This window comes from Enterococcus sp. DIV1298c, assembly GCF_017316315.1.
GTDB classification, from domain to species: Bacteria; Bacillota; Bacilli; order Lactobacillales; family Enterococcaceae; genus Enterococcus_B; species Enterococcus_B mangumiae.
In genome coordinates this window covers 1-57,671 of sequence record NZ_JAFLWG010000024.1, presented here as the reverse complement: position 1 = coordinate 57,671, position 57,671 = coordinate 1, and the positions used below count along the sequence as shown (strand labels likewise).

General features: G+C 38.6%; 44 protein-coding genes (1 of these 44 running past the window's edge). 6 read left to right on the top strand and 38 right to left on the bottom strand.

What is annotated here, in order from left to right; translation table 11 throughout:
- Window positions 1–685: the 5' portion of a DeoR/GlpR family DNA-binding transcription regulator gene (locus JZO83_RS06575; RefSeq protein ID WP_207115305.1), read on the bottom strand. It extends 68 nt beyond the left edge of the window; the window shows 685 of its 753 coding nt (coding positions 1–685); its start codon is at window positions 683–685; its stop codon lies off the left edge, out of view.
- Window positions 686–975: 290 nt separating this feature from the next.
- Window positions 976–2,301 carry a hypothetical protein gene (locus JZO83_RS06570; protein ID WP_207115304.1) on the bottom strand — a complete coding sequence of 442 codons (1,326 nt, stop codon included), beginning with the start codon at window positions 2,299–2,301 and terminating at the stop codon, window positions 976–978.
- Between the two features lie 126 nt (window positions 2,302–2,427).
- On the opposite strand from JZO83_RS06570, the gene JZO83_RS06565 reads away from it, so the two are divergent.
- Window positions 2,428–2,577 carry an SPJ_0845 family protein gene (locus JZO83_RS06565; RefSeq protein WP_207115303.1) on the top strand — a complete coding sequence of 50 codons (150 nt, stop codon included), beginning with the start codon at window positions 2,428–2,430 and terminating at the stop codon, window positions 2,575–2,577.
- 68 nt (window positions 2,578–2,645) lie between these two features.
- Here the strand turns inward: JZO83_RS06565 and yihA are convergent, their stop codons facing one another.
- The 7 genes from yihA to JZO83_RS06530 all read right to left on the bottom strand — a co-directional run bounded on the left by yihA (window position 2,646) and on the right by JZO83_RS06530 (window position 9,406).
- Window positions 2,646–3,233 carry a ribosome biogenesis GTP-binding protein YihA/YsxC gene (gene yihA / locus JZO83_RS06560; protein ID WP_207115302.1) on the bottom strand — a complete coding sequence of 196 codons (588 nt, stop codon included), beginning with the start codon at window positions 3,231–3,233 and terminating at the stop codon, window positions 2,646–2,648.
- Between the two features lie 114 nt (window positions 3,234–3,347).
- Entirely contained in the window at window positions 3,348–4,592 is a 1,245-nt protein-coding gene (gene clpX, locus JZO83_RS06555) for an ATP-dependent Clp protease ATP-binding subunit ClpX (RefSeq protein ID WP_206856026.1), read from the bottom strand.
- Window positions 4,593–4,771: 179 nt separating this feature from the next.
- Entirely contained in the window at window positions 4,772–6,058 is a 1,287-nt protein-coding gene (gene tig, locus JZO83_RS06550; RefSeq protein ID WP_207115301.1) for a trigger factor, read from the bottom strand.
- Window positions 6,059–6,210: 152 nt separating this feature from the next.
- Complete coding sequence (locus JZO83_RS06545; protein ID WP_207115300.1) at window positions 6,211–7,146, bottom strand: hypothetical protein; 936 nt, start codon at window positions 7,144–7,146, stop codon at window positions 6,211–6,213.
- An 81-nt stretch (window positions 7,147–7,227) separates the two neighbouring features.
- Window positions 7,228–8,037, bottom strand: a complete 810-nt coding sequence (locus JZO83_RS06540; RefSeq protein ID WP_242542476.1) for an RDD family protein — start codon at window positions 8,035–8,037, stop codon at window positions 7,228–7,230.
- 41 nt (window positions 8,038–8,078) lie between these two features.
- On the bottom strand, window positions 8,079–9,104 hold the full coding sequence (sppA, locus tag JZO83_RS06535; protein WP_207115298.1) for a signal peptide peptidase SppA: 1,026 nt from the start codon (window positions 9,102–9,104) through the stop codon (window positions 8,079–8,081).
- Between the two features lie 11 nt (window positions 9,105–9,115).
- Window positions 9,116–9,406 (bottom strand): hypothetical protein, encoded by a 291-nt coding sequence (locus JZO83_RS06530; protein WP_206856016.1) that lies wholly within the window; start codon window positions 9,404–9,406, stop codon window positions 9,116–9,118.
- 388 nt (window positions 9,407–9,794) lie between these two features.
- Here JZO83_RS06530 and glmS point away from each other — a divergent pair, with 388 nt between their 5' ends.
- Window positions 9,795–11,603: a glutamine--fructose-6-phosphate transaminase (isomerizing) gene (gene glmS / locus JZO83_RS06525; protein ID WP_206856014.1), complete on the top strand. Its 1,809-nt coding sequence runs from the start codon at window positions 9,795–9,797 to the stop codon at window positions 11,601–11,603.
- Window positions 11,604–11,699: 96 nt separating this feature from the next.
- Here glmS and JZO83_RS06520 read toward each other — a convergent pair whose 3' ends face one another.
- Together JZO83_RS06520 and JZO83_RS06515 are read right to left on the bottom strand one after the other, a co-directional pair.
- Complete coding sequence (locus JZO83_RS06520) at window positions 11,700–12,458, bottom strand: ABC transporter permease (protein ID WP_207115297.1); 759 nt, start codon at window positions 12,456–12,458, stop codon at window positions 11,700–11,702.
- Between the two features lies 1 nt (window position 12,459).
- A complete protein-coding gene (locus tag JZO83_RS06515; RefSeq protein WP_207115296.1) occupies window positions 12,460–13,389 on the bottom strand; it encodes an ATP-binding cassette domain-containing protein in 930 nt (309 codons plus the stop codon).
- A gap of 95 nt (window positions 13,390–13,484) precedes the next feature.
- On the opposite strand from JZO83_RS06515, the gene JZO83_RS06510 reads away from it, so the two are divergent.
- A complete protein-coding gene (locus JZO83_RS06510; protein WP_207115295.1) occupies window positions 13,485–14,444 on the top strand; it encodes a helix-turn-helix transcriptional regulator in 960 nt (319 codons plus the stop codon).
- A 73-nt stretch (window positions 14,445–14,517) separates the two neighbouring features.
- Here the strand turns inward: JZO83_RS06510 and glmM are convergent, their stop codons facing one another.
- From glmM to nifJ, 4 genes are all read right to left on the bottom strand, one after another.
- On the bottom strand, window positions 14,518–15,873 hold the full coding sequence (glmM, locus tag JZO83_RS06505) for a phosphoglucosamine mutase (RefSeq protein WP_206856006.1): 1,356 nt from the start codon (window positions 15,871–15,873) through the stop codon (window positions 14,518–14,520).
- 23 nt (window positions 15,874–15,896) lie between these two features.
- Window positions 15,897–17,054, bottom strand: a complete 1,158-nt coding sequence (locus JZO83_RS06500) for a CdaR family protein (protein ID WP_207115294.1) — start codon at window positions 17,052–17,054, stop codon at window positions 15,897–15,899.
- Complete coding sequence (cdaA, locus tag JZO83_RS06495) at window positions 17,051–17,935, bottom strand: diadenylate cyclase CdaA (protein WP_010735241.1); 885 nt, start codon at window positions 17,933–17,935, stop codon at window positions 17,051–17,053. Before cdaA ends, JZO83_RS06500 begins: the two co-directional genes overlap by 4 nt.
- 161 nt (window positions 17,936–18,096) lie before the next feature.
- Window positions 18,097–21,777, bottom strand: coding sequence for a pyruvate:ferredoxin (flavodoxin) oxidoreductase (gene nifJ / locus JZO83_RS06490; protein WP_207115293.1), 3,681 nt, complete (start codon window positions 21,775–21,777; stop codon window positions 18,097–18,099).
- Between the two features lie 301 nt (window positions 21,778–22,078).
- Between nifJ and JZO83_RS06485 the strand changes: the two genes are divergently transcribed.
- The gene (locus JZO83_RS06485) at window positions 22,079–22,594 is read left to right on the top strand and encodes a DsbA family protein (protein WP_207115292.1); all 516 of its coding nucleotides are present in this window, start codon (window positions 22,079–22,081) and stop codon (window positions 22,592–22,594) included.
- Window positions 22,595–22,730: 136 nt separating this feature from the next.
- On the opposite strand, the gene JZO83_RS06480 is transcribed toward JZO83_RS06485, so the two are convergent.
- From JZO83_RS06480 to uvrB, 9 genes are all read right to left on the bottom strand, one after another.
- Window positions 22,731–24,440, bottom strand: a complete 1,710-nt coding sequence (locus tag JZO83_RS06480; RefSeq protein WP_207115291.1) for a response regulator transcription factor — start codon at window positions 24,438–24,440, stop codon at window positions 22,731–22,733.
- 66 nt (window positions 24,441–24,506) lie between these two features.
- On the bottom strand, window positions 24,507–26,207 hold the full coding sequence (locus JZO83_RS06475; protein WP_207115290.1) for a response regulator transcription factor: 1,701 nt from the start codon (window positions 26,205–26,207) through the stop codon (window positions 24,507–24,509).
- 202 nt (window positions 26,208–26,409) lie between these two features.
- The gene (gene whiA, locus JZO83_RS06470; RefSeq protein ID WP_010735234.1) at window positions 26,410–27,345 is read right to left on the bottom strand and encodes a DNA-binding protein WhiA; all 936 of its coding nucleotides are present in this window, start codon (window positions 27,343–27,345) and stop codon (window positions 26,410–26,412) included.
- Window positions 27,346–27,379: 34 nt separating this feature from the next.
- Window positions 27,380–28,378: a YvcK family protein gene (locus JZO83_RS06465; RefSeq protein WP_206855984.1), complete on the bottom strand. Its 999-nt coding sequence runs from the start codon at window positions 28,376–28,378 to the stop codon at window positions 27,380–27,382.
- Window positions 28,375–29,259 (bottom strand): RNase adapter RapZ, encoded by an 885-nt coding sequence (gene rapZ, locus JZO83_RS06460; protein WP_010735232.1) that lies wholly within the window; start codon window positions 29,257–29,259, stop codon window positions 28,375–28,377. The genes JZO83_RS06465 and rapZ overlap by 4 nt, the downstream gene beginning before the upstream one ends.
- Before the next feature lie 223 nt (window positions 29,260–29,482).
- On the bottom strand, window positions 29,483–30,199 hold the full coding sequence (locus JZO83_RS06455) for an amino acid racemase (protein ID WP_207115289.1): 717 nt from the start codon (window positions 30,197–30,199) through the stop codon (window positions 29,483–29,485).
- 3 nt (window positions 30,200–30,202) lie between these two features.
- The gene (locus JZO83_RS06450; RefSeq protein WP_207115328.1) at window positions 30,203–31,468 is read right to left on the bottom strand and encodes a D-aspartate ligase; all 1,266 of its coding nucleotides are present in this window, start codon (window positions 31,466–31,468) and stop codon (window positions 30,203–30,205) included.
- A gap of 255 nt (window positions 31,469–31,723) precedes the next feature.
- Window positions 31,724–34,543 (bottom strand): excinuclease ABC subunit UvrA, encoded by a 2,820-nt coding sequence (gene uvrA, locus JZO83_RS06445; protein ID WP_207115288.1) that lies wholly within the window; start codon window positions 34,541–34,543, stop codon window positions 31,724–31,726.
- A gap of 11 nt (window positions 34,544–34,554) precedes the next feature.
- Complete coding sequence (gene uvrB / locus JZO83_RS06440; RefSeq protein ID WP_207115287.1) at window positions 34,555–36,549, bottom strand: excinuclease ABC subunit UvrB; 1,995 nt, start codon at window positions 36,547–36,549, stop codon at window positions 34,555–34,557.
- A 293-nt stretch (window positions 36,550–36,842) separates the two neighbouring features.
- On the opposite strand from uvrB, the gene JZO83_RS06435 reads away from it, so the two are divergent.
- Both JZO83_RS06435 and JZO83_RS06430 read left to right on the top strand, forming a co-directional pair.
- Window positions 36,843–38,336, top strand: a complete 1,494-nt coding sequence (locus JZO83_RS06435; RefSeq protein ID WP_207115286.1) for an amino acid ABC transporter substrate-binding protein/permease — start codon at window positions 36,843–36,845, stop codon at window positions 38,334–38,336.
- 1 nt (window position 38,337) lies between these two features.
- Window positions 38,338–39,075 (top strand): amino acid ABC transporter ATP-binding protein, encoded by a 738-nt coding sequence (locus JZO83_RS06430; RefSeq protein WP_206855969.1) that lies wholly within the window; start codon window positions 38,338–38,340, stop codon window positions 39,073–39,075.
- Window positions 39,076–39,195: 120 nt separating this feature from the next.
- Here the strand turns inward: JZO83_RS06430 and dnaJ are convergent, their stop codons facing one another.
- The 14 genes from dnaJ to JZO83_RS06360 all read right to left on the bottom strand — a co-directional run bounded on the left by dnaJ (window position 39,196) and on the right by JZO83_RS06360 (window position 56,732).
- Window positions 39,196–40,362, bottom strand: coding sequence for a molecular chaperone DnaJ (gene dnaJ / locus JZO83_RS06425; protein ID WP_206857188.1), 1,167 nt, complete (start codon window positions 40,360–40,362; stop codon window positions 39,196–39,198).
- Between the two features lie 341 nt (window positions 40,363–40,703).
- Window positions 40,704–42,533: a molecular chaperone DnaK gene (gene dnaK, locus JZO83_RS06420; RefSeq protein WP_010735218.1), complete on the bottom strand. Its 1,830-nt coding sequence runs from the start codon at window positions 42,531–42,533 to the stop codon at window positions 40,704–40,706.
- A gap of 55 nt (window positions 42,534–42,588) precedes the next feature.
- Entirely contained in the window at window positions 42,589–43,134 is a 546-nt protein-coding gene (gene grpE / locus JZO83_RS06415) for a nucleotide exchange factor GrpE (RefSeq protein ID WP_207115285.1), read from the bottom strand.
- Window positions 43,135–43,214: 80 nt separating this feature from the next.
- Window positions 43,215–44,258, bottom strand: coding sequence for a heat-inducible transcriptional repressor HrcA (gene hrcA / locus JZO83_RS06410; protein ID WP_206857185.1), 1,044 nt, complete (start codon window positions 44,256–44,258; stop codon window positions 43,215–43,217).
- Between the two features lie 233 nt (window positions 44,259–44,491).
- On the bottom strand, window positions 44,492–45,673 hold the full coding sequence (gene hemW / locus JZO83_RS06405) for a radical SAM family heme chaperone HemW (protein WP_207115284.1): 1,182 nt from the start codon (window positions 45,671–45,673) through the stop codon (window positions 44,492–44,494).
- A 401-nt stretch (window positions 45,674–46,074) separates the two neighbouring features.
- Window positions 46,075–46,605, bottom strand: a complete 531-nt coding sequence (locus JZO83_RS06400) for a hypothetical protein (RefSeq protein WP_207115283.1) — start codon at window positions 46,603–46,605, stop codon at window positions 46,075–46,077.
- Window positions 46,606–48,268: 1,663 nt separating this feature from the next.
- Window positions 48,269–48,778, bottom strand: a complete 510-nt coding sequence (locus JZO83_RS06395) for a kinase (RefSeq protein WP_207115282.1) — start codon at window positions 48,776–48,778, stop codon at window positions 48,269–48,271.
- 442 nt (window positions 48,779–49,220) lie between these two features.
- Window positions 49,221–49,382: a hypothetical protein gene (locus JZO83_RS06390; RefSeq protein WP_207115281.1), complete on the bottom strand. Its 162-nt coding sequence runs from the start codon at window positions 49,380–49,382 to the stop codon at window positions 49,221–49,223.
- A gap of 81 nt (window positions 49,383–49,463) precedes the next feature.
- On the bottom strand, window positions 49,464–49,829 hold the full coding sequence (locus JZO83_RS06385) for a DUF4180 domain-containing protein (protein WP_207115280.1): 366 nt from the start codon (window positions 49,827–49,829) through the stop codon (window positions 49,464–49,466).
- Window positions 49,830–50,271: 442 nt separating this feature from the next.
- Window positions 50,272–52,008 (bottom strand): glycosyl hydrolase family 28-related protein, encoded by a 1,737-nt coding sequence (locus JZO83_RS06380; RefSeq protein WP_207115279.1) that lies wholly within the window; start codon window positions 52,006–52,008, stop codon window positions 50,272–50,274.
- 271 nt (window positions 52,009–52,279) lie between these two features.
- Window positions 52,280–53,266, bottom strand: coding sequence for an RnfABCDGE type electron transport complex subunit D (locus JZO83_RS06375; protein ID WP_207115278.1), 987 nt, complete (start codon window positions 53,264–53,266; stop codon window positions 52,280–52,282).
- Window positions 53,263–54,552, bottom strand: coding sequence for an electron transport complex subunit RsxC (gene rsxC / locus JZO83_RS06370; RefSeq protein ID WP_207115277.1), 1,290 nt, complete (start codon window positions 54,550–54,552; stop codon window positions 53,263–53,265). The genes JZO83_RS06375 and rsxC overlap by 4 nt, the downstream gene beginning before the upstream one ends.
- A 508-nt stretch (window positions 54,553–55,060) precedes the next feature.
- Entirely contained in the window at window positions 55,061–55,948 is an 888-nt protein-coding gene (locus JZO83_RS06365; protein ID WP_207115276.1) for a 6-phosphofructokinase, read from the bottom strand.
- 523 nt (window positions 55,949–56,471) lie between these two features.
- The gene (locus JZO83_RS06360) at window positions 56,472–56,732 is read right to left on the bottom strand and encodes a PqqD family peptide modification chaperone (protein ID WP_206857169.1); all 261 of its coding nucleotides are present in this window, start codon (window positions 56,730–56,732) and stop codon (window positions 56,472–56,474) included.
- Window positions 56,733–57,671 lie beyond the last annotated feature (939 nt).

The window sequence follows — 57,671 nt, the reverse complement described above, 5'->3', positions numbered from 1 at the left end:
CGGTTATGATCGTGGCAGCTTGTAGTGGTGCAACAGAAACAAACGTTTGTTTATTGAACTTTGTATGATCAAGTAAAATATAACTATCTTGAGCATTCGCAATCGCTAATCGCTTAACTGCGGCTTCTTCTGGATCTGGTGTCGTAAATCCACGTTCCAGATGTACGCCATTCATTCCCATAAATGCTTTATTAAAATGATAATCACTTAACTGACTGAGCGTGCTTGCCCCTAATACGGCATTTGTTGACAGTTTCACTTGCCCACCCAAGACAATTGTTGGTATTTGCAGATCAACTAAAGCAGAAGCGTGTTTTACCGAATTGGTCACAACAGTTATCTGTTTCCCCTTTAAAAATGGAATGATCTCTAAAGTCGTTGATCCTGCATCGAGATAAATGACCTCATCATCATTTACTAGCTCTGCTGCCAATTGAGCGATGACTTGTTTTTCATGAACGTTTTTGAGCGTTTTTTCACTCATATTCTGTTCAAAGCCTAAAAGATCCTCTTTTTTCGCTCCCCCATGGATACGTTGCAATAAACCTTCATCTTCTAATTCTTGAAGATCTCGTCTAATCGTTGATTCAGAAGCATCTAACAAATTAACTAACTCTTGGGACTTGACGATTTTGTGTTGCTCCAATAGTTGCAAGATTTTCTGTTTGCGTTCTTCTGTAAGCATTTCCACGATCACCTCACGATAGATTTTAGCATATTTTATTTTATTATTCAACACAATACGTTCAAAAACATTCAAAAACAATAAAAAACGAGTGTATAGTGATTGATTCCACAAAAAGAAAGCGACATCCCCAAAGCATTTTTTGAGGATGTCACCTTATATCTGCTTGGGAATAGTAATGTTCCCAATTCTTTATTAAGTTATAAAAATCAGTCTTCCAATTCCTGATTGCTCAATTTATAGATTGATTTGAACATCAAGACTGATAAAAAGAACCTTTTGATAATGACTTAATTTTTTTGCATCAATAGATTCCCTGTTAATTCCGCCTGATCTAACAAGACGACCCGTAGACGTTTTTCTCCTTGGACCGCATCAAAACTTAACCGACCTTTTCTCTTACGGATTCGCTTGAATTTGATCGTTGATAATCGATCGCTGATTTCTTCCATCGGAAAATCGGATAAAAACTTGGTAGGAACGTAAATCCGTAATGAGGTCAGATAATCCCGATACATTTCATCTGGCGCTTCTACGTTTAAATATTCATTGATGTAATAGGTATAAGCATCGATGCCATTATCTAACGTGAAAGTTGGATCGATCACTTTATAACAAATCAACTGACTATGGTTTTCATCGACCCAAGGAAAAAATGCTTGGCGGTTAAGGACGCCTCTCGCTCTTTTTTCTTTATAGTCATAAGTCGCAAAATCATAGTTTCTTGTCACAAAAAATGTTGCTTTTTTCTTTTCTGTTGGTTGCATCAAATGGTTTTGATATTGAACAGATTGTAAGGAATCTTTCGTATAGGCATATTCGACAAATGGTTCCTTCAATAAGCCTACCCCATTATCCCAAGATAAATGATCAAAACCTAATTGATCGCGGTAGTATTGTTGAAATTTTAAGTTCGTCTCACTTTGCCAACGGAAGGGATCACGATACAACTGGATACCAATGACTTGATTGTCAAATTGTGTGATCTTTTCCACTTGCTGAACTTCTAAAAATATCTCTTTAGGAATCAAACGATAGTAATAGCTACTATAATACATTTCCCAACAAGAAGTGAAACAACGTCCTTCGACCATCAAATCATAGCCCGGGAACTGGTTGCAATCAACGATCACTTGCCCATCAGACCCTTTGATTTTCGGCAACTTATCGATCATCTGTGAAGATTCAAATGTCAATCGCTCGTCGATCGACTGTGTATTATGGTATAGATATTCTTCGACACTTCTCATATAGGCAAAAATGCCGTGTTTTTGCATTTTTGTTTGAAGATAATTGCGGATCACCGATTCATTTTTTTCGAATATTTTCCAAGTAAACTGATAATCGACTTGAAGGTGGTGGTAGCCAAACTCAAAGCGACAGACGAAATCTCTTTCAATGATTTCAAGCCAACCGATTTCACGATCATCAATTTCATCTAATGCTTGTTTTAGCTTCACCAAGGTATACGGTTCTTTTATCTGACGAGAGGATTGAAAAAATTCAGGGACAAGTAAGATACGAGTAAGTACGGACCAATCATAGGCTTCTTCTTTTTCGTTCTCACGTTCTCTTTTCATGACGAGACGGAGCATCATTTTTCTTTCTGGCACCATCTTTCTCACCTCTCTCAAATCTCTTTATAATCAAATTATAACGAATAATAAAAAAAAACTAAAACTTTTCGTCTTATAGCGCGTAATAAATGGTACCGTGTTAAAATAAAATCAGAGGTGATAAATATGGGATTGAAATTTGAACGTACCGACAACTTAGACAAACTATTCGAATCTTTTGGCGTTGATCCTGAAAAAACCGTCGCTTCAAAAGAAGAAATCGACCGCTTTTTAAAACCAAAGAGCGAACCAAAAAAAGACAAAAAAAAGGAATAAACAAGAAAGACTTGATGTCTTAGTTTTTGAAAGTTCTCCTTTCACGCTAAGTCTCAAGTCTTATTTGTTTATTCTGCAATCGCGTCTTCGATCGCTTTCCACGCCTCTTCTTTTCCTTGCTTTGTCACAGAAGAAAACAAGATGAACGTATCATTACGATCAAAATTCAACGCTTTTTTGATTTCGCTTTCGTGTTTGTTCCATTTTCCACGAGGAATTTTATCTGCCTTTGTCGCAACGACGATGACTGGAATATCATAATATTTCAAGAATTCGTACATTTGGATGTCTTCTTGTGAGGGTTTGTGACGAACATCGACAAGTGAGACAACGGCTTTTAGTTGTTCTCTAGATGTCAAATAAGTTTCAATCATCTGTCCCCATTTGGCACGTTCTGTTTTAGAGACTTTCGCGTAACCATAGCCAGGGACATCAACAAAATGCAAGGCATTTTCAATCAAGTAAAAATTCAAAGTTTGCGTTTTCCCCGGTTTTCCTGATGTACGTGCAAGATTCTTTCGATCGATCAATGTATTGATGAACGATGATTTTCCGACATTCGAGCGACCTGCCAAGGCGATCTCTGGTAAATCTGTTTCCGGATATTGTTTTGGTGCAACTGCACTGATCACGATCTCCGCATGATGGACTTTCATATACTCTCTCTCCTTAAAGCGGTATAGCGAATCCGTTCATTTCCGCTTCCTTCGCTAAAATAAAAAGGAGTAGTCGAAAAAGCTTCAAAAACTTTCACGACTGCTCCTTTCATTTTATCCCGCTTTTTTTTCTGAATCTTTGTAGATAACTGTTGGTTTACCGGTAAGTTCGGCTGCTTCTTTAGTAATGATCACTTTCTCGATCGTTTCATCCGAAGGAATATCGAACATGACATCCATCATGATTTCTTCGATGATCGAACGTAATCCACGAGCGCCGGTATTGCGATCGATTGCTTTTTTCGCAATTGCTTTTAGTGCTTCCGGTTCAAATTCTAATGCAGTGTCATCTAGTGAAAGTAATTTTTGGTATTGCTTCACTAAGGCATTTTTAGGTTCCGTCAAGATTCGGACTAGATCGTCTGTTGTCAGTTTTTCTAACGCAGCCATCACTGGTAAGCGTCCGATAAACTCAGGGATCAAACCGAATTTCAATAGATCTTCTGGAATGATATGTTGCATGACACTTTCATTTTCTGAAAGTTTTTGGTTGTTCGTACCGAATCCAATCGTTTTCTCACCCATACGATTTTTTACGATCGTTTCGATTCCGTCAAAAGCTCCACCGACGATGAACAATACATTCGTCGTATCGATTTGGATGAATTCTTGATGCGGATGTTTGCGTCCACCTTGAGGCGGCACACTCGCAACAGTCCCTTCCAAGATTTTCAGTAAGGCTTGCTGTACGCCTTCGCCTGATACATCACGTGTGATCGACACGTTTTCACTTTTACGTGCGATTTTATCGATCTCATCGATATAGATGATGCCTTTTTCAGCACGCTCTACGTTGTAATCAGCAGATTGTAAGAGTTTCAGCAAGATATTTTCCACATCTTCTCCGACATATCCTGCTTCTGTCAAGCTCGTTGCATCGGCAATGGCAAATGGCACATTCAACGTTTTCGCTAAAGTTTGCGCCAAGAAGGTTTTCCCTGAACCAGTAGGGCCGATCAAACAGATATTGCTCTTTTGCAATTCAACATCATCATCTTGCGCTTCTTGATTGACACGCTTATAGTGATTGTAAACAGCTACCGCCAATGAGCGTTTCGCACGTTCTTGCCCAATCACATAATTATCCAATACTTCAAGAATCTCAGAAGGTTTCGGTACTTCGGTAAACTCACGTACAGCTTCTTCGTAAAATTCTTCATCAATGATTTCTTTACATAGGTCAATACATTCGTTACAGATGTAGACCCCCGGACCTGCTACGATTTTCTTTACTTCTTCTTGTGTTTTGCCACAAAAAGAACAGCGTACAGTCTCATTACCACTTGGATTATCATACATGGTCTTCACCCCTTAACTTGCGATGATTCGCAAGAAACTATCAAAGACTTTACAGTCTTTCCCTATCATACCATAATTTAAAAAAAAGCAAAAGTATCAATGAAGTGAAACAAATGAAAGAGTCCGGGCGTCTTCTAAACGCCTGAACTCTTTCCATTCGATGCGAATAAGAATTTTCCTTATTCTGCTTCTTTTGCTGTGCTAGTGATCAATTCGATTGCTTTTTTCATGATCACATCATGTTTTAGCATGTCTTCTGTCAATACGCGTTTGATTTGGTCGATCGGCATATTGTAAGTTTCTGCTAATTCTTGGATTTCCGCAGTGATTTCTTCTTCAGTAGCATCTAAGTTTTCAGCTGCTGCTACGGCTTCGATCACAAGGTTTGTTTTTGTACGCATTTCTGCTTCTTCTTCAAACTGTTTGTGCAAGTCTTCTTCTGTTGAACCAGTTAATTGGTAGTACATTTCTGGTGAGATTCCTTGACGTTGCATGTTGTTCAAGAATTCGTCCATTGAACGGTGTACTTCATCGTGAACCATTACATGTGGAAGATCAACGATTTCCGCATTTTCGACTGCTAACTTGATTGCTGCTTCATCTTTTGCATCTTCAGCAGCTTTTTCTTTTGTTTCAGTCAATTCTTTCATGTATTTTTCTTTTAATTCTGCTAATGTAGAAACTTCATCGTCCACATCTTTTGCAAATTCGTCATCCAATTCAGGAACTTCTTTTGTTTTTACTTCGTGAACTGTTACTTTGAAGACAGCCTCTTTACCAGCTAGATCTTCCGCTTGGTAGTTTTCAGGGAATGTCACAGTTACATCTAAGCTGTCGCCTGATTTGTGTCCAACTAATTGCTCTTCAAAACCAGGAATGAATGAACCTGATCCTAATTCAAGTGAATGGTTTTCGCCTTTTCCGCCTTCGAAAGCTTCATCATTGATGAATCCTTCAAAATCGATAACGACAGTATCGCCATTTTCAGCTGCTGCGTCTTCTTTGATCACTAATTCAGCTTGCGCTTCTTGTTCGCGTTTGATGCGTTCTTCAACGTCTGCTTCTGTTACTTCACGGTCTTGTTTTTCAACCACTAAGTCTTTGTAGTCACCTAATTTAACTTCAGGTTTTACAGTAACTTCTGCTGTGATCGTCCAGTCTTGACCTTTTTCCATGCTTGCTACGTCGATCTTAGGTTGTGAAACTGGGTCGATTCCTGCTTCTTTGACAGCCGCTTCATAAGCTTCTGGTAAAACAGCGTTCAATGCATCTTCGTACAATGCTTCTTCTCCGTACATACGGTTGAATACTTGACGAGATACTTTTCCTTTACGGAATCCAGGAACGTTCAAGTTTCCTTTTACTTTATTAAAGGCTGTTGTCAATCCTTTTTGGATTTGATCTTGCCCGATCGTAAATGTTAAAACACCATCATTTGTGCCTTTTTTTTCGAATGTTGCAGTCATTTATTTCCCTCCGAGTTTAGAAATTCATTTGATACATCAAAAACGTTTCATGCATACCTTTAAATAGTACACTAACCCTTCCAAATTGTAAACATATTGAACAAATGGAATCCACGTTTTTCATGATTTTTTTTATCTTTTTATCTGTTTTTTTAGGTATTGAATAATAATAGTTCTGTAATTATTTTATTTCTCTTTTCAGCGAATTCTTGTTGCTCAGGCGAAGAAAGATCCTCACAAGGCTGATTTGTATAACTAGCTACTGTTTGTTCGAACCATTTATCAAGATCACCGATATAACTATCATAGATCGGATAAACGATCGCAGACTGCATCGTGAACTCTTCTTTTAAGTTCTTGCTCATCAAGGCATCTTCTTGCTCGTAAGCTTCAGCCATTTTTTTGATTTGTTGATAGCTGGTTTGCTCTTCTGGACGTACCATTTTCTTTGGTATGACTTCGATCAATTCCTCGTCGATCGTCAAATAAACAACTGGTGTCGGTTCTTTTACTTGGACAAGCGATTCAAGCAGCTTTGCCCGTACAAGGACATGGACCGTTTTTAACACGATCAATTTTTTGGCTGTTTGGATAAATTCGTGATAAGGCAATTGCTCGATTTCTTGGATATAACTCAACTGGGTAGTCGGTTTTTCAGAAGGTAGCTTTTCGACTAATTGGTAGATCTCTCGGATCTTCTGTCGTTTCATGTGCCCTACTAATTCTTCTGCCTGTTGGATCTTCAACAAGATCGCTTGTTCAAAATCGTCTGGGAAATCGGCACTTGCAATCAGTTTACGCGCATATAAAAAATCTTTTGCTGTAATCAATAAATCAAAATAAAAAGTGGCCAATTCTTCATTCATCAAATACTGCTTTTCATGTAAAAGTGCTTGATGGAGCGCTTCTTCCCACATATCTAATTCAGATAGTGCCAACACGAACAACGTATTCGATTCAAACGTTGCTTCGAGTTCATAGGCACGTTCAAACAGCTCTTTTGCTTGACTGTATTGATGATTTGCTAATGCTTGTTGGCCAATACGCATCAAATTGTCGTATTTATCAGGAAAATCGATCGGTCTCACTTAGGTTCTTCCCTTCACTGTTTTATCATTTGTCTAACACGACTTATTGAACAATAACCAGCCTTTTCTATACGTAAAAAATCAAGCGTTCATCTCTTGGTTAAATGCTTTGATCAAGTTGATCGTCACCACACTCGTATTGGAGAAATAATCTCCGATGTGCTGCTTTTTCTTGCTGAAAATGACTGGGAGATAACCAATAAATAGTAGTGGAAATCTTAAAATAAAGCGACAAGCGCCCTCACGAACAAGAACGGTACTCCATGACAGCTCTTCTTCATCAAAACTGATCACCCGAATGCCAAAGATCATTTTACCGACCGTCTGTCCGTGATTCCATTTCGTCAACAAAACAAAATAGGCTAAGTAAGCAATCAGTGACAAGGCACCGTAAATACTTAAATAAGAATCAGATACTTGGAGCCAGCCTAAGTTCACAGCAATACCTAACGTTAAGCGGCTGATTGATCCAATACAAAGGAGATCGATCAAAAAAGCAGCAAAGCGAATCCAGAAACCGGCAAAGAAATAATTGGGAAAGCGATTGATCGTTGGTTCTTCCGCTTTTTGATCGGTATATTTTTGCCATTTTTTCTGATTTTCTTTGATTTCAGTTTGTGTTAACGGTTTTTCTTCAAAGGAACTCAGTACCTTTTGGGAAAAACTAGGATCAGGTCCGACAGCCGGTTGAGCAGTTTTATCTTGCACTGTAGACTCATGTTCTTCATTTGAACGATGGGAGTTTACTTCACTCGTCGTTTGTCCTTCTGACGTAGTAGCTGCGTCGATCATTTCATCTGTCGTATTATTGCTTTCTTCTACCGTAGAAACTTCTTCCGAGGACAACTCCTTGCTTTCAGATACTTTCGGTTTCTCAATATCCTTGGGCATTTCCTCGATTGGTGATGAATGAGTAGATTTCTCAGTCATGTTTACTCACCTCCATAAAGATACATTGCTCTTGGAGATTCTGCTGTTCCTAAACTTTCAAGCAATGACAAGATCTGACTAGTTTCAGAAGCTTGTAATCCTTGTAATTCTGCTAATTTTGCGCCAAACCATGTATTGCCAAAGCCGGTCGAGCTCGTTGAATATTCGATCAACTCAGCGTCTTGTAAATCAAGGTCTTCACGCATGGCTGCTAAAGCGTCTGTTGGAAAACCGATTTCGTCTACCAATCCTGCTTCTTTTGCCTGCACACCGTCGTAGATACGGCCATCGGCAACTTTTTTCACTTCATCTTCTGATTTGTTTCTACCTTCACTCACTATTTTGACAAAACGATTATACGCGTTATCGATATAAGCTTGCAATACCGCATGATCTTGTTCTGTCTCTGGACGAGTCGCTGAACCCATATCTTTTAGCGCACCGCTTTTTACAGTAGTATCTTCAACGCCGATTTTTTCAAGTAAACCCGAATAGTTGAGGCCAGACATGATCACACCAATGGAACCCGTCACTGTTTCTTCCGTTGCAAAGATCTTATCTGCTTGGGCAGAAATATAGTAACCGCCACTGGCAGCCATATTTTTCATGCTGACATACATCGATAGATCACGTTCCGTCCGAACATTATTTAGTAAGTTGGCAATTTCTGCACTTTCATAAACGCCACCACCAGGAGAATTGACTTCTAAGAAAATCCCACTGACATTTTCATCGGCTTCAATCGCTTCGATCTGTTTCAAAAAGTCTTCATGATTGTACCCTTCAGATGAAAACAATCCTGAAGATCCTCCGCTAGCAATAGCACCATCAACAGATAGTTTTACGATTCGATCCGTACTACTGCCTTCTTCCAATACTACCGGTGTCATTTCTTCATCGCCATATAACCAACTATTGAGACTGCCCATCTGAGTCTCTTCTTGGGGTTGTGTCAAGCTCGAAGAAACGAGTGAAACAACTAATAAACCTGCAGCGATCAATACCGCGATCCAACGTTTTTTATTCATTTTACACTCTCCTAGTATAGATTTCTAATAACGATCACCGCTTCAGAGCCTGGTGTCGCATTCATCTTTTCTGCCTTTTCCTCAAGGGTGTAACCAGTAAATTTTTCGTGGGTCAATTCATCTTCAACGACAAACTGTTGCGCTTGCTCGATTCCGAGCGCATCAGGGGCAATTTCTTGGATACTATCCCAGCCGGTATCCAAAAAGATTTTAGTTTCATCCGTCACACGTTCTGTTTTTTCAAATTCAGCAATTTGTTTTTTTAACATCCCCAACGTCATGATTTCTATTTTCTCTTCCATCTTTTTCCCTCCTATCTATAATTATTGTACCGAACTCAAAGTAAAGAAGATAGTCGAATTTCATTTTTTTGTTCTTTTCGTCCCATTTCGATATATACCAATTACATATTTTATCTTTTTTGTTGACAAACCTCACACGTTAACGTTATTATTTTAGATGTTTCCAGGAAAAATACTTTTAGGAGGATAATTAGACCAATAAGGAATAGCGCCAGGTCTGTTTTGACAGATGACGAGGAGAGGGTTTATCGAAACATTCGGCGGATGACCCTAGGGACTGCACTCTAAAAAGAAATATAAAACCTATCTGCGAAGATAGAACAAAAAATTTCTTACGCAGCTGGAAACAGCAAAATCAAGTTTATAACGGAAAGTAGGATGTTTTTTTATGTGCGGAATTGTTGGAATGATCGGATTAGAAAATGTTACCCCAGGATTGATCAATGGTTTAGAAAAATTAGAGTATCGCGGATATGACTCAGCTGGGATCTTTGTCACAAATGGAAAACAGGACCATTTAGTCAAAGCTCGCGGCAGAATCCAAAACCTTAAAGATAAATTGACACCAGAAACAGCTGGTACAGCAGGAATTGGCCACACTAGATGGGCAACACACGGTGAACCTGCAGAAAAAAATGCGCACCCACACCACTCACAAAGCGGACGCTTTGTTTTAGTCCATAATGGTGTGATCGAAAATTTTGAAGAATTGAAACAACAATACGTGGCAGCTGATGACTTTATCGGCGAAACAGATACAGAGATCGTTGTTCATGTGATCGAAAAATTCGTAGAAGAAACTCAAGATACACAAGAAGGATTTAAAAAGGCCCTTGAAGTCATCGAAGGTTCATATGCTTTTGCTTTGATGGATCGTACAGCACCAGAAACGATTTTTGTTGCAAAAAATAAAAGCCCTTTATTGATCGGCAAAGGCGAAGGATTCAATGTCATTGCAAGTGATGCCATGGCAATGCTTTCTTATACAAAAGAATTTGTCGAAATCGAAGATCAAGAGATGGTGATCGTTCAAGCGGATGCTATCACGATCCAAACATTGACTGGCACGATCGTTGAACGTGATTCTTATGAAGCACAAGTCGATGCTTCTGATATTGAAAAAGGAACATATCCTTACTATATGTTGAAAGAGATCGACGAACAACCGATCATCATGCGTAAAATCGCTCAAACCTATGTGAATGAAGAAAATGACATTCCTTTGGATCATAAATTGATGGAAGAACTCTTAGCGAGTGACCGGATTTATATCGTGGCTTGTGGTACAAGCTATCATGCAGGTCTAGCGAGCAAGCATTCCTTCGAGCAAATGACTGACATTCCGGTTGAAGTTCATCTAGCAAGTGAGTTTGGTTACACGATGCCTTTACTATCGAAAAAACCATTCTTTATCTTTTTGAGCCAAAGCGGTGAAACGGCAGATAGCCGTCAGGTGCTTGTCAAAATCAATCAATTAGGCCACCCTTCATTGACGATCACAAATGTCGCTGGTTCTACATTATCAAGAGAAGCTAGCTTCACTTTGTTGCTTCATGCCGGCCCAGAGATTGCGGTAGCTTCTACTAAAGCATATACTGCTCAAATCGCTGTACTCGCTTTACTTGCAAAAGCAGTCGGGAATAGAAAAGGGAATGTCCGTGCATTGGCGTTTGATGTTGCTCATGAATTGAGTTTAGTCGCAAATGCGATGGAAACAGTGATTACCCAAAAAGATGAATTACAAGAATTAGCAGCGGAGTTTCTTAATGAAACGCGAAATGCCTTTTATATTGGTCGCAGCAATGACCATGATGTCGCTTTAGAAGCTGCATTAAAACTTAAAGAAATCAGCTATATCCAAGCAGAAGGCTTTGCAGCTGGCGAACTAAAACATGGAACGATCGCTTTGATCGAAGAAGGTACACCAGTTATTGGGATCATTAGTGAAGAAGTCACAGGCGCACACACACGAGGAAACTTAAAAGAAGTAGAAAGTCGTGGTGCCAAGACCTTAGTGATCGCTGCACATGGTTTAGAAAAAGAGACAGATCAATTGGTTATCCCAGCTGTCCATGCGTATCTTTCACCACTGGCTATGGTGATCCCTACTCAATTGCTCGCTTACTATGCGACATTGCTACGCGGCTATGATGTAGACAAGCCAAGAAACTTAGCGAAATCAGTCACAGTTGAGTAATCTCTCGGCTACTACTGCTAAATAAAAACATTCAAAAATCCCTGTAAGAAATGCACTACTGTTTCTTGCAGGGATTTTTTGTAATAAGAAAATGAACTACTTCTTCCTCACACGTTGATTGAAAGCAACTATCGCTAAGAACCTAAAAATAAAAATCAAGCTAATACTCCACAAAAACGCCTGTACTAATGGTGGATTTGGCAAACCTAACAATAACCCTCGTAGCGCTTGAATGATCGGTGACATCGGTTGATATTCGGCAAATAGTCGTATCGCTGTAGGCATGTTGTCAGTCGGCGCAAAACCAGCGCTTAAATAGGGTAATACGGTGGTCAATACAGTGAATAAACTGGCCATTTCAGCTGATTTTGCTAATAATCCAAACAAAACCGAGATCCAGGTAAATGCAAGAATAAAACAAAAAATCAGCAGCCAAGCAACTAGCCATTCCGCAAGATCGGCATTGGGACGAAAACCAATGAGCCAAGCCACAAGTAAAACGACGAAGCTACTCATCACACTTCGAAACGCAGCCGCGAATACATGCCCATTTAAAAATGCTGACTTTGATAAATTCAGCGTCAAGAGTCGCTCGACCATACCAGAATGTACATCCTGATTTACTACTATTCCCACAACAGAGGAACTTTGAGCAATACATTGGACTAATACACCCGGCAAAACAAAATCAACATAAGACAACTCCCCCACATCCATGGCTCCGCCAAGTACATATACAAAGAGCAACATCAACAGTACCGGGGTCAATAGCCCACTCATGACCGTTTCTAAGCTTCGCAACGATAACTTCAGATTGCGTTTAAATAATGTATTCGTTTCGCTGATGGTTTTCATTTTAAACTCCTCCTTGTACTAGCTTTAAGAAGATATCTTCTAATGAGGCATTTCTCTGCTGGAAATTAGTGATCGTGATCGGTAGTTGTCTTAATTCGTCCAGAAGATCAACCGAATCGTTGAAAGCATTCCCTACATTGACAGTCACAGAAAGTTTTTCTTCATCCATTGATAATAATCGATGATCCAAATGTGCTGAAAGTTGATAAAAATCACTTTTTGTCAACACATTGATTGCCATCGATTGGCTGTCATATGTGTTTTTAATTACTTGTGGTGTAGCATTCAAAATAATTTTACCTTCATGTAATATCGCCACTTTGTCTGCTAGATACTCGGCTTCCTCCAGATATTGCGTCGTTAAAAAAATCGTACGTCCTGCTGTCGCTGTTTCTTTGATCAGTTGCCAAGTGGCGATGCGATTTTGTGGGTCTAAGCCTGTTGTCGGTTCATCGAGAAAAATCACTTGAGGGTCACCGATAAAACTCATGGCGATATCTAAACGTCTACGCATCCCTCCTGAATAATTTTTAACTAGGACTTGGCTATGTTTTTGTAGATCAAACCGTTCTAATAGATTCTCGACAACCTTTTCCTTCTCTTTCACATGGCGAAGCTCAGCGATCATTTTCATGTTTTCGTAGCCCGTCAACAGCTCATCCACTGCTGCAAATTGTCCTGTCAAACTAATAATTTCTCGCACCTTAGCACTCTCTTTTTTTAAATCATACCCGTTGATCCAAGCTTGACCATCATCAAATGGCAAGATCGTTGTCAACATTTTGACAAGTGTCGTTTTTCCTGCTCCATTAGATCCTAAAAGCACAAAAACTTCTCCACGTTCAACTGTAAAATCAACTCCATTTAGTACTTGTTTTTCAGCAAACCTTTTTTTCAGATCGATAATCTCGATTATTTTCTTTTTTTCCATAGCTTCTTCCTCGTTTCTATAAGATAATTTAACTATATAAAAAATTTCGTTCCTGGTTTCTTACAGTTCAATATATTGAAAAAGAAGGTGTGTTTATGAAAACATATGGAAGAACAATCAAAGAGATCCGCTTAAGTAAAGGAATCTTACTCAAAGAACTAATCGATGATCAGCTTTCGATGTCGCTGCTTTCTCAATTCGAAAATGAAAAAACAACGATTTCATGTGAGAGATTTCATCGCTTATTGTTGAAGTTAGAGGTGACCTTTGATGAATTTATCTGGATACAAACTGGCAACACCTTTTCTGCTTCTCAGCTGGAAATTATCGAATATGTCGAATATATGGATATCAATTCCATCACAGAGTGGACAAAGTTAGAAGCAAAGTATCATGAATTACAGAACTATTATCAGGACAACTATTCTTTAGAACTGGATCATTTGTTACAATTGTTTCGTTTTGATTTAGCCATGAAAAAGGGGATCATCGAAGGCACGCCTCTCTTGACATCCTACCAAAAGCATAGCCACTACTTAGATTCCGCAAAGCACTATTTATTGAATACGGAGACTTGGGGCGTTTATGAGCTGAAATTATTTACCCGAATCGCTGTCGGAATGGAACCTGCTCTTTTATTTCGCTGTTTGAAACTTGCCATCAAAAAAGGCCAACGCTTTGCCAAAATCTCAGGAAACAAGGATATTCTCTATCAAACTTTTCCAACGATATTTTCGGTCTTTTGTTTATTAAAAGAAGTCGCTTATGCCAAAGATACGTTTGAGTTATGGAAAACACTGATCTTTGAAGAAGAACGGATTGAACAAGCCGTCTTCATGCCATTTTACGAGGGTTGGATCGCATTTTTAGAAGATGATCTGGCGCTTGCTCATCGATTGATGGACCAATCACTGAATCATTTAGAAAAATTGGGTATGCTCAAGTCGTTAACAGGCTATCGGAAATTCAAACAACTCATCCTAACAAATGAATTTCCGGGAATCATTGTCAATGATCCGTTATTTGGCGAATTTTTTGATGTGAAAAATTACTAAGCGTCCTTCGTTTGAACATAAAAAAAGAGAATCAACGCCATTTAAGGATTGATTCTCTTTTGCATCGTATGTTTTATTCGATTCCAATCTCAGCTTTAACAACCGCTGCGATCTTGTCAACGTAGTAATTGACTTTTTCATCCGACGGTGCTTCTGCCATTACACGTAATAACGGTTCTGTTCCAGAAGGTCGAACTAAGATACGTCCTTCACCAGCCATTTCAGCTTCTGCTTCTTCAATGACTTGTTTGATTGCAGGAACTTCCATCGCACCATTTTTGTTGCTTACTCGGATGTTGACTAATTTTTGCGGATAAATCGTTACTTCAGCCGCTAATTCTGATAGCTTTTTGCCGGTTTGTTTCATGATGTTCAATAATTGGATCCCTGAAAGCATTCCGTCTCCAGTAGTATTGAAATCTAAGAAGATCATATGACCAGACTGTTCGCCACCAAAATTGTAATCATTTTTGCGCATTTCTTCCACGACATAGCGGTCACCTACTTGGGTCACGACATCTTTCAAGCCGATTTCTTCAACTGCTTTATGGAAGCCAAGGTTACTCATGACTGTTGTGACGATCGTATCTTTTTTCAGACGATTTTTCGCCGCTAGATACTTCGCACAGATAAACATGATTTTATCGCCATCTACAATGTTCCCTAATTCGTCCACTGCAATGATGCGGTCGCCATCGCCATCAAAAGCAAGACCGACGTCTGCTCCTTTTTCGACGACCATTTCTGCTAAACGCTCTGGATGAGTTGATCCCACCCCATCATTGATATTCAAGCCATTAGGATTTGTTCCCATAGTATAGAAATCTGTTTCCAAGTCAGCAAACAAACGGTTGACAGATGTTGCTGTAGCCCCATTTGCGGCATCCACACAGACAGTTAAGCCTGATAGATCGCCATTGATCGTTTGTACTAGAAATTGTGAGTATTTCAATAGACCTTCTGGAAATTCTTCGACTGTGCCTAAGCCTTCAGCTGAAGGTCTTGGCAATTCGTCAACTTCCGCATCTAACAATGCTTCGATCTCTAATTCTTGGTCATCATCTAATTTAAATCCATCTGCACCAAAAAATTTGATGCCGTTATCTTGAGCTGGATTGTGTGAAGCAGAAATCATGACACCTGCGCTAGCTTTTTGCAATCGTGTCAAGTAAGCCACTCCCGGTGTAGAGATCACACCTAATTGAAAAACTTCGATCCCGACAGATAACAGACCAGAAACTAACGCTTCTTCGAGCATTTGACCTGAAATTCTTGTGTCACGTCCAACTAATACACGTGGACGTTTTCCATCTTTCTCATGTTGGCTCAGTACATAACCGCCGCAACGCCCTAATTTGAAGGCTAATTCCGGTGTTAGTTCTTTATTCGCTTCTCCACGGACACCGTCCGTTCCAAAATATTTACCCATAACTGTAAATTTGCTCCTTTAACTTAATTTTCCGATGAATCCTCTTGACTATTCGGTTGACTACTTGATTCTGTCGTCTCGCTTGATGATTCACTCGTCTCTTCACTCGATGTTGACTGCGTCTCTTCCGACTGACGAGTCGTCGATGACGAAGAGTTTGCTGGTGTAGAACCCACACTTGAAGCTGAGCTTTCGTCTGAACTTGAACGGTTCGTATTCCCATCGTCTCTTTGTAGGACCGGTGTGATCTCTACATCGATCGAAGCTGGTGTGATACTAACGCCACTTTCTACCGGTATATCGATTTTTCTTGTCGTACGGTGAACGATGCCAGAAATGTCGATCGGTATCGTAATGCTATTTCCCAGTTGGGCCAGTTGACTTTCTGAACCAGTGACTTCTGCTTCAATGTCAGAAAAACTGAAATCATAACTCTCCACGTTGTTGCCAGGAGTTCCTTGTGCTGTCCCATAAAGTCGAACCGTTTTCGTTGGTTTTGTTACCGTAGCTTTCGCCGTAACTTGGACTGGATCTGAGACGATACTCAAAGGCTCTCCGGCACTATTCAATGCTTGGACCGTGACCTTCGTGTCGATCCCATCATCAGTGATCATCGCAGGATCGATTCTTGCAACGATCTGCTGGATCTCTTCCAGTGTCTGATCACCGGTCGTGACCGACACTTTTTTAGGTGATAGTTCAACATCATTCAATTCAAATCCTGCTGGCGTCGTTTCCGTTTCAAGTAATGGTGTAACATCAAATTCTTTTGTCACTTTTTTCTCGATCGTTACAGTGATGGTATCTGGATCAAGTTTTGCTTTGACCGCACTGCTCAGATTTCTGACTTTCAGCGGCACTTCATGCGTCCCTTCTCCAAGATCTGTCAAATCTGCTGTCACTCGAAACATCCTTGTGTCTTCCATCGCTTCTGCATTCAGCTGCACACGATTGGCGCTGGATAACTTGGCTGTGACGGTACTTTCATAGCCATGGATATAATATTGATCCGTGTCATACAAAAGTTGGACTGACACATCAGAAACGTTTTGCGTATAAGCTTCATTTCCTGATAGAGTATCTTGGACAGATTGGCCATTGGCATTGAAATATAGCACAATACTGAATAATAACGCAACAAACGCATATAAGATACTTTTACGCCTCTCTTTTGAGATCATTTGTGATCCCCTCCCTTAGTCATCACATCTAAGAAGGTTTGGAGCGTATTTTTATTTTTGTTCTTTTCTTCAACGATCAAGTTTTTTCTTAAAATCGTCAAGTATTCTTCTTGAGATAAACCAGGCATCAATTGGTTATCCAACGTAATGCTGACATCTCCTGTTTCTTCTGAGACAACGATCGTGATTGCATCGCTTGCCTCGCTGACTCCGACAGCAGCACGGTGACGGGTTCCGAATTCTTTCGGAATCAACATACTTTCTGATAAAGGCAAGTAGGCACTGGCTACTGCAATTTTTCCATCCTTTACAATTACTGCACCGTCATGCAATGGTGTGTTCGGAATAAAAATATTGATCAGTAACTCGCCAGTGATATCGGCATCTAAAGCAATCCCCGTTTCGATATATTCATCCAAACCTGTATGGCGTTCGATCGTGATCAATGCGCCGATTTTACGTTTAGACATATACTGGATCGCTTTGTCGAAAGAAAGGATCATTTGTTCATCTTCTTGCTTCTCACTCTTCGATTGTTTGAAAAGTGAGCTGCGTCCGAGATGTTCTAATCCACGCCGTATCTCTGGTTGAAAAATGACGATAGCCGCAATCACACCATACGTGATCACTTGGTTCATCAACCAAGATAAGGTATGTAGACCAATGATCTCGGCTAAGATTCGAATAACAACAAAAATCCCTACCCCTTTAAGCAATTGGATTGCTTTTGTTCCTCGCAATAGTTGAATGAGTTTATAAACTAAATACCATACAACCAACACATCGAGTATGTTCACCAAAAAATTCTGAGAAAACAAGTCACCGGAAAACATTTGTCGCCAATAATCTAAGTTAAAAAGTTCTCCGATTTGAAATGACATAGACAGCCTCTCTTCTCTTTTGAGATTTCCTCTTTAGTATATCATATGTTTCCCCAGATGAGACTTATCTGCTTGGAATTTCCTAACAAAAATCAATTTTTTCAAGAAATTTACATTTTTTGTTCATTCACTAAAAAGTTGTTTTGTTTAGACCACTTGCTTTATTGATCTTTCTCTTTTCTTCGCTCTGCTCTAGCTGCTCGCCTAGCCGCTCGTCTAGCTTCTGCTTCTGGGTCGATCGTCCGCTCTTTTTTGACTCTGGTTTTTTCAACTTCTGGCTTATCAATAACATCTTCTGGCTCGATTTTGGCTTTGATCTTTTCTAATTGACCAGTCATCGCAGCATAATTATAAAAGCGTTTTTTCGCATCTTGGATCGTTTTGTCGAATAATTGTTCCGCTGCTTGCGGATGGATCGTTTCGAGGGATGAAAAACGGACTTGCTTGCGCATGAAATCAGCCATCATTGTAAAGTCAGGCTTTTTATAATCCAACGTCATCGGTGTTTTATTCTTTGTAAGCAACTCAGGGTTATAACGATACAACGACCAATAGCCTGAAGCTACTGCTTCTTTTGCTTCTTTGATCGACTCTTTCATGCCCCCTAATAAGCCATGAGCAATACAAGGTGTATACGCAATGATCAATGACGGTCCAGGAAACTTTTCCGCTTCTTCAAATGCTTTGATCGTTTGCATTTGGTTTGCACCTGAAGCGATTTGTGCAACATACACATTGCCATACGTCATCGCCATCATTCCTAAGTCTTTCTTCGACGCATATTTTCCATTCGCCGAAAATTTTGCGATGGCGGAAGCTGGTGTTGCTTTGGAGACTTGTCCGCCAGTATTGGAATAGACTTCATTATCCATCACCAAGATATTGACGTCTGCTCCACTTGCTAACACATGATCGATCCCACCAAAGCCGATATCATACGCCCAACCATCGCCACCGATCATCCATTGGCTGTTTTTGACAAACAAATCTTTTTCTTGGTAGATTGCTTGTAGTTCAGGAAGCTCTGGCAGTTCAGTTTCGATTGCTGCTCGTAATTTTGCCGCTCGCTGTTGCGTTCCTTCACTTTCGAACATGTGAGCCAACCAATCTTCCATCAATTGGCGTAATTCTGCCGAAACTTTTGGCATGACATTTTTCATTGCTTCCGCTAATGCTTCTCGTCTAGTTTGAGCGGCTAACAGCATCCCGTAACCAAATTCAGCATTATCTTCTAATAATGAGTTCGACCAAGCTGGCCCTTGCCCACAATCATTCGTGGTAAATGGTGAAGCTGGTACGGCTCCGCCCCAAATCGAGGAACAACCTGTGGCATTGGCGATCATCATCCGATCACCGAACATCTGTGTCAATAATTTCACATAAGGTGTTTCCCCACATCCAGAACAAGCACCTGAAAATTCAAGTAACGGTTTGTTGAACTGTGTTGATAACACTGTGTTTTTACCTTTGACTGGATTTTCTTTTTGTCTTAGCGTCATGGCGAACGCCCAATTCATCGCTTGTTTCTTTTGCTCTTCATACGGCTTCATCACTAGCGCTTTGCCTTTTGCTGGACACGCTTCGACACACAAGCCACAACCTGTGCAGTCTTCAACAGAAACTTGGATACGATACTTCAATCCATCTGGTCCACGCATTTCTCGAACAATAAATCCTTCTGGCGCTTCTTCAAGCTCATCTTCGTCTGCTAAAAATGGCCGGATCGCAGCATGTGGACAAACGAACGAACATTCATTACACATCGTACAGCGTTCGCTGATCCACTCTGGAACTTCCAAGGCAACTCCGCGTTTTTCGTATGCTGCTGTTCCTAAAGGCATGTCGCCTCGCGTCATACCATTTTCTGCCAAAGTTCTGACCGAAAGCTGGTTTCCTTCTTGCGCGTTGATTGGTTCAAGGATGTCTCTAACATAGCGATCTTGTGTGTTTATTTCTTTTTTAGGGAGCTCTAACGTTGCCCATTCAGCAGGTACTTCGACTTTGTGCAACAGTTCCACCGTACGATCGATCGCATGGATATTTTTTTCAACGATCGTCTTTGATTTATGACCATAGCTCTTCACGGCTTCCTCTTTCAAAATAGGCAGCACTTCTTCAAAAGGGATGATATTCGCCAATTTGAAAAATGCCGTCTCCATCGCCGTATTGATCCGTCGACCCAAACCGACTTCTTGGGCTAAACGCATCGCATTGATCGTATAAAATTGGATCTCATTTTCTGCTAAATACCGTTTGAGATGAGTCGGTAGATGTGTCGCTAATTGCTCATCTGACCAAAGTGTATTCAATAAAAACGTGCCTTTTGGTTTCAGCCCTTTGACTAAATCATAGCTGTGAAGATAAGCAGGTGTATGACAAGCGACGAAATCCGCATGCTCCACTAAATAAGTCGAACGTATCGGTGTATCCCCAAAACGTAAATGAGAAACAGTCAAGCCTCCTGATTTTTTTGAATCATAGTAAAAATAACCTTGGGCGTATTTGTCCGTATGGTCACCAATGATCTTGATCGCTGACTTATTCGCGCCAACAGTCCCATCAGAACCAAATCCCCAGAATTTTGCTTGGTAAGTGTTCGGTTCTGTTAAATCAAGAGACGGTCCTACTTCAAGAGAACGATAGGTCAGGTCATCAATGATCCCGATTGTAAATCGTTTCTTCATCTCAACTTTTTCTTTTTTCAATTCATCGTAGATTGCGACGATTTGATCAGGCGTGACATCTTTTGAGCCGATTCCATATCGCCCACCAATGACTTTCAGATGACGTTCTGCATCATATAACGCACTTTGAACATCTAGTAATAGAGGTTCTCCTCCAGCTCCAGGCTCCTTGCTACGGTCTAAGACAGCCAGTGCTTTTGTCGAACTAGGCAGTTTTTCGATCAATGTTTCGATTGGAAATGGACGATATAAATGGATATTCAAGAAACCAACTTTTCGTCCGTTTCGATTCAAATGATCAACCGTTTGTTGGATCGTTTGCGCGACTGAACCCATAGAGATAATGACTTCTTCTGCATCTTCTGCACCATAATAAGTGACGAGGTCGTACGCAGTCCCTCGCAATTCATTGATTTTATCCATATATTTTTTGACGATTTGAGGCAAGCGATCATAGTATTGATTGATTGTTTCTCGTTGTTGAAAGTGGATATCAGAATTTTGATTCGTTCCACTAGTCGTCGGTTGGTTTGGATTCATCGCACGTTCACGAAATGCTTGTAATTTTTCTTGATCGATCAATGGGGCTAGTTCATCGTACTCCAACACCTCGATTTTTTGGATCTCATGACTCGTTCGAAAGCCATCGAAAAAGTTGACGAACGGGATCTCTCCTTCTAAAGAAGCAAGATGAGCGACTGGCGCAAGGTCCATTACTTCTTGTACGCTACTTTCTGCAAGCATCGCAAATCCTGTTTGCCGAGCAGCCATCACATCCCCATGATCGCCAAAAATATTCAGTGCATTCGTTGTCACTGCTCGACTAGCTACGTGAAAGACACTCGGTAAAAGTTCGCCAGCTATCTTATACATGTTCGGGATCATCAATAGTAATCCTTGTGAAGCAGTATACGTTGTTGTCAATGCACCGGTTTTCAATGACCCATGAACGACACCAGCGGCTCCCGCTTCGGATTGCATCTCCACGACTTTTACTGGTTGTCCAAAAATATTTTTTTTACCTGAAGCAGACCATTGATCAACAAGTTCAGCCATTGTTGAACTAGGCGTAATTGGATAGATTGCTGCTAATTCAGTAAAGGCATAAGAAATATAGGCAGCTGCTGTATTCCCATCCATTGTCTTCATTTTTCGCATGTTTCATCACCTTTGCTCAATTTATCTAAATTATCTTTACCATTATACCGTAAACGAACCAAGAAAACCTCCTTATTTTGAAAGAAAAATCACATGATGAGGTGATAACAGAAGCACTTCGATTTGATTAACAAGATCGACACTTTGGAAAAAGCTTTTGCATTTTATTATTTAGAGCCTTGCCCATAGACAACTTTTACACAGGAAGGAATATCTGACCGCACACCTTTCTATTTTTTGAACAAATCATTGTCTTTTTTGGTACAAAATTATTACAATAGAAGAAAGAGGTGTTTAAAATATGGATATTTCAATTATTAATGCAACAAAAACAAATACGACGACTGGAATTAGATATGGAAACGAAGATGCGCCCAAAAAAATGATCGAATTTGTCAATCTCGCTTGTCCTTATTGTCGCCAATGGTTTAACGAATCTTTCGATGTTTTAGAAGAAGCAGTTCAATCTGGAAGACTGCTACGAATCATCAAATTATTCGACAAAGAAAAGCCAAGTTTACAAAAAGGAAATGTGATGCACCACCATATCACAACGACGGACGGAGAACGAGCATTAAAACAAATCAAGGCGATATTTGACGCACAAGACGAATGGAAACAACTTGATCTAGCTGGTATCGCTGACTATGCGACTGAAACGCTTGGCTTAACTGAACAAGAAGATAAAGCCGCAACCAAAGCGATCATTGATGAAGCAAATGCTGCGCACATCCAATTCGTTCCAACTGTGATCATCGATGACCACATCTTTGATGAATCGATCAGCCAAGAAGAATTGAGTGAATTGGTGAAATAACACATTATCCAACTTACGGTTGAAATTCAAATCAAAAAACAGACCCAAAGCAACTTCGCTTTTGGGTCTGTTTTTTTGAGGAGCCATCTAAAGAATACTTCATTCGATGACAAGCTACAGTCTCATTTTTTAATTGTTAACGTTGGAGCAAAGAAGTATGTTTGGTTGAACGAAATTGTTGCGGTTTTTCCTGGAGTATTCGTTTGATGTTCTCGATTTTTGAACGTCGCTTGATTTCCTGTTCGATTTGTTTGAATTTTTTTAATTTCTCCACATCTTTTTTCCGTTCATTGATGACTTTGACCCTCTTTTCGTCATTCTGACTTTCTATGACACGAACTGTTTTTTCACTTACACCATGTTTGATGGAATTGGCAGCTGTATCCAAACGACCTCTTTCTGCTAAGATCGCTAACTTTTGTTCGTCTGTGATTCTTCGCTTCGTGTCGGATATTCTTGTTTTGCATTTCATGGATCGTCTCTTACTAACAACCAACGTTTCTTTCACAGAAAGCAAATTAGCAATTTGCCGGTTTGTTTTTCCTGCTCGAATCAATCCCTGAACCGCCTTTGATTGTTCCTCTGATAAATAACCGTTCGTACGTCGTTTGATATTGGGGTACTTAGTCAGATCCGCATGAAGCGTGATTTGATAAATATTGCCCACCGTTGTCTTGAATCGTTTCGCCACGTCTTCTGTTTTTTCACCTTGATTGAGTTTAGTCAAAACCAAATGATTTCTGATTTCATATAATTTACCTGGTTTTAATTTTAGCGTCTTTGTAATCTCCTTCATCGAACGTCCTGCGCTTAATTCGTTTTTAAACTTTGTATATGTATCAACCGGAATAGAAGATAAGGGTTTCCCATCATTCTTAGTATATGTTTTCTCTCTTTTTTTCGGCTGTTTTTGCACACCATTAAGAAAACCGACACGTTGAACTGTATGAATCTTCATATTGAATTTTCTCGCTATAGTATCTGATTGGATTCCTTCCTCCCGATAGACCAAGATCCGCTGATTCCTAATTTTTCTTAATTCATCTTTTGGCGTATAAAATCTACGACTGATTTCTTCGATTGCGTCTTTTCGTTCAAAAGCTTGTTCAATATGACGAATACGTGTCCGATTAACAATCCGTTGATTCATTTTCAATTGTTTCGCAATGTCTCTTGTCGTCTCTCCTCGCTCTATTCTTGAGAGAACTTCTTTTTCCTGCTCCTTGATGTTTTTTAGCCATATTTTGCTTTCTTTGGTCAATGTTTCATTTGGTTCAGAAGGTTGGACATTTTTTTGTCGGATACTTGCGATCTCTGCAACGGATAGACGAAAGGCCTTTGCAATATCTTCTGGATGTGTGTCTCGGAGTCGTTTTAAGATAGATCGTTCACGAATCCTCGACACGTCATTCTCAGACAAGCGCCAGCGATGTGCGATTTTTCTGGGACTCACTTTTTGCAAAAGTTTTTCCACAATTGTCCGATTTCGGATAGCTAGAATATGTTTGGGTTCCATCTGAACTTTTTCAGCGATCGAAGCCACTGGTTCCTTTACTTTCAAACGCTGGTTGATATAATCATTACGCACCCCACGAATATCATCGATCCGCATATTCAATTGGTGAGAAATCTCCTCCATATGGACACCTTTTTTAATCTGTTGCAAGATATGCTTTCTTTTAATATATCTTATTTGCCAATTGGTCAATTGATGTTTCTTGATGATGTACGGGGATGTTTTCCCATTTCTTAAATCCTCTAATACGAATTGCATTTTCGCTTCCGCTTGTGGTTTAGACTCTCTGTTTCTTTTCTTTGCTTTTTTTGTATTTGATTGTTCATCCATTGGTGTTCCCCTCCTTCTTTTGAAAAAAGAATGCGTAGAATTAATTTCTTTCCTTTTTCTGTGTTACTACCGCTGTGCGACTCGTTTTGTTTTTTCGTTTTTTGCTTGTTGAATGATTTTCTTGATATTACCTATTTTCGCTTCTTGTTTCGCTTTTACCATTAATTCTTGAACCTTTTTTCGTGCTTGTATATTTTCTATTTTTCGTCTTTCTTGGATTTCTTTCCCCTTGATTTCTTGGCATCTAGTAGTCAAAACGCGGATCGTCGACTCACTAACGCCTGATTTAGCAGAATTCATGTATGTATTCATGTGCTTGATATCTTCCATGATCTGCTGTTTTTGTTCCTTTGTAACACGGTGTTTCATCTTGAATGTTCCTTTTTGAGATTTCATTTTGGTTTGCACCGATCTGATCAAGGAGGCTTTGATATCTAGCGCTTCGGAGATTTCTCTAATCGACATTCTGCGATTGATGTAATTTCTAATTGCTTTCGCTTGTTCAGGTGTTAAATAATCTAATGTCCGACGCTTGATATTTGGAAATTCGGCCAAATTCCCTCGAAAAATTACTTCGCGAACATTTTTGATATTCATTTTGAATTCATCAGCAACCCCTTGGATATGTTCACCACGGTTCAGTTTTTTTAAAATCTCATCATTTCTCACCTTATAAATCAGTGGAACGATCACCTTTAGCTCTTCTCCTAGCGTCTTCGTTATGTCAGTTTCTTTGATTCGCTTCAAAATCTCTTGTCTCTTCTCTTCAGATACTGTCGAAATATCGGGGATTTTCTGAGAACTTGCTTTCGTACGTTTGATTTTACTCGAAGAATTATTTCTACTCACGATTGAACCGACTCTGGAGCGAGACACATTATATCTTTCTGAAAGAAAAGTGCTTGTCTTTCCTTGATCATTTTGCATCAATACACGAACATCTCTCAGCCGATAGAGTTCTTCGATTTCTATATGGAACCGCTGACTGATTTCTTTACCATCCTGCTTATTTTCGAATGATTTTTCGATTTCACGATTGCGGATATCAATGACCGTTCTTTGGCTGATCATTAATTCTTGTGCCACATCTTTTGTCGCTTTTCCTTCTTCAAGTAAACTTAGTACCTTCGTTTTTCGTTCTTCTAATTGTTCCAAGAGATCTTTGATCGTTATAGAGGAATCACTGATTTCACTATTAGAATTCAAGGAACGTTGCTTGATCAAATATACTTGTTCCATGGATAAATTGAAATCTCTAGCAATTTCCTCCGGATGTTCTTCTTTCAATCGTTCGATGATTTGTTCGTCTCTGATCGAACGAATTTTATCGATCGGTAACTGTGCATCTTTTGCTACTTCTTCGAAACTCAAACCTTTTATCAATTCATTGGCAATTCTTTTATCACGAATCTTTAAAATTTGCTCTTTACTCATCTGTAATTCAGCGACCAATGATGCGACATCTCCTGTTTTTGCCAACGATGTATAAATATAATCATTCCGATATTTACGAACTTGTTCAACCGTCAAATTCAATCGATAAGCAATTGCTTTTTGCCTTTTCTGTCGAATGACTTCTTGGATAGCGAACTTTTTCTTGGCTGCGTATATACGCTCTCTACTGATTTGATACTTCTCCATAATGTCTTTTTCCAGTCGACCTGATACTAACTCTCGATAAATGGATTGATCACGCTTTTCTTTCAGTAGTCTTGTCGGGTACAGTTCATCGATTTTTCGTTTCTTACTTTTCTGCGCTTCTTCCATGATAGAGCCTCCTCATGATTGCTGATTTACATTTATTATAAGTATGTAATGTTCAATCTCGCGCCCATTTTTAGGAAAAAGAAAAAAAAGCGGCCTGACCACATTGTACAGTGCTTCGATGAAACCTAGAAGCTAAGGACAAATGAGTCAAACCACATTGCGTTTGTATCTATTGATCGAATAAAAAGCAATCCATTTTTTATTAAGATGCTTGTTCTTTTAATTTTTCAGCAAACTCGTTGATTTTACGGATTCGATGATTGATCCCTGATTTTGAGATCGCACCAGATGGGATCATCTCACCTAGTTCTTTCAAGCTGACCTCAGGATGTTGCAAGCGCAATTCTGCGATTTCTTGTAACTTCTCGGGAAGAGCTTGTAACCCTACTCGAGCTTCGATCAACTCGATATTCTCGATTTGCTTTGATGCTGCATCGATGGTTTTATTCAAGTTAGCCGTCTCACAGTTGACTAAACGATTCACTGAATTTCTCATATCACGAACGATCCGCACGTCTTCAAAACGTAGCATCGAATTGGTTGCGCCAATCAGAGTCAAGAAATCCGCAATTTTCTCTGCGCCTTTTAGATAGGAGATATAGCCGTTGCGTCTTTCAAGTGTTCGTGCGTGCAAGCCGTAATAATTCAACATATTACAAATATCCTGATTATGTTGTTCGTAGATCGAATAAATCTCTAAGTGATAGCGACTGGTTTCCGGATTATTGACTGAACCCGAAGCCATAAATGCACCACGCAGATATGAACGCATTTTTTGCGCATTCCCCATGATCTCGTCTGACACATGACCATTGAACATCATACCATCCATGATATCCAAATCCATCAAGACATTTTTCGTTCCTTGCTTCAAGCGAACGATGTAGACGTTGTTCTTTTTCAATTTCATTTTCTTTCGTACGAGTAACTCACTGCGTACTTGATAATGATCTTTTAAAAGTGAGTAGATCCGACGAGCAATTGCGGCATTTTCTGTCTGTACGTTCAAGATGAATTGCTGGTTGACGATGCCAAGCGAACCATTCATACGTAACAATGCGGCTAATTCAGCTTTTGCATGTTCACGATGGACTTCTAAACCAGTCAATTCCTTTTTGACTTCTGCTGCAAAGGACACGTTGTCCACCTCCTTTTGATAAGTTTATTCTTCTTTATTGTTTTGACCCAAAGACTAAGCGGAAAAGTTCTTCAACGACTTTCTCTCCATCATGAAAGACTCCGCCATTTTTCAATTCTAAAAAGTCCGTAGAGATGACTCGACAGTTCTCTTCTCGCAAGCCATTAAAATCATGAGCGACTTGAACAAGGTATTCATCGTAGATTTCTGGATCCATGTAGTCTTCTGGGACTTTTTCTGTGTTCACCAACACTGTATCAATAAAAGGTTGTTCCAAATGTTGATGTAAGACACGGATATGATCCGCATCTGTAAAATGTTCGGTTTCCCCTTTTTGTGTCATGATATTGCAGATATAGACGACCTCTGCTTTAGTTTTGAGCATTGCTTCTCCGACTTCCGGGATTACTAAATTAGGTAAAATACTAGTGAACAAGCTACCTGGTCCTAAGACGACCATATCGGCTTCCATAATCGCCGAAACAACTTTACGTCCAGCTTTCGCTTCACTTTCATCATCTGTATTGCAAACAAATACCCGCTCGATGTTTTTGCGATCAAGCGCGATCTTCGATTCACCGATTGCAGTCGTTCCATCTTTGAACACCGCGTGTAAAGTCAATGGGGTCTCAGAAGATGGATAGATGTGCCCATCTACATGCATCATGCGAGATAAAAGCTGGATGGCTTCATAAGTACTCCCTCTCATTTCAGCGACAGCTGCAATGATCAAATTGCCAATGGTATGATTCGCTAAAAATTGATCTTCTTTTTTGAAGCGGTATTGAAAGATATCTTCATAAAATTGAGGCATATCTGATAATGACACCAAGACATTTCTTAAATCTCCTGGAGGTGCCATTGCAATCGATTTGCGGATCTCGCCACTACTACCGCCATCATCTGCTACGGTCACGATTGCCGTGATATCAGCCCCTTGATTACGCAAACTCTTCAAAATAACAGGTAAGCCTGTACCGCCTCCGACTACAACGATTTTAGGTTTTCGAATTCGGTAAGTTTTCATTTTCATGAGCGATTCACCGTCTCTTTACGCTTGTCTTTGTCACGGTGAGTCACGTTGACTTTATATGTTTCACTAAGCGCTTGAGACAATCTTTCCGTCAAAGCAACCGAGCGATGTTGACCGCCCGTACAGCCGATCGCTACTGTCAAACTGCTTTTTCCTTCTTTGATATATCCAGGCATTACTGTCTTTAATAAATCAAGGAATTTCAAATAAAACAATTCTGTTTCATCAAACGACATTACATAGTCATAAACCGGCTTATCTTTTCCAGTCAATGGTCTTAAATCAGCGATGTAGTGAGGATTTGGTAAAAAACGAACATCCATCACGATATCTGAATCGATCGGTAACCCATATTTGAAACCAAATGACACGAATTCGATACGGAACCCTTGATCATCTTTTGTTTTAAATGTTTGATTGATCTTTTCGCGCAACTGTCGTGGTGTCAAAGTCGTGGTATCGATAATAACAGATGCTTGCGCTTTGATATCATTTAAAATCGCCCGTTCCTTGCGAATCCCTTCCGTCACTAAACCGTCCATCGCCATCGGATGGGTTCTTCTTGTTTCTTTATACCGTGCAACCAATTCTTCGTCAGAAGCATCTAAAAATAAGACAGAAGTATCGATGAAATTTGTATTTTCGATTTCGATCAACATACTTTGGATCTCTTCAAAGAAAGAGCGTGAACGTAAATCCACACCTAGTGCCATTTTTGTGACTTTCCCTGATTCCTTAATTAGTTCCCAAAATTTAGGGATCAATGTTGGGGGCATATTATCGATACAAAAGTACCCCATATCTTCAAAGCTTTGAATCGCCACAGTTTTACCTGCGCCGCTCATTCCTGTAATGATTACTAGTTCTAAATTATCAGCCATCCGTATGGCCTCCTCTCTCGTTCTCCTATAAAATTATATCATCCCGGGCGTATCATTGCTAGCTCGAATTAAATTCTTTTGTTTTTTTATATAAAAATAGGAGGCAAAAGCCAATTCCTTCAAAAAATAAGCGTGGCATCCAAAAATTGAAATGATTTTCGGATTACCGCGCTTATTCGGCTGAACCCATGTGGAACAACTTCAGCCACAACTATTTTTACGATCAATTCGAACGATTCACGCGTTCAGCATGAGCCAGCTCGATCGTTCGATCAGCCAGTATCGACTGTGCATCGATCACTGGATAAGGATTGTCAGATGCAACTTCTTGCATTAGAGACAATTCGGTACATCCTAAAATGATCTTCTCACAATCCAGACGTTCGACTGCTTCTTCTAAAATCTCATAATAGAGTTCTTTATTCAAATGATCAGACTCTTTGATTTCATGATAAATCAAATAATTCACTTTCTCTTGTAGTGCTTGATCAGGGATCACGACTTCAAATCCTAATGCTTTGATCTCTTTTTCATAAACACCAGCAAGAATACTCCCTTGTGTTGCTAAAACAGCCACTTTCCCTGTTGTCTTTTGTCGAACAAGTTCTTTGGCGGCTTCTCGTGGCATATGCAAGATTGGGATCGTTGTCTCTGCTTGCAAGTCATCAAAAAAGTAATGTGCCGTATTGCAAGTCAAAACAATGAAATTCGGTTGTAGTAGATTTTGCTTTTTGATGTCCTCTACTAAATAAGGGACTGGATTTTCTTTTGTTTGATCCAAGATGTAGGCCGTTCGATCAGGAACTGTTGCATGATTAAATAATACATAGTTCAAATAATCCTGATCTTTGGCGGCTTTGACACGATGATTGATCAAGCGGACAAAGCTTTCCGTTGCCATCGTACCCATTCCACCTAAGATACTGAAAAAATTCTCCATGAACTAGCCTTCTTTCGAATGAAAGTATTTTTTAAACCTTGGAATATAGTTTCGGAACATATACGTCATCAATAACCAACGTTTCAATGAGTGGTCTTTGTCATAAAAGACGGTCGTTCCATATCGTCTTTCTTTGATCAATTTCAAAGCCTGTTGTTTTTGTTCGTTTTCTTTCGCATAAGTCATAAAGACTTTTTTTGGTACGCCCAACCATAGTTTCGCTTTGTCTGATTGGTTCGTTCCGTATGTTGTTCCAACGAATGGTTCATGAAAAACACGATCTTCTGTTAAAATACGTGCTAAATTCAGTCCATTTAGCGTCACAAAGAAACTGCTTCTTCCTTGACGAAGATTGATCTCAAATAATTTATATTCGCCATCTCGCGGATCATATTTCATATCGAAATTCGCAAAACCAGTATACTCGATCTTTTCTAGAAACGCTTTGATTGTTTGATAGATTTTCTCGTTGTAATCCGGCATGATCACGACATAGTTTCCGATAGAAGCTGGCGTAGGATCTTCAAGTAATGGATGGCCTAGGCACATCATTCTCACTTGGTGTTGCTCATCGACATACGCATTCAATACACGCATGTGACTATCATCGCCTGGAATAAAATCTTGAGCGATCATTTCGCTTGTATAACCAGCTTCATAGATTCGGCCTAATACCAAATCAAATTCTTCACGATTATCAATAATAAATGCTTTTTTACGTCCTTCAAATTGGACAGATAAATACTCGACACTATTTGCTGGTTTCAACGCTACCGGAAAGTCGAAAGGCAACTCTTGTTCTAAGCGGCCATTGTTCAACATTTCTTTTCGGATGATCAATGTATTTGGGTAAGGCAGTTGATACTCTTCACATACCTCATAAAAGCTTACTTTATTCACCAATCGTTCAAAGAGTGAATAATCGATATAGGGACAGATAAATGTTTCAGAAAGCTCTTCTTTATGCTGAGAAATCAATTCCGCATATCCGTCGCCACAAGCTATCAGTAAATATTTTATATTTTTATCCGTATACTTTTCTTTTGCCAAACGTCGCATCGTCTCAATAAAGACCGGATCTTGATCAAATCCTGGAATCACTTCAACGTTGACGATTTTGCTATAGCGGGTAGGCGCTAGTTGGTTCGACGCATAGGCTTGACATACCTTGCCATAAGCTTCATGAAATGAACGGGCCATCCCATAAACGTTCATATCGCTACCTAATAAAATAGGGATAAATGCTTCTTTTTCATTACTGTTCATAATTATCTCTCACTAACTTAATAATCTCTTGTTTTATATTTACACAAGGAATATCATACCATAAAGAAAAAAGCAATCAAAGGAATCTCCTCCGATTGCTCAATTCTTTTTTGAACGGATTGAACTTATAGGAAGTTTTTATCTATACCAATAAGTGTAGAAAGAACTACCATATAAAGTATTCTAGAATACTCGTGAAAAGAAAACAATACATAAAGCTTTCTTTTAATATTTTTTTAACTATAACAATAACGATTCTTATTTTTGCATGATTTTTTTCAAATAATGACCGGTATAGCTTTCTTTTACTTTCACCAATTCTTCTGGTGTACCAGTTGCTAAAATCGTACCGCCACCTTCGCCACCTTCAGGACCAAGATCGATCAAATGATCAGCGGTTTTGATGACATCCAGATTATGCTCGATGACTAAAACAGTATTACCGGCATCAACTAATCGTTGCAAGACATGTAATAAGCGAGCGATATCGTCTGTATGAAGCCCAGTTGTTGGCTCATCTAGGATATAGAAATTCTTTCCATTCGAAATTTTATGCAGTTCACTCGCAAGCTTCATCCGTTGCGCTTCTCCTCCGGATAAAGTCGTTGCTGGTTGTCCCATCGTGACATACCCTAAGCCGACATCGACGATCGTTTGCAGCTTACGATGGATCTTAGGGATCGGTTGGAAAAATTCAACCGCATCTTCCACTGTCATCTCTAAGATATCCGCAATACTTTTCCCTTTATAATGAACTTCCAATGTTTCCGAATTATAACGTTTCCCATGACAGACTTCACAAGGCACATAAACATCTGGTAAGAAATGCATTTCGATCTTGATGATCCCATCTCCACGACAAGCTTCACAACGTCCGCCTTTTACGTTGAAACTGAAACGTCCTTTTTTATAACCACGCATTTTAGCTTCATTTGTTTGAGCAAACAGGTCACGAATATCATCAAAGACACTTGTATAAGTCGCCGGATTACTTCGTGGTGTCCGTCCGATCGGGCTTTGATCGATATCAATGATCTTTTCGATCCCTTCATAGCCAGAAATCGTTTTGAACTTCCCTGGTTTTGCTGAATTACGGTTGATTTTTTGGGCAAGTGCCTTTTTCAAGATACTGTTGACCAACGTACTCTTACCTGACCCAGAAACACCAGTGACTGCCACAAATTCGCCTAATGGGAACTCAACGGAAATATTTTTCAAGTTGTTTTCTGTAGCACCAGTTATCTTGATTGCTTTGCCTGTACCTTTTCGTCTTGTTTCGGGAACTGGGATCGATTTTTTGCCCGATAGATATTGGCCAGTCAATGAATGCTTATCTTTTGCCACTTGATCTGGCGTTCCAGCAGAAACGATCTCCCCGCCTTGATGCCCAGCCCCAGGACCCACATCGATCAAGTAATCTGCCGCACGCATCGTATCTTCATCATGTTCAACGACAACTAAGGTATTCCCAAGATCACGCATCTTCTTCAATGAACCGATCAAACGATCATTGTCCCGTTGATGCAATCCGATCGAAGGCTCATCCAAGATATAAAGCACGCCAGATAGATTTGAACCAATCTGAGTCGCTAAACGAATGCGTTGCGCTTCCCCACCTGATAAGGTTCCTGAAGCACGACTAAGTGTCAAATAATCAAGGCCCACATTTTCTAAAAATGACAGACGATCATTGACTTCTTTTAAAATTGGTCGAGCAATGACTTTTTCTTGCTCTGACAATGTCAGATTTTCAAAAAATTCAACGGCATGTTGGATCGACAACTCATTTGTCTGACCGATGTTCGTGCCATTGATTTGCACGGATAAAGCTTGCGGATTCAAACGATATCCGTCACATGTCTTACAAGTCAATTCTGTCATATAAAGACGCATTTGTTCTCTTGTAAAATCGCTGTTCGTATCGTGGTAACGGCGCTTGATGTTCGTCATCACACCTTCAAATGATGTTTCAACATCTCTGACCCCACCAAAATCATTTTCGTAGTGAAAATGGAATGGCTCTGATGTGCCGTTCAACACGATTTCTTGATGTTCCAAAGGAAGATCTTCAAATGGCGTATCCATATCGATTCCATAACTTTCACACGCTTGTGCCAACATTTGTGGATAATATTGCGAGCTGATCGGATTCCAAGGAATGATCGCTCCTTCATTCAACGTTTTGTTTTTATCTGGGATGACTAGATCGATATCGACTTCTAATTTGACACCCAATCCATCACAATCCGGACAAGCTCCAAATGGCGCATTGAATGAAAATAAACGCGGCTCTAACTCTCCGACTGTAAATCCACAATAAGGACATGCATAGTGTTCACTAAAGAGCATTTCTTCTTCACCGATCACATCGATCAGTACGTAGCCATCCGCTAAACGAAGAGCCGCTTCGATCGAATCGAACAAACGAGAGCGTACGCCTTCTTTCACGACGATCCGGTCAATCACGATCGCAATGTCGTGCTTTTTATTTTTTTCTAATTCGGGCGCTTCACTAACGTCATACGTTTCGCCATCGACCCGAACACGGACATACCCTTCTTTTTGGATACGTTCAAAGACTTTTTTGTGTTGTCCTTTTTTCTTAACGACGATTGGCGCTAATATTTGGATCTTCGTTCGATCAGGAAGATCCAACACTTGATCCGCCATTTGATCAACAGATTGACTAGTGATCTCGATATGGTCATTGGGACAGATCGGATGACCAACTCTGGCAAATAATAAACGCAAATAATCATTGATCTCTGTGACTGTTCCAACAGTTGAACGAGGATTCTTGCTTGTCGTTTTTTGATCGATCGAAATCGCTGGACTGAGGCCATCAATGCTATCGACATCAGGTTTGTCCATTTGACCTAAAAATTGACGCGCATAGGCAGATAAACTTTCCACATACCGTCTTTGCCCTTCTGCATACAATGTGTCAAAAGCAAGTGAACTTTTTCCTGAACCGGATAATCCGGTGACGACCACGAACTTATCTCGTGGAATCGTCACATCGATATTCTTCAAATTATGCGCCCTTGCGCCATGAATAATAATTTTGTCGTTAGCCATATGACTTCCTCCTACTCAGATGCTTTTAGTTCAAGAATCATATCACGCACATTGGCTGCGGTCTCGAAATCCAAAGCTTTCGCTGCATCTTTCATTTCTTTTTCTAACTTCATCAATAATGTTGCTTTTTCTTCTCTTGTCATTTCTTCATAAGAGACTTGAACCGTTTCTTTCGCATCATCTTCTGATTCCTTCGTGATCGAGATCAAGTCGCGAATCTCTTTGATGATCGTTTTCGGAACGATCCCGTGTTCTTCATTGTATTGTTGTTGGATGCTGCGACGTCTTGACGTTTCATCCATAGCTAGACGCATGGAATCCGTCACTTTGTCCGCATACATAATTACTTTACCTTCTGCATTACGTGCAGCACGTCCAATTGTTTGGACTAATGAGCGTTCGCTTCGTAAGAAACCTTCTTTATCTGCATCCAAGATCGCGACTAATGAAACTTCAGGGACATCTAACCCTTCACGTAATAAGTTGATACCGACTAAGACATCAAATTCACCTAAACGAAGATCACGAATGATCTCTGTCCGTTCCAGAGTCTTGATATCACTATGCAGATATTTCACTTTGATCCCTAACTCTTTGAAGTAATCCGTCAAATCTTCTGACATTTTTTTCGTCAATGTAGTCACGAATACCCGTTGGTCTTTTTCCACTCGTTCATTGATCTCACCAACTAAGTCATCGATCTGACCCATGATCGGTCGCACTTCAATCACTGGATCTAGTAATCCAGTTGGTCGAATGATTTGTTGGATCACCGTATCTGTTTGTTCATATTCGTATGGCCCAGGTGTCGCAGAGACGTAGACGATTTGATTGACATGCTGCTCAAATTCTTCCAGACGTAACGGACGATTATCTAGTGCAGACGGTAAACGGAAACCATAGTCTACAAGCATTTGTTTTCTCGCTCTGTCTCCATTATACATCCCACGGATCTGCGGCATCGTCACATGGGACTCGTCAATGACCATCAACGCGTCCTCAGGGAAGAAATCTAATAACGTATAAGGCGGTTCGCCTTCTTTACGTCCATCCATATGTCGAGAATAATTTTCGATCCCAGAGGTATAACCCATCTCTAACATCATCTCAATGTCATAATTCGTTCGCTGTTCTAAACGTTGTGCTTCTAATAACTTGTTTTCATTACGTAGGACGGTCAAACGTTGCTCAAGCTCTGCTTTGATGTTTGCGACCGCATGTTCCATATGATCGTCATCCGTCACAAAGTGAGTTGCCGGGAATATGGCTACATGTTCAGTTTCACCTAACACTTCCCCAGTCAAGGCATTCACTTCTCGAATCCGTTCCACTTCATCCCCAAAAAACTCAACGCGCAACGCACGTTCATCTCTTGAAGCTGGAAAGATCTCCACGACATCACCGCGCACTCGAAAACGACCGCGCTGAAAATCAATATCATTTCGTTCAAATTGGATGCTGACCAAATCTCGTATCAATTGATTACGATCCATCTCCGCCCCTTGTCTGATCGACACCACTTGTTTTTGGTATTCAAAAGGTGAACCTAAACCAAAAATACAAGAGACTGAGGCAATCACGATCACATCATTTCGTTCTAATAAAGAACTGGTGGCAGAGTGACGCAATTTATCGATTTCATCATTGACACTTGAATCCTTTTCAATGTACGTATCACTTGAAGGAACGTAGGCTTCTGGTTGATAATAATCATAATAAGAAACAAAGTATTCGACCGCATTGTTTGGAAAGAACTCTTTGAATTCTCCATATAATTGCCCAGCTAACGTCTTATTATGTGCAATGATCAAAGTCGGTTTATTGACTTTTTCGATCAGATTAGAAATCGTATAGGTTTTCCCTGTTCCGGTCGCCCCTAGTAAAATCTGTGCTTTTTTACCATCATTTATCCCTTCGACCAATTGGTTGATCGCTTCTGGTTGATCTCCAGCAGGTTGGTATTTCGACACCAACTCAAAATGGCGGGAGGTATCTCTTTCAATCATTCTTCGTCCTCCTTTTCATTCATTCCTTCTCTCTTTTCAACAAAAAAGAAAAGGAAAGCAAAGGCATTCCTTGTTTCTCTATTATACCACGGCGAACATACTTTCGCCAATTGAAAGTTTCAGATCTTATTGTAAATCTACCTCGCAAGGTTCGTGTTAGATTTTATTACATAGCATGTAACAAATCGCTACTTTTTTGAATTATTTTTTGTCGGAATCTTGTGTTAAGAATATCTTTTCGCCTATAATGTATTAATGTTGGAAATTATCGAAATTTTTATAGGAGGTTATTTATGAAAAAAAGAAACATGTTACAGACATTCCTTTTCATAATGACAGGACTTGTTACATTCGCACTGTACACACCTGTGCAAGCTGACGAGACGCAATCAACGACATCAAGTAGCGAGACGATGGAAAAAATAGAACCTAAAAAAGACGTTTACGTTATCGCAAGTGATTCAGCCTTTGCACCATTTGAATTCCAAAATGCAGATGGTGAATATGTAGGAATCGACGTCAGCTTGATGGAAGCTATCTCAGAAATGCACGGCTTCAATATTCGTATGGACTTCCGTGGTTTCTCTGCTGCACTACAAGCATTGGAATCTGGACAAGCGGATGGGATGATTGCAGGGATGACGATTACAGATGAACGTAAAAAAACGTTTGATTTTTCAGATCCTTACTTCCAAAGTGGCATCCAAATCGCAGTCAAAAAAGGCAATACTTCAATCAATTCTTATGAAGACTTAGAAGGAAAAACAGTCGGTGCAAAAGTTGGGACCGAAAGTGCAGACTTCTTAGTCGCAAATCAAGATAAATATGGCTACGAAATCAAATATTTCGATGCCGCAGATCAGTTATACGATAGTTTAAGAGTCGGCGCAATCGATGCCATGATGGACGACTACCCAGTAATCGGTTATGCCATCAAAAATGGGCAAGAGTTAGAAACACCGATTGAAAGAGAAACTGGCGGCTCTTATGGTTTCGCAGTGAAAAAAGGCGAAAACCCTGAATTATTACAAATGTTCAACGAAGGATTAAAAGAACTAAAACGCACTGGCCAATACGACGAGATCATCAATGAATTCATCTCGACAGACGACAGCGAAGAAGCGCCAGCTGTTGATGAATCAACATTGACTGGCTTGATCCAAAATAACTATAAAGCATTATTAAAAGGGTTATGGCAAACGATCCTATTAACATTGATCTCATTTGCCTTGGCTTTAGTCGTCGGTGTGATCTTCGGACTATTCAGCGTGTCACCAGTCCGTGCATTGCGAACAGTTGCCAGCATCTATGTAGATATCATTCGCGGTGTTCCGATGATGGTACTTGCCTTCTTCATCTTTTTCGGTTTACCAAGTATCGTTGGATTTACGATTCCTGACTTTATCGCCGGGATCATTACATTGACCCTAAATGCGAGTGCTTATATCGCAGAGATCGTACGTGGCGGGATCAACGCAGTCCCTACTGGACAGATGGAAGCTTCACGAAGCTTAGGTCTCTCTTATAACCGCACGATGCAAAAAATCATTTTACCGCAAGCATTCAAAATCATGATCCCATCATTCGTCAACCAATTCGTTATCTCATTGAAAGATACGACGATCATCTCAGCGATCGGTGTGGTCGAATTGTTACAAACTGGACGGATCATTGTTGCTCGTACTACACAAAGTACGTATGTCTACTTGATCATCGCAGTGATGTACTTGATTTTGATCACTGCATTGACAAAATTAGCGAAAGTTTTAGAAAAGAAGGTGAAATAAGATGACAGAAAAAATCTTAGTCGAACATCTTGTAAAAAAATACGGAGACAACACAGTCTTAAATGACATCAACGTATCAATCAACGAAGGCGATGTCGTCTGCGTGATTGGCCCCTCCGGTTCAGGAAAGAGTACTTTTTTACGCTGTTTGAATCGCTTAGAAGATCCGACATCTGGTGATATTATCATCGATGGTGCTCATTTGATGGATAAAAACACAGACATCAACTTAGTGAGACAACACATCGGTATGGTGTTCCAGCATTTCAATCTTTTCCCGCACCTTTCTGTTTTGGAAAACATCATTTTGGCACCTATGGACTTGAAGAAGTTGTCACGTGATGAAGCAGAGAAAAAAGCAATCAAATTACTTGAAACTGTTGGTTTGGAAGATAAAAAAGATATGTACCCAGATAACTTATCTGGCGGACAAAAACAACGTGTTGCCATCGCTCGTGCGTTAGCAATGAACCCTGACATCATGTTGTTTGATGAACCTACTTCAGCCTTGGACCCAGAAATGGTCGGCGATGTGCTGAACGTAATGAAAAAATTAGCCAAACAAGGCATGACAATGGTCATCGTAACCCACGAAATGGGCTTTGCAAAAGAAGTCGCTAACCGCGTGATGTTCATTGATGGCGGAAACTTCCTTGAAGACGGCACACCACAACAAATCTTTGAAAATCCGCAAAACGAACGGACGAAAGACTTTTTGGATAAGGTGTTGGATATCTAAAATAATTTTCTTTAACCCCCTTATGGATGTTAGCTATTACATCCATAAGGGCTTTTTTTACTTTCTAACCAAACAAAAAGGACAGGCACCTAAGCGCCTATCCTTTCATCTCATACATATTTATTTACGCTTTTTTCCACCAAAAGCATCTTTTACCTTATCAAAAAAACCATCTTCTTGTTGCTCTTGAACATGCATGCCGCCAGCCTTAGCAAATGCTCGTAAGGCGTCACGTTGTTCCTCATTGAGGTTCTTAGGTGTAATCAATTTCACGCGTACATGTTGATCGCCAGTTGATCCGCCACGCAATCGTGGGGCTCCTTTGCCACGTAAGCGGAAGTTCGTTCCCGTTTGCGTACCCGCAGGGATCTTCAATTTGACATCCCCATGCACAGTTGGTACTTGGACTTCATCGCCTAGCGCCGCTTGCACGAAGCTTAATGGCAATTCGTAATAGATCTCTGAACCATCACGATCAAAGATATCACTTTCTTCTACTCGGAAGACTACATACAGATCGCCAAACGGTCCACCATTTTCACCCGCTTCACCTTGACCAGCTAAACGCATTTGTTGTCCTTCTTCCACACCGGCTGGTACATTGACTTTGACCGTATGTGCTTTTTTCTCATGACCAGAGCCATGACAAGTCGGACATGGTTCTTTGATTTCTTTTCCAGTACCACGACAAACATCACAAGTTTGACGGCTCATCACACGACCAAGCGGTGTTTGACGTTCCACATTGATCGTACCTGAACCATGACATTTATGACAAGTCGTCGGTTGTGTTCCTGGTTTTGCACCATTCCCACTACATGTATGACAAATCTCTTCACGATTGTATTTGATTTCTTTTTCAATACCAAATATTGCTTCTTCAAATGATAAATTGATCGTATATTGAAGATCCGCTCCTTGTCGAGGGGCATTAGGATCAACTGATCTTCCGCCACCGCCGAAAAATGAATCAAAAATATCTTCAAATCCACCGAAGCCAGCGCCTCCACCAGAGAAGCCGCCAAAACCACCAAATCCGCCACCGCCTGCGCCGTAATTCGGATCAGTTCCGGCATGTCCGTATTGATCGTAAGCTGCACGTTTTTGCGGATCACTTAAAATCTCATAAGCCTCTGAAACTTCTTTGAATTTTTCATCAGCATCCGGCTCTTTATTGATATCTGGATGGTATTTCTTTGATAACTTTCGATATGCTTTTTTAATTTCGTCTTCTGAAGCTCCCTTTGACAGCCCCAAGACTTCATAATAATCACGTTTTGTTGCCATAGGCTTTCCTCCTATTGGTTCTCTTCATTTCCACGTCGTTTGTTATCATATCACACTTTGATCGAAACAAAAACCGGAAATTTTGAAGTATCGACTAAAGAAGAAAAAATCGATCATTGATTTCTATGGCATGAAGAAAAGAAAGTATTTCTCTCCTTGATCCAAAGAAAATCCACAACTGATGACTTATTCCTTTACACTAGTGATGCTTCAATACTCAAACTAAATTCTCCCCTCGGAAATAAGCCGAAGAATCGCGAAAATATGAGAAGCTATTTTCGAATTCTTCGGCTTATTCTAAAGCAGGACTTGACCTCTTTAGGTGAAACTACATGAACTGATTATTTTTTGTCGTCATCGACTTCTTCAAAATCAGCATCTACGACATCATCCGCTCCGCCTTGTGCTGCTTCAGGATTTTCTTGTGCTTGTTGTTGTGCAGCTTGTTCATATAATTTAACTGTCAAGTTTTGCACGATTTCATTCAATGCATCACGTTTTGTTTTCATTTCTTCGATGTTGTTTGCTTCTACAGCAGCTTTCAATTCATCACGAGCTGCCTCCGCTTTTTTCACTTCTTCTTCGTCAACTTTACCTTCTAATTCTTTCAAAGTCTTGTCAACTGAGAATAGTAATGCATCGACATCGTTGCGTAGATCAACTTCTTCTTTACGTGCTTTATCTGCTTCTGCATTTGATTCAGCATCTTTTACCATACGTTCGATTTCTTCGTCTGTTAAACCTGAAGAAGATTTGATCGTGATTTTTTGTTCTTTTTGTGTACCTAGATCTTTTGCAGATACATTCACGATACCATTTTTATCAATATCAAATGTTACTTCGATTTGTGGGATACCACGTGGTGCAGCTGGAATATCTGTCAATTGGAAGCGACCTAATGTTTTGTTGTCCGCAGCCATTGGGCGTTCCCCTTGCAATACATGGATATCTACAGCAGGTTGATTATCCGCAGCTGTTGAGAACACTTGTGACTTACTTGTTGGGATCGTTGTATTACGATCGATCAATTTTGTAAATACGCCACCCATTGTTTCAATACCTAAAGATAAAGGTGTTACGTCTAGTAAAACAACGTCTTTCACATCACCAGTGATAACGCCACCTTGGATCGCAGCACCCATTGCTACAACTTCATCTGGGTTTACTGATTTATTTGGTTCTTTACCTGTTTCTTTTCTTACAGCTTCAACAACTGCAGGAATACGAGTTGAACCACCAACTAGAATAACTTCATCGATTTCTGATTGAGATAGACCAGCATCTTTCAATGCTTGACGTACAGGAACTTTTGTACGTTCTACTAGATCAGCTGTCAATTCATCAAATTTCGCACGAGTCAATGTCATTTCTAAATGCAATGGACCTGCATCGCCTGCTGTGATAAATGGCAAGCTGATTTGAGTACTTGAAACACCTGAAAGATCTTTTTTCGCTTTTTCAGCAGCATCTTTCAAACGTTGTAAAGCCATTTTATCTTGACCTAGATCAATGCCGTTTTCTTTTTTGAATTCAGCAACCATGTGGTCGATGATTTTGTTGTCAAAGTCATCCCCACCTAAATGGTTGTCTCCAGCAGTAGATAATACATCGAATACGCCATCACCTAATTCAAGGATCGATACGTCAAATGTACCACCACCAAGGTCAAATACTAAGATTTTTTCATCGCGGTCAGTTTTATCTAAACCATAAGCAAGTGCTGCCGCAGTTGGTTCGTTAACGATACGTTCTACTTCTAATCCAGCGATTTTACCAGCGTCTTTTGTTGCTTGACGTTGTGCATCATTGAAGTAAGCAGGAACAGTGATAACTGCTTTTTCTACTTTTTCACCTAGATAGTCTTCGGCAAAACCTTTGATGTATTGTAAGATCATTGCTGAGATTTCTTGAGGTGTATATGATTTACCTTCAACATCTACTTTATAACCAGCTTCACCGATGTGGCGTTTGATTGAAGAAATCGTGTTAGGGTTTGTCACTGCTTGACGTTTTGCTACTTCCCCTACTTGGATCTCACCATTTTTAAATGACACAACAGAAGGTGTTGTACGATTTCCTTCTGGGTTTGCAATGATTTTTGCTTCGTTTCCTTCTAATACAGCTACTGCTGAGTTTGTTGTACCTAAGTCAATACCGATAATTTTACTCATAATAAACGTCTCCTTATCTTATTACAAAGTTGTTTGTTTCTATTCCATCATGACTTTATTGTGCGACGATGACCATTGTTGGTCTCAATACGCGGTCATGTAATTTATATCCTTCTTGTAGCACTTCAACGATCGTATCAGCCGGTAAATCATCCGTTGCCGGTACCGTTTGAACTGCTTGATGCAATGTCGGGTCAAAAGGTTCTCCTTTTGCAGGGATTTTTTCGATCCCTTCTTCCTTCAACGCATGTTTTAAACTTTCAAGTACCATCTCGACACCTTTTTTCAAGCTTGCGCCTTGTTCATCCGAAACTTCTGTCGCTAATGCACGTTCCAAGTTGTCGATCGAAGGTAACAATTTTTTCGCTAAATCTTGTGAGCGGTATTTTTGCAGTTGCTCACGTTCGTTTTTACCACGATTCGCCATATTAGCGATTTCTGCTCGTGCACGTAAAAACTTATCTTCCATTTCATCAAATTCAGCTTGGAGATTCGCAAGTTCGTTTACTTCTTCCTCTTCTGAAACTTCAACTTCTTCTGTTTCTGGATCAACCTGCGTATCATTCAATTCCTGATCTAATTCTTCTTGGTTTTCTTTCATGATGCAGTCTTCCTTTCCTTATTCAGTCAGATGCTTGATCGCTCAGTTCGAAAAAGAACGATCAGTCACTTTTTCGATTGTTAAAAATCCGAACGGTCAAGCGTGCGGTAATAATCAGCAAGCTTGTACGCCAATTCTTTTCGATAGACATCCACGAGGCCTAACATTTTTGAATAAGGCATACTAGTTGGTCCGAGCAATGCAATCGTCCCACGTCCATGGCCAACGATTTCGTAACTCGCTTGGATCATACTCATATTTTGCAATAGATCATTGCCTAACTCCGAACCGATCTTGATGTGTATCTTACTATCCATCGGTACGATCATCTGTGTCAGTTCGTAAGTATCTGTCATAAATGAAAACATTGACTTGAACTGATCCACATCTTGCAGTGGTTCATAATTTAGCAGATTCATTTGGCCACTTACATAAACTTTATCTTCAAACGCATGACTCAAAACTGTGTCGAATAGATTAGACATCCCTTCTGTCGTTTGGAAATACTTATGTAAGATCATCGGAATCTCCGTACGCAACTTATTGTATACGGTCACTAACGGGTCACCGACCAAACGATCATTGACAATACGAACCATCTTCTCTAAGTCCTGACTACCTAAGTTTTCAGGAAGAGTAAAAACCTGACTTTCCACATTACCATTGTCTGTCACCACGATTGCAATGACCTGACGACTATTCAATGGTACGATGCGAAAACCGGTCAAACGGCGATCTTTAATCTCGGGTCCTAACGAAAAAGTAGTGTAACTAGTCAACTCAGATAAGATCTCAGCTGATTGCTTGATGATTTCGTTGATTTCATGGAATTCCTTGTTTAAAGACTGTCGAATTTGGTGCAAATCATCATTTGCTACACGAGCAGGTCGTAAGAGATGATCCACATAGTAACGATAACCCAGCGCAGACGGTATACGTCCAGATGAAGAGTGTGTCTTCAATAAAAGACCCTCATCCTCTAAAGCCTTCATATCATTACGGATCGTCGCTGGACTTGCCTCGACTCCTTCCGCCATTAACGTTTTGGAACCAACGGGCACCCCACTACTCGTATAGTTTTGGATGATCAGACGTAAAATATCACTTTGTCGCTGTGTTAACATCTTTCTCACCTCTCATTAGCACTCTTATCTTCTAAGTGCTAACCCACTTATAAATATAGCAAGAAGACCAAAAAGTGTCAAGGAAAAGAACCCACTTTTTTAGCACTCTAACATACAGAGTGCTAACCAATTAATGATTGACTCAAATCCCCTTCAAATCAAGCTTTCTCTCCGTAAACCACTTAGTAAATTTGTTTTTTTATCTATCGGTTATAAAAAATTTAAACAATCAATTAAACACTCGGCAACTCTTTATCCAATAAAAACCGCTCGAATACATTATTCCCCAAAAAAGTTCCCTTTTGTGTCAAATACACTCGATCCTTTTCATTCACTAATAGATCTTCCTCCACTAATTCGTCAAGGACAGATTGATACAACGATTCAAGCGATTGGCCATAACGTGCTAAAAAGTGTTGCTTTTCGATACCAACTTTTTTTCTTAACCCAAGAAACATCTCTTCTTCGATTTGATTCTTTCGTGACAACTCTTCTTTTTCCAAAACAGGCAATTCACCTTCACGTAACGGACGTAAATAATGTTGGATCGGCCCCTTGTTGCGATACCGAGTATGGTCCAAATAACCACTTGCTCCTGCACCAAATCCGAAGTAATGGTCATTATTCCAATACATCAAATTATGTTGCGATTCGTGACCAGCTAAACCAAAGTTGCTGATTTCGTATTGATGACGTTGATGTTTCTCCATCGCCTCGATCGTTTCTTCAAACATCCGAGTCTCCGTCTCTTGATCCGGCAGCTGCAATCTCCCTTGCCGAACCCAATTCATGAACATCGTTTTGTTCTCTAAAATCAATGAATATAAGGAATAGTGTGGCAAGTCTAGTGCTAATGCCCTCTCCAATGTATCACGATAGCCTTCTAACGTCTGTCCAGGCAACGCATAAATCAAATCTATGCTGACATTCGAGAAATTTTCCGCCTCTAAAAAACGCATCGTTTCATAGACATCTTCTGCCGTATGCTTTCGCCCAATCTTTTTTAATAAACGATTATCAAACGTTTGGACACCCATTGATAAACGATTTACTCCGTAATTCTTCATAACTTGTAACTTTTCTCTCGTCAAATCACCCGGATTCGCTTCAACCGTAAATTCTTTTCCTTCATTAAAAGGTAAAATCTCTCTTGCGCCAGACAGTAACCGATCTAGCTGCTTCGCCGATAACGAAGTCGGTGTCCCACCACCAACATACAAAGTCTCCAACTCATTGACTGGACGGCGCGCCATCATAATCGCCATTTCTTTTAACAGCATCTCCACATACTCATCGACCGGCTGACCTTCAAGAAACACTTTATTGAAGTCACAGTAATAACAGATATGTTCACAAAACGGAATATGGATATAAGCAGAAACCTTATGTTCTGCGGATTTGTTTGTTTCTTTCATTGTTTTTTCTTTCTCCTTACGTCAAAAAGTCGTACCGCTTTTCGACCACTCTTTAAACGGTGTTCAAGTGCCAACTCCTTGAAATAAGCTAGCAATTTTCAAAACATGAAAAGCTGTTTCGAAAATTGCTTTCTTATTATCATCGGAGCTAACCGGCACTTTCACGACCTCTTATATACGCATACTAAACGTATTTAACAAACAAATCCACTAAAAAATCCAAGAATCAATTTCTTGGATTAGTTTTTCTTTGGTTGTCGTAGAGACTTGGTTGTAAATTTACAGTGTGGTTTTCATGATTACTCGGATAGAATAGCTTTTGAAAGTTCATTATTTCATTTTGTTTAAAATCATATACCCTAATGTAGAATCATCTACTTATCGAGACCATAAAACACCCATCAACGATTGTAAAATAACCAATAACGTTCAATGACGTCTTTAAATTCCTTCGTAGGATATTTCCCTCTTAAATCAAATTCATGAGTCGTTCCATCTGTAAACTTGATTTCATATTTATAAAGTACTTTATTTTCCGTATCTTCTTGCTTAAAAGAGCCTACATCTGATATTTCATTCCATTTTTTCAAATGATACTTATTGTTTTCAAAATATGCTAACCCATCTTCATCTAACCTATAAATCAATCCATCATATTTTTTTAATCTTACAATGTTGTAAAATCCTGTACTTACTAAACCAAATGAAAGGACACTTATTAAATATACTAAAAATGGTACTCCAGTTAAAACTATTACTAAAAATAAGATACTATTAAACAGCATATCCCATGTATCTTCAGCGCTAAAAAAAGGGTAAAAGAGCCATATAAGTCCGGCTATTGCAAGAGTTATCAATAATACTCCAAAAAATATCATTTTTACTGATTCTCTCCAACCAACTTTAAGCACAAAAGGATCTTGATCTATCATTTTACAAAATCACCTCTTACAAGAATTTTCATAAAATAAATACCTTTTCATTATTCAAAGTCTTAACCAATTGAATTATATTTTTGTTTGCTAAATAATCGAATAAAAATATTTAGCAGACTCAAATCATAGACTGCCAATTCTTAATACTTGAAATTTTAGTCGCTTTTTCTATATAGTCATAAATCAATTTCACATTTTTTCAAGTATGTATAAATTGCATTTCAAGTATCTAACACATATTTCTACTCCGACAACTGATTTTAAAGATTATTTTTTACATTTACGTTACGAGCAATGTCGATCATCAGCATCATAAACATAAAAGGACCAGTTAAACAAATTTATTATAAACAACACTATACTTATGTTTCGAATTTTCTTAAACATAAAACACCTCATTTCCAATTTTTCGTTACTTATTATGTATTTAATAAATTTAATCGTTTGTCTAAGGACGAATCTTAACTAGAATAATAAAAAAAGCTTATTATTAGTTAAAACGTAATAATATTAAGTTAAGTACAAGAGTATAAAATCCTAAATATACATAAAATCGATATTTAGTTAAACAAGTTTCTGCCTTCGTATAATCATATCTTGATAAACCTTTATCAAGATTTTTTCGTACTATTTTTTTTATTTTCAATAAAAAATTGATACCTATACTGAAAAACATGAGACTTAAGAAACATAAGAGTATTCGAGCCTCTAAATATATCACTTTTACTTACCTAATCCCTTCTTCATATCTACTGTCAAAAGTTTATGTAAAAAAATAGTCTTTTTCGGATACTACATCTAAATTTTCTATAATGACTCTCCAGCTAATGCTTTACCTCGTACTGACGTTATAACACTTTGAGCAACAATAACATTTTCTACGACTCGAGCTATGTTTCACTAATTATTTACGCTGTTTAAGATTTGCTGTACTTGTTCTTTTTCAGTCTTTTAATTTTCCCTCCAATTCCTCTAAGTTTCTAGTCATCATATGTATCTTTACAAGCATTGTTAATCAATTTTCGAAGGATATTAAAATGTCTTTTTAACGATAGGATAAATGTTTTACAAAAATCACTCCCTTATTTTTCTAGTTTTGTCATTTATCCTTACTTAACTCCTCAGCTAATTAAGTAGTTTTAGAACGATCTTTCTTTTTTTCTTGGTACCGAAGATATAGAGTATATACCACTAACATGATTACACCAAACGGAGCAGTAATATATATTCCCAACAGCGAAAACCCTATACATGATAATACAATATCACTATCAACAAATTTAGGAAATAAGTTACTCAATACACTCAAAATAAAGGGCATTACAATCAACATAAACGTATTAACACCTAATAGAACTTGACTTATCAAAAACATTTTTTTCATTTGTCCACTCTTTTCTTTTAGTCTATAAGTTCAAACCTGTATTTTTTTATTCTCAACTACTTTCATCAGTTTTCTCCAAAATTACACTGTTGATAATCTTTAAGGAACGTATGAGCGAGTGACCTTTTGATTTAACGACTTTCTTATAAAAATATACGCAAAAGTTCTGGATTCTATCCTATTAATTATATTCTAATGTTTTTCTCTTTATTCCAGCTCAAATTATTTACCTTCTAAAATTATAAAGTATGGATTATTTCTAGTTATACTACATAACTAACTATTACATTTTACGAGGTCTTTTAAGATCATTTCGAGAATCTCTTCTGCTGACATATCACCAGTTATTGTTTTTTCATTATTTAATCTCAAATAGTCTTTTTCCAGCCACCATTTTTTCATGACTGTTTCACCCCATTGGACACTTTTCTCTCTCGTTTTATGTCGATTAACTGTTTCCTCAAAAGGGATATCAAAGTAATAAATATGCGCATTCTGTTGAAAATTCGTAACTAGCTCAACAAACATCTCTTTATAAATATGACTGCCTAGTATCCCTTCTATCACAATGATTTTAAATTTCCCTTGCCCAAATAATGCGATGGATTGGATCAAGTCAGCCGTAGGATTTTCTATGCGGTCTTTTACGTTGAGGATGTTTAATCTGACTTCATCCTGAGCGATCAGCATCACTTCTCCTCGAGGAAATGATGCTCTAATTTTTGATGCGATGGTAGATTTTCCGCTTGCAGAATTGCCACGCAAAATAATTAAGTGATTCTCCATTATAAAACTCCTTCACCTTTTAATTTTTTCAAAAAACTGTCATTGATTAAATACTGCTTTTTGACGGTTTTTTATTTGTCTGCTAACTACTGTACTTTATTCGCCTGTTAACTAGATTAATTATCTTCGATTTTGTTTATTTCTATTTTTAATCCAAAAAAACAAATAAAACCTACGATGGCCCCTACCATACTGATTACTGTCCAAAAATATCTCTCTTGAAGCACCAATATGAATGAAAAAATCGCCATGATAATAGAGGTGGTGATACCTAAAATGATCAACCTTTGTATTTTTTCTCTACTTTTCCTTCTCATGTTATAAGGATTTCCTCCCAAACTAATATTTCTCCGACTGATGTCAATCTATTTAAAATTTACGTTGGTTATATTTCCTAACATTTTTAGACTAATTTTATACTATGTATTACTTGTTGTTCCTCCTAATTATCTAGCACTACTAATCTGCGCTGCCTTATGTTTGCCTCATTTGCAATATACTTCATCACTATTTTAAATTCTTTTGCAGTAGCATTTTCTGATAAGCAAGATATACTTTTATTGTATTTATTTACAATTTGCTGTACTTGTTCTTTTTCATTCATCTTTCTTCCCCTATTCATCACTAATGTTTTTCGGTTTTCCATATAAAAAATATTGTTGCTCCAAAAGCTTGTACTTAGTTTTTAATTCCCCAAGCAGTCCACAGCCTCCTCAAAAGTTGATACAAAATAGAAGTTATTCCCTTTGTTTGCTTCTCGAATAAAATCCTTCAGCGCTTGACTGCCTTCACTAAAATCACCAATGATTGCTAAATGGATATCATAATTGATATATTTTTGCAAAATTTCTCCTGCTATTCCTGAACTTAGATCATAAAATCCATTGATTATGGCTTCTTTCCTTAGAATGATATCAGTTGTTTGATAGTGATAATTTAATGACATTGCCAAATCTAAGGCAGAGTCAGTATCAAAAATCAGTGGTTTATGATTTTCCATTTCAATCACTACGATGTTCTTTTTGTTTTTTTCAACTACGTTTACCAACAATTGTCTCACCTCTTGTTTTTTTTAAGTATATCATAGTGGCGGATTCATTTTTGGAACATTTTACTTACTTGCTGCTTATTTTTTGTTACAAATATGACTGCTAAAAAATCGATAAAAAAATAACTCGTGAAATCCTAAAACTTGAACAGTTTCTTGATTTTTACGAGCTATTTTTTTATGTGCAACCAATTTTGGTTTATTTTATTAATGCAAAAAAATATGAGCAACTTCATACGTTTGTTCTTTTGTTAGAATCACCTATTTAGCGAAGTTCATTGGCAATGCCTTTTCAATCAAAAATGGTCCTGCAAACATAGTATTTCTTATAAAATGACTCCTTCTGAATCTTTATCTGGCAGAAACGCTTCTAATTCTTCTGACTTTTGGAAGAAAGTAATTTCTCCAAAAGTTTCAACGTGTTTGTGGGACCACCTAAAATTTTTTATTGAAACAGAACCGTCACATTTGCTATCGCACGGACTGTTCGCCCATTTGGATAGAAAAGCATTAGTTCTAGCTGGTGTTGACCAACCTTTGATAGAACTTCAGGGTTCAAAATAGTGATTTCAGGGCGATCATTTTCTTCTGTATGGGTGTGATCAACAAAATCAAACGGATCATATGGTTCTCCTAAAACAATCTCAACCGTCTGCCCAACAGGAAAAGCATCTTGTATTGGTACTTCCGCTCCTTTATATTGGTCATACAGCGTGGAATCAATCAAATTTCTCCAATCCTTTGGCATTTTTTCATACTCTGCTGAGGACCAAAACTCAACATTCAATTGACGATCAGGCGTGTCATCACGTGTATTGCCAGAAACATACGTTGTCTCTCCTTTAAAACCTTCAGAAGCTTGATTCATGATCAGCAGCTCTCTTCTGCGGTTAGCAGGAATATTGTGGTAATTGATAAATTTATTATCAATGAATACCCCATTAAATACATTGTCTTTTCCAGTATGCCGATTATACTCTATCCCAATCGCGTATTTATCCTGCCATTCTTTAAAATCAAAGACGTTATTTGCTACTAACCAATTCGATAACTCAGCTACTTGCCCTTGAGCAAAACTATCACCTAGTCCGAATTCTGGTGTTTCGTACATAATAATACCTGTATTACGTAGATAATTATTCATGATCGTGATGTCACGTCCTGATTTGAATTTAAATCCACCATACGGTCCATTTTGCAATCCACGAACGTGATTGCCTACAACCTGAACATTCTGTGATCCTCTTAGATAAATGGCATGATCGCCCACCACACCATATCGATCCTTATTCTCGTACATTTGCTGGAAGAAATTATTTTTTATCAAAACATTTTTCGAATTACTATATGAATTGACAGCACAAGAAAGATAGTTTTGTTCATTATGTTCAAGAGCGATTTGCTTAGACTCTAACGCAGATTGTAGACGATCAATGGTTTTGATGATTTCAGGATTGCTAAAGCTCTTGATTGCCTCTAACTCATTGATCCGTAATCCAAATAGATTATCTGTAATCTCTACATTTTCCATATATTCATATCTTCCAACTGTCGAAAAACCACCAATATAGATTGCACGATTTTCTGTATCTGGCGTTGCATGGTCATGGTCTCTCATAAAGATATTGTTCTGAATGGTTGCCCCATTGGACGTCTGTAAGTTGATCGGGTACAAAGAGACAGGATGATAAAACACATTATCATTGATGGTGATATTATTTGCTAAACGTGTAAAAATTCCTACTCCGTCGAAAAATAATAACTGAATCTCAATATTTTGGCTCGTCTGATAATTTTCATCTGACAAATAAACGTTTTGTCCTGTTTCATTTTTCAATATTGTTGGATTCTCTTCTTCTCCTCTGATCTTGAGGCCACTTCTTAACACTACATTTTTATTGATAATATACGTACCAGCCGGAATATATAGCTGTTTGGTTAAAGAATTAGTGCGATCGATAATTTTTTGTAATGAATCTGACTGATCTTCTAAGCTTCCAAGTTGTAATGCATGCTCCCCAAAAATAGTCACATCTGTTGCATCTAACCAATCGGTGTGTTGAGATGAAAAATTTTTTCGATCAACTAACTCATTCGTTGCTTCAGCTTTTGCATTAACTGGTAGGTTTATTAAAAACAGAACCAGAAAACATAGCATCATTTTTAGTTGTAGTTTATTCATTTGACTCTCCAATCTTTTTTCATTTAGACATGATTAGTTATCATTCTAAATAGAAAGTATTTCGTTATCATTTGGAATAGTGTTACTTTTTCTGTTTCAACACAAGATAAAATAACAAACGATATCCCTTGTAGAGTAGCAAATAAATGAATCGTTCTACAACCAAAAATTTCATTCATGGGTGAAATTTTTGATTTCTTTCACAAAAAGATAGTTAAGTAGAACTACATATTAAAATACCCGACTAAATTTCTCTAGTCGGGTGACAGTTCTATTTGTTATCAATTATTGTAGTTATCTTCAATCTTTTCTCACCATAGACTCGATACATGGTCCATTGATCAATGAACGGTACCGCTAGATTCATGACAACAATCGCTACTCCAATGCCGCCTGGTAAATCTAAGACGATTCTCAAAATGGCACAAACCACACCACAACCGATAGCAAAATAATACTTTCCTTTGTCTGTCATAGGGGAAGTCGTATAGTCTGTAACCATAAAGACCGATGCCATGATCAATGCGCCACTGAGTAAATGTGCTGTGGCAAAAACAAAATTGAACTGGCTATAAATCAAAATCGCAAGATAAAATGCGCTTAGCGTCAATAGAGGAACCAATGGATTGATTATTTTTCGCAGGATCAAGTAACCGCCAGCGATCAATAGAAGCAATTTGCTCGTTTCGCCCATTGGTCCACCTAAGTCGATCCCTAAGAATAGTTTCCACCATTCGGGGGTAGTTACACTAACTTCTCGAGAAAAGTGTCCGAGCGCTACGAGTGGTGTTACAGTCGTGACTACATCTGGTCCTGGGGCGATCCAATTAGTGATCCAAGGAGATAAAAAAAGCTTTAGTAGTACGCGTGCTGCTACTGCTGGATTGATCCAGTTACGTCCTAATCCCCCGCCTAGATGCTTTACAAGAACAATAGCAATAAAATCTCCGATAACTACTGTCCACAAAGGTGCGCTAGTTGGCAACGTCAAAGCGAGGAGCCAACCGGTGATCACAGCTGTTAAATCATTGATCGTAACTGGTTGTTTGGTCGCCTTTTGGACAAGTGTTTCGAGTAACACACAAGTGATAATACTAGTAGTGATCATCACCAAAGAATACCAACCGAAGAAATAAACCGCGCCGGTCGTTGGAAATAAGAGTGCAATCAACACTTGTTTCATTTTCCACTGACTTGTCCACTCATTACGGATATGTGGCCCATTGACCGTTCCATTACCTGTATATCGTTCACTCATCTTTTTGCCTCCATGATCTGATTTTTAACCGCTCTGATATCTTTTAATAAATCGATTTTTGAAGGACAGATAAATGAGCACGCACCACATTCCAAACAATTTAACGCACCTAGTTGTTCAGCTGTTTGTAGATCTTGATGACGAAATGCTTGGCTGATCAAGATTGGATGTAAGCCGACTGGACAGGCGTTTACACATTCACTGCATTTAATACACATTTGTTCCTCAGGAATCGTTGCCTCTCCTTCAGATAATGCTAAAATCAGATTTGTCGTTTTTGTCACTGGTTCGTCTAATGATTGGATCAGTTTGCCCATCATTGGTCCACCGTTTAACACCTTACGAGGTGAGGACGTAAATCCACCACAAGCATCAATCAATGCTTCCACTGGTGTGCCGATCCGTACGCACAAATTTTTCCCTTCTTTGATTGGTGTTCCTGAGACTGTTACAACTCGTTCTACGGAAGCGATTTGTTTGACTGAAGCAATAAAAATACTGTGAACGGTCGCTACATTTAGTGTGATCACACCTAAATCAAAAGGTAGCTTATCCTTAGGAATTTCTTGAGATAATACATGTTTGATCACTAATTTTTCTGCGCCTTGTGGGTATAGATCACCGAGTATATGTAACTGGATACGTGGATCGGTCAAATTTCTACGCAAATGGGCGATTGTTTCCATTGATGATTTTTCAATCGCAATCATTGCTTTTTCAATTTGATACGTATCTAAAATAAGTTGGATACTTTTCATTATTTCTTCTGTTTTTTCAATCAACAATCGTCGATCACTGGTAATAGCTGGTTCACATTCTGCCGCATTGATGATCAAAGTATGGATAGGTTGTTCGTCATTAGGTTGTAGCTTTACATTCGTTGGAAAGCCAGCACCTCCCATACCAACGATTCCTGCATTTTCTACTATGCTATGTAACTCTTTGTTTTTTGTATGTAATGATTCGATGCGATCTGAGAAGTCATTTTCTATGATAACTACCTTAGTTGATTGATGATTGATCATCCGGTTTTCAATTTTTTTGACGACTCCTGAAACGGAACTATGAACATTGGCAGATATCAGTCCGTCTTTTTCACCAACGATTGTACCAATTGCCACTTTATCACCCACTTTGACTACAACTTTAGCAGGTTTTCCAAGATGCATGGACATTGGTAATATAATTTTTTTCGGTGGTGCTAGTTTCTCAATAATCTTTTGCGCGGTGTCCTTCCTTTTTTCAAGAGGAACGCCACTTAAACGTTTCTTTACTATTATTTTCATTTTTCATTCCCCTAACGATAGATACAAAAGTAATAGATCAAACCGATCGCTACTAATGCTAATTGCATACCTAATCCGATCCATTCATATTTTTTACGATAACCAAATCTTTTCATTTTTCCCCCTATAATAACAAGATATTTTTTATACAAAACAAAATTAAATCTGACAAACAAGTGAGAAAAATTAATCTCGTTTGCTCAAATTAAATCTAAAATTTATAATATTCCAGACTGTTTCTAAATACGGCAAAAGAATACAACCCAACATAAAATAACTGTTTTGTGTAAATATAATAACATGTTACGAAAATATATAAAAGAGTATTTTATAAAAATTTTTATCTAATGCTTTTACTAAATAACAATAAAAAAAGTCCTAACTCAAATGTCATTTTGAATTAAGACTTTTTCATAGCTACTGATCGTTATACTTGTTGATTGCATTTAGCACTAAAAGATTTGGTTCATCATAAATTAGATATCTTGTGAGGAAGGTATTACACTGTTTATTTCGCGATTTGTTTCTCCGTATTTTTATCATAGAGAGATTGTTCAAGCAACACTTTCCCATTCGAGAAATATAGTTCTGCATCCAAACACCCATCATCTAGCAAGTGAGTTACCGCGTGTCCCAACTTGATCACAGAAATCCGATCAAAAGCAGTGACCATGGACTGGCCAATCGCTAAATTGTCTAAATCAATGCTTCGGTAGTCTGATAAGGTGGGGCAAAATGTTGCAACAAAAGATTCGATCGAACTAACTGAGCGATTCAGTAAAAAGTACATAGGATGACTACTCATGTGTTTCAACAGATATTTTTTATTCGTCGTTAAATCAAGTTCACTAGCAATACAAACATCGATCTCATTCGTCAAAGATAGTTCTCTCGTTACTTTCCCACTGTAAGTATCGTCAATTTGGATAAACGTCACTTTTTGGTGAGAATGTCCGGTATCGACGATTCGATCAATCACTTTTGTTACTCCGTTGATAAATGTATCCGAGCCTACTGTATAGTCACCACTCGGATAGTCCAAATAGTTTGAGACTGGCACAGTGATTACTGGAAATCCATGATTGCGTAGTTCATTTGCAAACTCAACACTCGTAGTACCACCTAAGACGATCAAGCAATCGTAGCTATCTTTTTTTAATGATTGTATAAACTCATACTTTGCTTGATTAGTTACCATACTCAAATACGAACAATCAAACAAATGCCAGTTGTTGGCATTTCGATCCAACTTTGTTTTTATCACTTGTTCTTCGGTGTAACTAATTGCTAGCAATTCGATTTCTTGTTCAGGGGCAGCTAGTGCAATCTGTTCTACCAACCGTTCTGCTCCTTTTACATATCCTTCTATCGATAAAATCCCCACTTTTTTCGCCATATCCGTCTTCTCCTCACTATACTTGTTCATTGATTTTGAGTACCAATCCTTTTTAATAAAATACACATCTTTTTTTAGATTATCGTCTAAATGGTTACGATCGTGATGCACAGATATGCACTATCGATGTAACCGATATCATTTATATGATAAAAAATGAATGGATGTGACTAGATACTTCAATCCATCTCCCGAAAAGCCATTTTTTCTCGCTATTTCTATTTAAGTAAAATATACCATATTTATTCCAATATAGCATAGAGGTTTTTCAAATGACAGAAAAAAGCACAGGGATATCCATTTCAATCATCTTCAAACCTGCTTTTCACTTCTATCAAAATGAAAAAAGACCGCAAGTTTGACTTGCGATCGATGGATATTATTCTATTTTCGTTCGATAACTCAAAATTAAACAGCTTTAAGCTTTTTGCAAGATCTTCTATACCAGAAAATATGTCAGGATATCAAAAAGTAGAGCTGTTTGATGTTGAATTATCAAACATGCAACAATGTATTTAAACCTTCACTTCACTATGATTGCTCGGTTTAATAGATCCGCTAAAAAATTCTCAATAAATAAATCGGATACTTCTTTTGTATACTCATTCATTTGCTTGAATTTTTCTTTCACTTTTTCTTTGATCTCTGTGAGGGTCTGTTCTTTTTTTAGAAGCTCGAAAATATAGGTCGTTACTTCATTTTCCAATAGAAGGATTCCGTCATCTGCTGATAAATAAATTGTTTTACCTAGTTTTTCATAAGCGATTGCTTTGCTTAACTTCATTGGTTTCTCTCCTTGTATCTAGCTATTCGAATACAATAAAATTTCTCTACTTGAACGGAACGATAATCATCTCTCACCCTTGCATTTATATTTCAAAGACAACAGTATCCTTATTCTAATTGGGTGATTGATTCCTGTATTTACTTTGATTTTAAACATTTAAAAGCGAATAGATAGTTTCTTTCAATTCAAAACGTTATGTAAAATGTATGAATTATTGTATTGAAAAACTATATCATTCTGATTTAAGCCTTGACATCGTTGATTTATTCAATCGATTACTGCGAGACAAACCATAGACGAAGTAATTTGCCTCGCAGATAAGGGAATTTTTAGGAAACTAAAGTTAGTCTATATAAAAAAGGGGAGTTTTTTAGTGTGCTAACTTTGTTTTCTAGAATAAAAAAGAACGGTGTAAGCTTTGTTTTATCTATGAAGCATCTATATCAATTGTATAACATCAATTCGTAATATAGAGTCATTCATCCTTCATAGATAGATTCCTTCTTGTTGACTAACTATCACTTTCCTCCTTTCCATCAATTAGGAAAAACTCATCTCTTTTTTCCTAACTTTAGTATAACGTTATTAATATAAAAGTCAATATATTTGTTAGGAAAATATAGGAACTAAAACATATTTTTCCTACATGTTTCATCTTTTCTAATCTTAGGAAATTTAAGAGTCTGCTGATTTTCCTAATTAGACTTCAGCTATTTTTGAAAGAACATGTATACTGTGCTTTAATTTGTACAATTTTTCGAAATAAATCGATAGTTGAATGATTTACTTGGTATTTTTATTTATTGATAACTATTTAAAAATATAGGAAAACATAACAATAATCTTCAAAACGTATGGTCTTCATACTTTATTTTGAGTATAATAACATGAAAGATGTCCTTGATTTCTTTTTCAGCTATTTTTATTGATTTTATA

Bases quoted from the DNA above. Each gene is read 5' to 3' on its own strand.
- hemW (WP_207115284.1), bottom strand. From the start codon at position 45,673: ATGAAAGAAACAAACAAATCCGCAGAACATAAGGTTTCTGCTTATATC.
- JZO83_RS06430 (WP_206855969.1), top strand. From the start codon at position 38,338: ATGACAGAAAAAATCTTAGTCGAACATCTTGTAAAAAAATACGGAGAC.
- dnaK (WP_010735218.1), bottom strand. From the start codon at position 42,533: ATGAGTAAAATTATCGGTATTGACTTAGGTACAACAAACTCAGCAGTA.
- clpX (WP_206856026.1), bottom strand. From the start codon at position 4,592: ATGTATGATAATCCAAGTGGTAATGAGACTGTACGCTGTTCTTTTTGT.
- grpE (WP_207115285.1), bottom strand. From the start codon at position 43,134: ATGAAAGAAAACCAAGAAGAATTAGATCAGGAATTGAATGATACGCAG.
- JZO83_RS06515 (WP_207115296.1), bottom strand. From the start codon at position 13,389: ATGGAAAAAAAGAAAATAATCGAGATTATCGATCTGAAAAAAAGGTTT.
- glmM (WP_206856006.1), bottom strand. From the start codon at position 15,873: ATGGGTAAATATTTTGGAACGGACGGTGTCCGTGGAGAAGCGAATAAA.
- JZO83_RS06500 (WP_207115294.1), bottom strand. From the start codon at position 17,054: ATGATCTCAAAAGAGAGGCGTAAAAGTATCTTATATGCGTTTGTTGCG.
- JZO83_RS06510 (WP_207115295.1), top strand. From the start codon at position 13,485: ATGAAAACATATGGAAGAACAATCAAAGAGATCCGCTTAAGTAAAGGA.
- hrcA (WP_206857185.1), bottom strand. From the start codon at position 44,258: ATGTTAACACAGCGACAAAGTGATATTTTACGTCTGATCATCCAAAAC.
- JZO83_RS06390 (WP_207115281.1), bottom strand. From the start codon at position 49,382: ATGAATGAAAAAGAACAAGTACAGCAAATTGTAAATAAATACAATAAA.
- JZO83_RS06485 (WP_207115292.1), top strand. From the start codon at position 22,079: ATGGATATTTCAATTATTAATGCAACAAAAACAAATACGACGACTGGA.
- uvrB (WP_207115287.1), bottom strand. From the start codon at position 36,549: ATGATTGAAAGAGATACCTCCCGCCATTTTGAGTTGGTGTCGAAATAC.
- JZO83_RS06475 (WP_207115290.1), bottom strand. From the start codon at position 26,207: ATGGAAGAAGCGCAGAAAAGTAAGAAACGAAAAATCGATGAACTGTAC.
- JZO83_RS06360 (WP_206857169.1), bottom strand. From the start codon at position 56,732: ATGAAGTTAAGCAAAGCAATCGCTTATGAAAAACTAGGTAAAACAATT.
- JZO83_RS06400 (WP_207115283.1), bottom strand. From the start codon at position 46,605: ATGATAGATCAAGATCCTTTTGTGCTTAAAGTTGGTTGGAGAGAATCA.
- JZO83_RS06480 (WP_207115291.1), bottom strand. From the start codon at position 24,440: ATGGATGAACAATCAAATACAAAAAAAGCAAAGAAAAGAAACAGAGAG.
- JZO83_RS06435 (WP_207115286.1), top strand. From the start codon at position 36,843: ATGAAAAAAAGAAACATGTTACAGACATTCCTTTTCATAATGACAGGA.
- cdaA (WP_010735241.1), bottom strand. From the start codon at position 17,935: ATGTCATTTCAAATCGGAGAACTTTTTAACTTAGATTATTGGCGACAA.
- uvrA (WP_207115288.1), bottom strand. From the start codon at position 34,543: ATGGCTAACGACAAAATTATTATTCATGGCGCAAGGGCGCATAATTTG.
- JZO83_RS06375 (WP_207115278.1), bottom strand. From the start codon at position 53,266: ATGAGTGAACGATATACAGGTAATGGAACGGTCAATGGGCCACATATC.
- sppA (WP_207115298.1), bottom strand. From the start codon at position 9,104: ATGAATAAAAAACGTTGGATCGCGGTATTGATCGCTGCAGGTTTATTA.
- JZO83_RS06365 (WP_207115276.1), bottom strand. From the start codon at position 55,948: ATGGCGAAAAAAGTGGGGATTTTATCGATAGAAGGATATGTAAAAGGA.
- JZO83_RS06380 (WP_207115279.1), bottom strand. From the start codon at position 52,008: ATGAATAAACTACAACTAAAAATGATGCTATGTTTTCTGGTTCTGTTT.
- glmS (WP_206856014.1), top strand. From the start codon at position 9,795: ATGTGCGGAATTGTTGGAATGATCGGATTAGAAAATGTTACCCCAGGA.
- nifJ (WP_207115293.1), bottom strand. From the start codon at position 21,777: ATGCGAAAAATGAAGACAATGGATGGGAATACAGCAGCTGCCTATATT.
- rapZ (WP_010735232.1), bottom strand. From the start codon at position 29,259: ATGGCTGATAATTTAGAACTAGTAATCATTACAGGAATGAGCGGCGCA.
- JZO83_RS06570 (WP_207115304.1), bottom strand. From the start codon at position 2,301: ATGGTGCCAGAAAGAAAAATGATGCTCCGTCTCGTCATGAAAAGAGAA.
- JZO83_RS06455 (WP_207115289.1), bottom strand. From the start codon at position 30,199: ATGGAGAATTTTTTCAGTATCTTAGGTGGAATGGGTACGATGGCAACG.
- rsxC (WP_207115277.1), bottom strand. From the start codon at position 54,552: ATGAAAATAATAGTAAAGAAACGTTTAAGTGGCGTTCCTCTTGAAAAA.
- JZO83_RS06395 (WP_207115282.1), bottom strand. From the start codon at position 48,778: ATGGAGAATCACTTAATTATTTTGCGTGGCAATTCTGCAAGCGGAAAA.
- tig (WP_207115301.1), bottom strand. From the start codon at position 6,058: ATGACTGCAACATTCGAAAAAAAAGGCACAAATGATGGTGTTTTAACA.
- yihA (WP_207115302.1), bottom strand. From the start codon at position 3,233: ATGAAAGTCCATCATGCGGAGATCGTGATCAGTGCAGTTGCACCAAAA.
- JZO83_RS06565 (WP_207115303.1), top strand. From the start codon at position 2,428: ATGGGATTGAAATTTGAACGTACCGACAACTTAGACAAACTATTCGAA.
- JZO83_RS06520 (WP_207115297.1), bottom strand. From the start codon at position 12,458: ATGAAAACCATCAGCGAAACGAATACATTATTTAAACGCAATCTGAAG.
- JZO83_RS06540 (WP_242542476.1), bottom strand. From the start codon at position 8,037: ATGCCCAAGGATATTGAGAAACCGAAAGTATCTGAAAGCAAGGAGTTG.
- JZO83_RS06465 (WP_206855984.1), bottom strand. From the start codon at position 28,378: ATGAAAATGAAAACTTACCGAATTCGAAAACCTAAAATCGTTGTAGTC.
- dnaJ (WP_206857188.1), bottom strand. From the start codon at position 40,362: ATGGCAACAAAACGTGATTATTATGAAGTCTTGGGGCTGTCAAAGGGA.
- JZO83_RS06530 (WP_206856016.1), bottom strand. From the start codon at position 9,406: ATGGAAGAGAAAATAGAAATCATGACGTTGGGGATGTTAAAAAAACAA.